General features: G+C 59.5%; 49 protein-coding genes. 27 read left to right on the forward strand and 22 right to left on the reverse strand.

Features of this window, described 5'->3' with window-relative positions:
• Window positions 1–327: 327 nt before the first annotated feature.
• The 4 genes from P0D73_RS38545 to P0D73_RS38560 all read right to left on the reverse strand — a co-directional run bounded on the left by P0D73_RS38545 (window position 328) and on the right by P0D73_RS38560 (window position 7,200).
• Window positions 328–2,670 (reverse strand): S53 family peptidase, encoded by a 2,343-nt coding sequence (locus P0D73_RS38545; protein ID WP_408435311.1) that lies wholly within the window; start codon window positions 2,668–2,670, stop codon window positions 328–330.
• Between the two features lie 1,289 nt (window positions 2,671–3,959).
• A complete protein-coding gene (locus P0D73_RS38550; RefSeq protein WP_408181742.1) occupies window positions 3,960–4,145 on the reverse strand; it encodes a LysR substrate-binding domain-containing protein in 186 nt (61 codons plus the stop codon).
• A gap of 102 nt (window positions 4,146–4,247) precedes the next feature.
• Complete coding sequence (locus tag P0D73_RS38555) at window positions 4,248–5,396, reverse strand: acyltransferase family protein (protein ID WP_408435313.1); 1,149 nt, start codon at window positions 5,394–5,396, stop codon at window positions 4,248–4,250.
• Window positions 5,397–6,003: 607 nt separating this feature from the next.
• Entirely contained in the window at window positions 6,004–7,200 is a 1,197-nt protein-coding gene (locus tag P0D73_RS38560) for a hypothetical protein (RefSeq protein WP_408435315.1), read from the reverse strand.
• Window positions 7,201–7,487: 287 nt separating this feature from the next.
• Here P0D73_RS38560 and P0D73_RS38565 point away from each other — a divergent pair, with 287 nt between their 5' ends.
• From P0D73_RS38565 to P0D73_RS38585, 5 genes are all read left to right on the forward strand, one after another.
• Window positions 7,488–8,912, forward strand: a complete 1,425-nt coding sequence (locus tag P0D73_RS38565) for a UbiA family prenyltransferase (RefSeq protein WP_408435317.1) — start codon at window positions 7,488–7,490, stop codon at window positions 8,910–8,912.
• Window positions 8,913–8,930: 18 nt separating this feature from the next.
• On the forward strand, window positions 8,931–9,302 hold the full coding sequence (locus tag P0D73_RS38570) for a ligand-binding protein SH3 (protein WP_408435319.1): 372 nt from the start codon (window positions 8,931–8,933) through the stop codon (window positions 9,300–9,302).
• 360 nt (window positions 9,303–9,662) lie between these two features.
• A complete protein-coding gene (locus P0D73_RS38575) occupies window positions 9,663–10,217 on the forward strand; it encodes a hypothetical protein (RefSeq protein ID WP_408435321.1) in 555 nt (184 codons plus the stop codon).
• A gap of 388 nt (window positions 10,218–10,605) precedes the next feature.
• Complete coding sequence (locus P0D73_RS38580) at window positions 10,606–10,857, forward strand: GlsB/YeaQ/YmgE family stress response membrane protein (protein WP_132377436.1); 252 nt, start codon at window positions 10,606–10,608, stop codon at window positions 10,855–10,857.
• 434 nt (window positions 10,858–11,291) lie between these two features.
• Window positions 11,292–11,747, forward strand: a complete 456-nt coding sequence (locus P0D73_RS38585; protein ID WP_408435323.1) for a universal stress protein — start codon at window positions 11,292–11,294, stop codon at window positions 11,745–11,747.
• A gap of 142 nt (window positions 11,748–11,889) precedes the next feature.
• Here the strand turns inward: P0D73_RS38585 and P0D73_RS38590 are convergent, their stop codons facing one another.
• Window positions 11,890–12,804, reverse strand: a complete 915-nt coding sequence (locus P0D73_RS38590) for a glutaminase (protein WP_408435325.1) — start codon at window positions 12,802–12,804, stop codon at window positions 11,890–11,892.
• A 177-nt stretch (window positions 12,805–12,981) separates the two neighbouring features.
• Between P0D73_RS38590 and P0D73_RS38595 the strand changes: the two genes are divergently transcribed.
• A complete protein-coding gene (locus P0D73_RS38595) occupies window positions 12,982–13,734 on the forward strand; it encodes an AraC family transcriptional regulator (protein WP_408435327.1) in 753 nt (250 codons plus the stop codon).
• A 22-nt stretch (window positions 13,735–13,756) separates the two neighbouring features.
• Here P0D73_RS38595 and P0D73_RS38600 read toward each other — a convergent pair whose 3' ends face one another.
• Window positions 13,757–15,334, reverse strand: coding sequence for a DHA2 family efflux MFS transporter permease subunit (locus P0D73_RS38600; protein ID WP_408181751.1), 1,578 nt, complete (start codon window positions 15,332–15,334; stop codon window positions 13,757–13,759).
• A gap of 279 nt (window positions 15,335–15,613) precedes the next feature.
• Here P0D73_RS38600 and P0D73_RS38605 point away from each other — a divergent pair, with 279 nt between their 5' ends.
• From P0D73_RS38605 to P0D73_RS38615, 3 genes are all read left to right on the forward strand, one after another.
• Complete coding sequence (locus P0D73_RS38605; protein ID WP_408181753.1) at window positions 15,614–16,273, forward strand: alpha/beta hydrolase; 660 nt, start codon at window positions 15,614–15,616, stop codon at window positions 16,271–16,273.
• Between the two features lie 192 nt (window positions 16,274–16,465).
• On the forward strand, window positions 16,466–17,518 hold the full coding sequence (locus P0D73_RS38610) for a rod shape-determining protein (RefSeq protein WP_408181755.1): 1,053 nt from the start codon (window positions 16,466–16,468) through the stop codon (window positions 17,516–17,518).
• A gap of 260 nt (window positions 17,519–17,778) precedes the next feature.
• A complete protein-coding gene (locus P0D73_RS38615; protein WP_408435354.1) occupies window positions 17,779–18,567 on the forward strand; it encodes an alpha/beta fold hydrolase in 789 nt (262 codons plus the stop codon).
• A gap of 131 nt (window positions 18,568–18,698) precedes the next feature.
• Here P0D73_RS38615 and P0D73_RS38620 read toward each other — a convergent pair whose 3' ends face one another.
• A complete protein-coding gene (locus P0D73_RS38620) occupies window positions 18,699–19,100 on the reverse strand; it encodes a hypothetical protein (RefSeq protein ID WP_132377429.1) in 402 nt (133 codons plus the stop codon).
• 434 nt (window positions 19,101–19,534) lie between these two features.
• Between P0D73_RS38620 and gltA the strand changes: the two genes are divergently transcribed.
• The 4 genes from gltA (at window position 19,535) to P0D73_RS38640 (ending at window position 26,172) form a co-directional block, all read left to right on the forward strand.
• Window positions 19,535–20,833 carry a citrate synthase gene (gltA, locus tag P0D73_RS38625; protein ID WP_132377428.1) on the forward strand — a complete coding sequence of 433 codons (1,299 nt, stop codon included), beginning with the start codon at window positions 19,535–19,537 and terminating at the stop codon, window positions 20,831–20,833.
• 226 nt (window positions 20,834–21,059) lie between these two features.
• Window positions 21,060–23,333: an amylo-alpha-1,6-glucosidase gene (locus tag P0D73_RS38630; protein WP_408181756.1), complete on the forward strand. Its 2,274-nt coding sequence runs from the start codon at window positions 21,060–21,062 to the stop codon at window positions 23,331–23,333.
• Window positions 23,334–24,563: 1,230 nt separating this feature from the next.
• Window positions 24,564–25,577: a hypothetical protein gene (locus P0D73_RS38635; protein WP_408319069.1), complete on the forward strand. Its 1,014-nt coding sequence runs from the start codon at window positions 24,564–24,566 to the stop codon at window positions 25,575–25,577.
• Between the two features lie 52 nt (window positions 25,578–25,629).
• On the forward strand, window positions 25,630–26,172 hold the full coding sequence (locus tag P0D73_RS38640) for a DUF2442 domain-containing protein (RefSeq protein ID WP_408435329.1): 543 nt from the start codon (window positions 25,630–25,632) through the stop codon (window positions 26,170–26,172).
• A 165-nt stretch (window positions 26,173–26,337) separates the two neighbouring features.
• On the opposite strand, the gene P0D73_RS38645 is transcribed toward P0D73_RS38640, so the two are convergent.
• Genes P0D73_RS38645 through gabT form a run of 5 tightly spaced genes read right to left on the reverse strand, consistent with a single transcriptional unit; the run spans window position 26,338 to window position 31,905 of the window.
• Window positions 26,338–27,318: a CobW family GTP-binding protein gene (locus P0D73_RS38645; RefSeq protein ID WP_408435331.1), complete on the reverse strand. Its 981-nt coding sequence runs from the start codon at window positions 27,316–27,318 to the stop codon at window positions 26,338–26,340.
• 8 nt (window positions 27,319–27,326) lie between these two features.
• Window positions 27,327–28,931 (reverse strand): amidohydrolase family protein, encoded by a 1,605-nt coding sequence (locus P0D73_RS38650; protein ID WP_408181763.1) that lies wholly within the window; start codon window positions 28,929–28,931, stop codon window positions 27,327–27,329.
• Between the two features lie 45 nt (window positions 28,932–28,976).
• Window positions 28,977–29,315: a tRNA-binding protein gene (locus P0D73_RS38655; protein ID WP_408181765.1), complete on the reverse strand. Its 339-nt coding sequence runs from the start codon at window positions 29,313–29,315 to the stop codon at window positions 28,977–28,979.
• A 28-nt stretch (window positions 29,316–29,343) separates the two neighbouring features.
• Window positions 29,344–30,603: an aldehyde dehydrogenase family protein gene (locus P0D73_RS38660; protein WP_408435333.1), complete on the reverse strand. Its 1,260-nt coding sequence runs from the start codon at window positions 30,601–30,603 to the stop codon at window positions 29,344–29,346.
• Window positions 30,604–30,606: 3 nt separating this feature from the next.
• Window positions 30,607–31,905, reverse strand: coding sequence for a 4-aminobutyrate--2-oxoglutarate transaminase (gabT, locus tag P0D73_RS38665; protein ID WP_408435335.1), 1,299 nt, complete (start codon window positions 31,903–31,905; stop codon window positions 30,607–30,609).
• 257 nt (window positions 31,906–32,162) lie between these two features.
• On the opposite strand from gabT, the gene P0D73_RS38670 reads away from it, so the two are divergent.
• The 6 genes from P0D73_RS38670 (at window position 32,163) to P0D73_RS38695 (ending at window position 41,816) form a co-directional block, all read left to right on the forward strand.
• Complete coding sequence (locus P0D73_RS38670; RefSeq protein ID WP_408435337.1) at window positions 32,163–33,452, forward strand: MFS transporter; 1,290 nt, start codon at window positions 32,163–32,165, stop codon at window positions 33,450–33,452.
• A gap of 48 nt (window positions 33,453–33,500) precedes the next feature.
• Entirely contained in the window at window positions 33,501–35,063 is a 1,563-nt protein-coding gene (locus tag P0D73_RS38675; RefSeq protein WP_408435339.1) for a PucR family transcriptional regulator, read from the forward strand.
• A gap of 137 nt (window positions 35,064–35,200) precedes the next feature.
• Window positions 35,201–38,167, forward strand: coding sequence for an FAD-binding and (Fe-S)-binding domain-containing protein (locus P0D73_RS38680; protein WP_408435341.1), 2,967 nt, complete (start codon window positions 35,201–35,203; stop codon window positions 38,165–38,167).
• Window positions 38,164–38,769, forward strand: a complete 606-nt coding sequence (locus P0D73_RS38685) for a hypothetical protein (protein ID WP_408435343.1) — start codon at window positions 38,164–38,166, stop codon at window positions 38,767–38,769. Before P0D73_RS38680 ends, P0D73_RS38685 begins: the two co-directional genes overlap by 4 nt.
• A gap of 133 nt (window positions 38,770–38,902) precedes the next feature.
• Window positions 38,903–40,285: an aspartate aminotransferase family protein gene (locus P0D73_RS38690; protein ID WP_408181776.1), complete on the forward strand. Its 1,383-nt coding sequence runs from the start codon at window positions 38,903–38,905 to the stop codon at window positions 40,283–40,285.
• 58 nt (window positions 40,286–40,343) lie between these two features.
• A complete protein-coding gene (locus P0D73_RS38695) occupies window positions 40,344–41,816 on the forward strand; it encodes an NAD-dependent succinate-semialdehyde dehydrogenase (RefSeq protein WP_408181778.1) in 1,473 nt (490 codons plus the stop codon).
• Window positions 41,817–41,915: 99 nt separating this feature from the next.
• Here the strand turns inward: P0D73_RS38695 and P0D73_RS38700 are convergent, their stop codons facing one another.
• The 4 genes from P0D73_RS38700 to P0D73_RS38715 form a co-directional block, all read right to left on the reverse strand.
• The gene (locus tag P0D73_RS38700; protein WP_408181779.1) at window positions 41,916–42,164 is read right to left on the reverse strand and encodes a hypothetical protein; all 249 of its coding nucleotides are present in this window, start codon (window positions 42,162–42,164) and stop codon (window positions 41,916–41,918) included.
• An 81-nt stretch (window positions 42,165–42,245) separates the two neighbouring features.
• Window positions 42,246–42,734 (reverse strand): Lrp/AsnC family transcriptional regulator, encoded by a 489-nt coding sequence (locus P0D73_RS38705; protein WP_408181781.1) that lies wholly within the window; start codon window positions 42,732–42,734, stop codon window positions 42,246–42,248.
• 47 nt (window positions 42,735–42,781) lie between these two features.
• On the reverse strand, window positions 42,782–43,507 hold the full coding sequence (locus P0D73_RS38710; protein WP_408181783.1) for a haloacid dehalogenase type II: 726 nt from the start codon (window positions 43,505–43,507) through the stop codon (window positions 42,782–42,784).
• Between the two features lie 115 nt (window positions 43,508–43,622).
• On the reverse strand, window positions 43,623–44,348 hold the full coding sequence (locus P0D73_RS38715) for a haloacid dehalogenase type II (protein ID WP_408291900.1): 726 nt from the start codon (window positions 44,346–44,348) through the stop codon (window positions 43,623–43,625).
• 328 nt (window positions 44,349–44,676) lie between these two features.
• On the opposite strand from P0D73_RS38715, the gene P0D73_RS38720 reads away from it, so the two are divergent.
• The 3 genes from P0D73_RS38720 to P0D73_RS38730 all read left to right on the forward strand — a co-directional run bounded on the left by P0D73_RS38720 (window position 44,677) and on the right by P0D73_RS38730 (window position 48,275).
• Entirely contained in the window at window positions 44,677–45,609 is a 933-nt protein-coding gene (locus tag P0D73_RS38720; RefSeq protein ID WP_408435345.1) for a DMT family transporter, read from the forward strand.
• 307 nt (window positions 45,610–45,916) lie between these two features.
• A complete protein-coding gene (locus P0D73_RS38725) occupies window positions 45,917–47,749 on the forward strand; it encodes an ATP-binding protein (RefSeq protein WP_408181789.1) in 1,833 nt (610 codons plus the stop codon).
• A 154-nt stretch (window positions 47,750–47,903) separates the two neighbouring features.
• On the forward strand, window positions 47,904–48,275 hold the full coding sequence (locus P0D73_RS38730; protein ID WP_408181790.1) for a response regulator transcription factor: 372 nt from the start codon (window positions 47,904–47,906) through the stop codon (window positions 48,273–48,275).
• Between the two features lie 43 nt (window positions 48,276–48,318).
• On the opposite strand, the gene P0D73_RS38735 is transcribed toward P0D73_RS38730, so the two are convergent.
• Window positions 48,319–48,975, reverse strand: coding sequence for a response regulator transcription factor (locus P0D73_RS38735; protein ID WP_408435348.1), 657 nt, complete (start codon window positions 48,973–48,975; stop codon window positions 48,319–48,321).
• 404 nt (window positions 48,976–49,379) lie between these two features.
• Here P0D73_RS38735 and P0D73_RS38740 point away from each other — a divergent pair, with 404 nt between their 5' ends.
• The 3 genes from P0D73_RS38740 (at window position 49,380) to P0D73_RS38750 (ending at window position 51,231) form a co-directional block, all read left to right on the forward strand.
• Entirely contained in the window at window positions 49,380–49,904 is a 525-nt protein-coding gene (locus P0D73_RS38740) for a hypothetical protein (protein WP_408319090.1), read from the forward strand.
• Between the two features lie 462 nt (window positions 49,905–50,366).
• Entirely contained in the window at window positions 50,367–50,747 is a 381-nt protein-coding gene (locus P0D73_RS38745; protein ID WP_408181793.1) for a response regulator, read from the forward strand.
• A 265-nt stretch (window positions 50,748–51,012) separates the two neighbouring features.
• Window positions 51,013–51,231, forward strand: a complete 219-nt coding sequence (locus P0D73_RS38750) for a cold-shock protein (protein ID WP_408291909.1) — start codon at window positions 51,013–51,015, stop codon at window positions 51,229–51,231.
• Between the two features lie 49 nt (window positions 51,232–51,280).
• Here P0D73_RS38750 and hfq read toward each other — a convergent pair whose 3' ends face one another.
• A complete protein-coding gene (gene hfq / locus P0D73_RS38755) occupies window positions 51,281–51,562 on the reverse strand; it encodes an RNA chaperone Hfq (protein ID WP_408435349.1) in 282 nt (93 codons plus the stop codon).
• Window positions 51,563–51,966: 404 nt separating this feature from the next.
• Complete coding sequence (locus tag P0D73_RS38760; protein ID WP_408291913.1) at window positions 51,967–52,182, reverse strand: hypothetical protein; 216 nt, start codon at window positions 52,180–52,182, stop codon at window positions 51,967–51,969.
• A gap of 280 nt (window positions 52,183–52,462) precedes the next feature.
• On the opposite strand from P0D73_RS38760, the gene P0D73_RS38765 reads away from it, so the two are divergent.
• Entirely contained in the window at window positions 52,463–52,927 is a 465-nt protein-coding gene (locus P0D73_RS38765) for a PRC-barrel domain-containing protein (protein WP_408181799.1), read from the forward strand.
• A 709-nt stretch (window positions 52,928–53,636) separates the two neighbouring features.
• Window positions 53,637–53,879: a hypothetical protein gene (locus P0D73_RS47095; RefSeq protein WP_494471458.1), complete on the forward strand. Its 243-nt coding sequence runs from the start codon at window positions 53,637–53,639 to the stop codon at window positions 53,877–53,879.
• Window positions 53,880–54,059: 180 nt separating this feature from the next.
• Here the strand turns inward: P0D73_RS47095 and P0D73_RS38770 are convergent, their stop codons facing one another.
• From P0D73_RS38770 to P0D73_RS38780, 3 genes are all read right to left on the reverse strand, one after another.
• Entirely contained in the window at window positions 54,060–54,779 is a 720-nt protein-coding gene (locus P0D73_RS38770) for a hypothetical protein (protein ID WP_408435350.1), read from the reverse strand.
• A gap of 517 nt (window positions 54,780–55,296) precedes the next feature.
• On the reverse strand, window positions 55,297–55,749 hold the full coding sequence (locus P0D73_RS38775) for a hypothetical protein (RefSeq protein WP_408181802.1): 453 nt from the start codon (window positions 55,747–55,749) through the stop codon (window positions 55,297–55,299).
• Between the two features lie 139 nt (window positions 55,750–55,888).
• A partial coding sequence (locus P0D73_RS38780; RefSeq protein ID WP_408435352.1) for a hypothetical protein occupies window positions 55,889–56,185 on the reverse strand: 297 nt, incomplete at its 5' end.

The following is a 56,185-nucleotide window of genomic DNA, read 5'->3' on the forward strand; positions in this document are numbered from 1 at the left end:
AAAATTAATAAGGAAACCATATCTTCTCGCGATAGCCAAACTATCTACCTCAACTTGACAAAGCCCTCTGCAGGGATATCGTCGCCGACAGGTGGTCGGCCATTGCGGAGGTTCGGCTGTCGGCGGTGGTGAGGTGGCTCCAGGCTACTTCTCTGCCGTTCTGAGAATGATCAGGCGACTGTACGTCATCGGCCTGGTGTGGACCGATCGGCGCGGCCGCGATGCTGACCCACAGACTCGCTGCCTTCTCACTCCCAAGCCGTGCTTTCACCAACTGCGCGCCGCAACGTCGCCGGCAGCGACGTTGCGGCAGCGCGACGAGTCGGCTCAGCGCGTGCCGATCGTCACCACCAGATTTGCCTGCGAGCTAAGCCCCGCCGAATCGACCGCGGTCAGCGTTAGCGTGTAGGTTCCGGCGACCGGGTGCCGCCATTTGGCAACGAAGCCCGGCCCGCTCTCGATGAACACCATGCCGGACGGCGCGCCCTTGATGTCGACCTTCACGTTGTCCGCGCCTGGGTCCTCGATACCGATCACGCCGCTGACCGCGCGGCCCTCAACACCGCTGATCGGCGCAGCCGAGATCGCGGGGCCCGTTGCCACGGACGAGATCCGCACGCTCATCGTCGCCGAACCGGACTGGCCGTTGCTGGTGTCGGTCGCCTTGACGCTGACGCTGTCCGTGCCCTTCGCAGGCGTTCTCCAGCTGATCACGCCGGCGCTGCTGATCGACATGCCCGAAGGCGCGCCGCTGAGCGAGAACCTGACCGGATCGGCCGCACTGACGTCGACCTGATAGCTGAGCGGCTGTTTCGCCTGGCCCACGATCGTCGCTGCCTGCACGACCGGCTTCGATGCCGCGACGACGGTCACGTTCGCACTCGCGCTGCCCGTCGAGCCGGTGACCGTATCCTTCGCGGTCACGGTCACCTTGTAAGTGCCGGCGACCGGCTGCGCCCATGTCACCTGACCCGAGCTATCTATGCTCATGCCCTGCGGTGCATTCGCGAGCGACCAGCTGAGCGGGTCCGACGAGCTGGCCGCCACCGTGAACGACAGTGCGCTGCCTGCCGTACCCTTGACCGTCGCGGCCGACACGACCGGCGGCGGCGCCTTGGACACGCCGAGCGTCGCCAGCAGGCTGCCGACCACCGGTGTACCGAGACCCGACGGCTGATCGTAGCCGGTATGGGCCGAGCAGCTCGAGCAGTAACCGTCGTTGCCCGAAGTGACGTCGTAAAACGCAGTCGCGTACAGACCCGCGTCGGTCGAGACGGTACCGTACAGCTGCGTCTGCGCGAGGCCGAGTGCGCCGAGACTGTTGCGCGCCCGCTGTGCATTGGCGACGGCGACGATGCCGGCCCATTGCGGGGTCGACAGACTGGTGCCGCCGACGCTGTACCAGCTCGGCGCGGCCGCGACGGGCGTGATGACCGCGACGTACTGACCGCTGAACGGATCCGCGTTGAACGACACGTCTCCAACCGATCGCTTCGTCAGCGTGCCGAGGCTAGGCACCGACGTGTTCTGATATGCCGGTACCGAGGTGTACTGACTGATGCCGCCGCCGGTACCTGACCACACCGTTTCGTTCTTGGTGGTGCCGTCGTAACTCAGACGGGTGCCGCCGACGGCCAGCACGTTCTGCGACACGGACGGCCATTCGACGCCGGTGCCGTTATCGCCGGTAGCGGCCACGTAGGTCATGTTCGCGTGCTTGAACGCCGAGTCGACGGAGCCGGTCCACGAGCCTTCGGGGGCGCCGAAGCTCATCGACACGACGCCGGGCCCCATCGCGTTCGCGAGGTTGACCGCCGCGGTCATGCTGCCGGTCGACGCATCCGGCGCCTGGATCAGCACGATGCGCGCGAGCGGCGCGGTAGCGTGGACCCACTGCACGTCGAGCGCGATTTCGGTGGCCCAGCCCGAGTCGTACGATGGCGCGTTCGACGTCATCGCGCCGCTGGTCGTCGCGTGCACGACCGAGAACTGGCACGCGTTGCTGCCAGGGGCCGCGAGCGGCAGCGACGCGTTCGGCGCGATGGTGGTCGTCGTGCAGCCCGGCAAGCCGAATTTCTGGTCGAACGCCGCGAGTTCCTTGACGATGTTCGGATCGCTCATCGCGTCGATCACGTAAATCGTCTGGCCGGCGCCCATTTGCGCGGCCTCGCTCGCGCTAAGATTGCTCCACGACGACGGCAGCGGCGGTAGCTGATAGGCCGCGCGAATCTGCGCCGGCGTATACGTCGTCACCTGCGTTGAATTCGACGCCGCCCGCGCAGTTTTCGTGGCGTCCCGAGCAATCGTTTGCGGCGTCAGCTGCGCAAGCGACACGACCCCCATTGTCGACGTCGACGCTTGCGCGGCAGGAGGCTGATTGGCCGACGCGAAAGGCGCCGCGCTGTCGATGTCGGAAGGCGCGTTCAACACCACCGGGGCCGTGTAGAACGCAGGCCTCACCAGCGTGCTCGCCACCGTGCTCGACAGCGGCGACAACGACACCGAACTCGTGGCTGACGAGGTGTCGGCGAGCTTCACGGAGCTCGTGCCGCTCGACGCTGTCGAGTCGTCACTGCCGCCGCCGCATCCCGCCAGCAGTAGCGGCGCGAGCGCTGTGGTCACAAGGGTGGCACGCGCGAGCGTGCACCGAACCGGTCGGATAGTTTTCATTTCGATCGTCCTTCTGCGGGAGGCTGGACCGGAATTACCAGCACGGGTGGAGAAACCGCGGAGGCGGGCAGATCGGGCGCGCGTCGCTGCCAGCCGCTCGAACAGGTCTGTACGGACGGGTAATAGCCGGGCGGTTCGGCGCACCAGAGTCTGACGCTTGCAGGTGGCTGGGCAGAAGGTGGAACGCGCGATGTCTGCGCTTGCGAGCTGCATGCGCCTAATCCGGACACCAGCGCGCAGGCGGCGCAGATTGCCGTGACGATGCTACGTAAGCGATTCAAGCCTGCCCACGCGTTACGTTTACCTAATGAAATAGAACGGGCTGCCGGCCTCGCGAAATAATCAGAGAATTGAGCGCGCTCGTCGGTTTCAACAAGGCCGATAGCAATCCGATTGAGCTGGATCATCGTTGCTCGCGTCACATTGGATACAGGGTTGGGGCGCACAAAGCGATGATTGGCCTGTCGGCACCGCGCGAGCAAGCTTGATGGCCATTCGCGGGTTAGTTGCCGGACAGACGGTGAGAGGACCTTACCATTTTTTATGCGACGGGAATATCGCATGCAGCGCGCGAAAACGGGGCCACATTTTCGGCCCCTACGGCGCCCCGCTTCCACGTCTGGATAGTAGGGATTGTCCTTAAAAAAGAAGGGCCGTGCGGCGCATCACTAAACACGATCGTTCGATCCCGCGCGGCGGATTGATGCCGCTGACTTCTCACGCGGCCTACCGCGCAGTGCTCATCCGGCGGCTTGCGTGTGCGCGGCAACCGCATCGAGCGTGCGCGCCGAGTACACGGGCGTCTCGCGCGGTGCATGTCCTTTCGCGGAGGTCCGGGACCGATCGGAAAACGCCGATTGGTCCACACCAGGCCGATGGCGTACAGTCGCCTGATCATTTTCTCCGAACGGCAGAGAAGTAGCCTAATGCCACCTCACCACCGCCGACGGCCGAACGTCCGCAATGGCCGATGACGAGCGTTGGTCATTTACGATTCGACGGCCGGTTACGAGGTGTAGCCGACGCTTGAACGTCCGACCGCCGGTGCATGTGAACGGCAGGTTGTGGCCGGTTGCTCCCCCTTGAGCTATGACGCCACAAAGCGGCCACTTGCCCGGGCGAATCGTTCCGACCCGCGGCTTAAGGTGCTGAGAGCTGAATGCGTACAGTCGGCCAGTTTCCGCCATAGCACATCGACTCGCGACCGTCCGTAAGTGAACTCACAGGCGCCGCTCATTCATGGGAAAATTCAAAAAGTCGCTTCCGCGCGAAGAAGCATCGTCTTTCAGCTAACGAGCCATCGCCTTTCCGATATGTTCGGCGAACGCCTTCACCGTGGCCGAATGCGGGCGCTCCAGCGGGCTGACCACATGGATCGGTATCGGGATGGTTTCCCAGTCCGGCAATATCTGCTGTACCTGGCCACTTGCCAGTTCGTCGTCGAACAGCCAGGACGGGAAATATCCGATACCCATATCCCGCGAGGACCGACGCCCGCATGACCTCACTGCTGTTGGTTTGCAGATTCCCTTCGATCCGCACGATCCATATGGTTCCACCGGACGCTGATCACCTCGTCACGCAGCGGGCGCAGGCGGGGCATCCGATGTGTATTTGCGTAGTCGCTGCGAAACCAGATGAGAAGGCCTCTCGATCATCCGATAAAACGCATAGCTGATGACAAACGCCAGTGCCATCTGCACGAACCATGCGAATCGGGAAGTACTGTCAAATTGAGTCATTTCCAGAAGTGCAAGCGCCATCTTGTGACAAAGATAGAGGCTATAGGACCATGCGCCTAAAGCAGCGAGTTTGGTCCATACGCTTGCCTCGGAGGGCGTGGCTGTCTCCGTCGCGATCCAGATTGCTGCGAGGAACTGAAAAAGCGGAAGCGTGATGTCCGGCGTGATAATCGGCACGAATGCCGGTTTGAGATTCGACCCGGATAGCAGAATCATGATGGCCGCGCCTGCCATAACAACGGTCACCCTTAGCGCGACGAGGTGGCGCGCCAGGAACCGGGTGCTCAGATCAAGGCCGCGACTGATGATCATGGTGAACGGCGAATAGGCGCCGCGAACGTTGAACTGCGTCGTGTCGCGCTGCGTTTCCGCGATCAGGCAACCGGAAATCCATCCGGCGGCATACAGCAAAGCTGTACCGGGAACTCCGTAAGTCTCGTACACGCATCCGTGACATGCCGGGTGCCCAACGAGGCGAACCACCGCCACCATCGCGCCAGCCACAATCGCGCTGCCAACAATCATTTCGCCGATGTATCGGAAGCGCGCGCGCAAGAGTGGGTACACGGCGTAATACACCATCTCGCAGTAGAGCGACCAAAGCACGGACTCGAGATAGTTTTGTCCGGTGGGTAGAGGCTGGACGAGGCATAGCAGGATGACCAGTGGCAACCCGATGCGGACGAATCTGGACCCGTAATAGTTGATCGGTTTGAGAGAGACGTCCCTCTGATATGCGTTGTGGATGCAATAGCCGGAAATGACAAAGAAAACGATGACGGCGGCGGGGCCGGCAAACAGCGCTGTTGACCCCGACCACAATGCGTTGCCCAGAAAGGCTAGCCGATGTGGTATCAGCTCTTTAAATTCGGGCGGTCGAAAGTGGTACATCAGGACCCAGACGGCCGCGAGGAATCGGATGGCATCTAACTTGGGCGACTTCTTCAGATTTGCAGACGCTAACGGATTCGATGTGGTTGCCATTCTGTCTCCCCCATATTCTGTCTGTGACGATTCTGCCTCCGCTAGACACGAAAAAAATCGAAAACAATGGCGAAATTAATGCACTTCCCTGGTTGCGTCGAAATGCGTGTGTGCTGAAGGGCGATTCAGGTGGCGATGCGGAAGGGCGCTACGGATGCGGTTGAAAAAGTCGCTGACTGTCTCTCTCGCGTTCGACCGGTTTTACGAGGTGGCAATCCGCTGGCAAATAGGTGCGACAAAACAAACCGCTACCGTCGTCGCTCAACGCCGCGGTTCTATCCTTGCGTTTGACATTGGGTGGTGTATAGCGAGTGTCTCGTTTGCGCCGTCTCGGAGACATTGGCCGGAGAGGCATGATTGACTTTTGTGGGTCGACGACGCTAATCACGAAGTTCGCCGATGGGAGGGTCACGACCGACAAGCCCCAATTTGATTAGTGGGTGACTGAGGCAAGCAAAGTGCATTGAGGCTGCAGACTCCTCCATGCCGGTCGGCACACCACTCGCGGCACAAATGAAAAGGCTCCCGATGCACCGGGAGCTATTTTATCTCGGTCCATACGGGACTAGAACCCGCGACCAACGGATTAAACGGTAGAGTTAAATCATCACGGTATCGCTGTGTGCGCGCTTACGGACTCCGCGACTGCAGGCACCGTGCTTTCGGGGGCTGCGCCCACGGGCACCGCGGCTGCAGGTAGCGCTCGATAACTCCGGTCCAGATACGCAGCAATGCTGACGCAGATAGTGATTACGAACCCGACGTTCAACATACTGAAGTTGCGTAATTCTCCGGGATAGCAAAACGCCAGGAATAACGGCACATTGACCAGCAGGGCAATCTTCAAATGCTGTCGCACGGCCGGCAAAAGTTTGCCCCACGCGGTGCGCACGAGCGCCGCGACCAAAACGATATTGATCACATTGAAGCCCTTGGTCATTGGAATGCCGTAGTTGTATTCGAAGCCTATGTAACTCGACGGATGGATAAGGAAAACGAGATTCTCCATCAGGTGGTATGTCACGACGCCGCCGCCGTTGTGCGCGTACTTCAGCTTGATCACCACGTTGACCGCCGCTGCGATGACCAGCAACACGCACTGGACCGCCAACGTCGCTTTAACCGAAAATCGCGAGCGCAAGAACGGGAACAAGGTGAGGATGAAAAAGAAAAAAGACTCCTTGTTCAACGTCGCCAGTGCGGTAATCGCGATGAGCCATAACACCCGACCTCGCATTGAGAACCAGACCGCTATCGCCATGAAAAGTAGCTCCGGCGGATCATAAAAATAGCCGCCAACGGTGAGGATAAGCGGCAGGATCGCTGCAAAGGCGACCGGCGCCAGCGTGGCGGCAACCCGGTTGGGCTGCATGTCGATGCATACCGCGCGCAGGGCGAACATCGCCAGCAGCAACGACGCGAACGACAGGGCATAGATCAGGTAATAGCGTAGAGCGTATTGGGGGTTGCGGGCGTCGACGGCATTTGGGTAGAACTCTGCAATGGGATGATAGTTGCGCTTTTTGTCGAACAATATGGCGGTGGCGTGATCACGGACGCTGATCGGCAACGCGCGCTCAATGCTGTTGGCAATGAGCGGCAACAGTTGTCGGTATACATACGGGCGCTCGGCGGTTCCGTCGAGCATCGCAGGCAGCGACGCATCGGTCGCAAACAGAACTGGCATGTCCTCGCGAAACTGCCACTTTGTGAAGAAGCCGCTGAACGACGCGGAAGCCATCACGAAATAGATGAAAGCGAGAAAAAGCCAGCGAATGCCCGGACGGGAAAGTGGTTCGTTCATCAGGACTTCCTCCAAGAAGATGGGATTGCTGGCAAGGCGCCAGATATCTTTCTTTACCGCAGTCGCCGCATGTAGCCGCGTGTCCGCACAGGAATACGTCGAGCAAAAGAAATGCGCTGGCTGAATGTTCCCCGGTTTTCGGGGCGATGAAGGTGGCCTATCGCACGGATCGATACGATACGCCGCGTACCATCGCATGCAAATCACCCCAAGCAGGCTGTTCATAGGCCGACAGTTCGTTGCGTCGGCATACAAGTAAAACTAACGACGACAGTCCGAGGTAAAACATGTCTGATGCAAGCATTCCCCTGTGTGTCGACCTCGACGGGACGCTAACGTGCACCGATCTTCTTGTTGAGTCTTTTCTTGTCCTTTTTAAGAGGAATCCTCTCTATGCGTTCTACTGCATCGTGTGGTTACTGCGAGGGAAGGCGAATCTGAAAGCACAGATTGCTTCGCGCGTGGCAATCGATGTGTCGGTGCTTCCGTACGACCCGAGGTTTGTCGAGTTCTTGCGCGAGGAACAGTCGAACGGGCGCGACCTGTACCTTTGCACTGCATCGAACCAACGATTCGCGGAACAAGTCGCCACCCACTTCGGCTTTTTCAAAGGTGTCATGGCGAGTAACGAGGCGCGTAATCTGTCCGGCAAAAACAAGGCGGGCGCGCTATCGGCGGAATTCGGTGTGGGTGGCTTCGATTACTGCGGCAATGCGCTCGCCGATGTCGCCGTTTGGAAGCAGGCACGCAGGGCGATTGTCGTGGGAAGCCGTCATATCGCTGCCGCGGCGCAGAAGGTCAACAATACGACCCTGTTCTTCGAGCGGAAACGTTCCTTCGTGCGCCTCGTCATCAAGGAAATGCGGGTTCATCAGTGGGTCAAGAATCTGCTGATCTTCGTGCCGCTACTGGCGTCGCATCGCTTCACCGATGTCAATTCCATCTTCGCCGAAGGCATCGCCTTTTTGTCTTTCAGCTTTTGCGCGTCATCCGTGTATTTGCTGAACGACATGCTCGATCTCGATGCCGACCGGCGTCACATACGCAAGCGCAACCGGCCGTTCGCGTCGGGCCAGCTATCACTGACCTTCGGTATTTTTCTGACGCTTGCGCTGCTCGCGGCAAGCGCCGCGCTGACGGTTTTGCTGCCTTCTGAATTCGGCCTGGTGCTGGCGTGTTATCTCGTCGCGACCGTGGCTTATTCGTTCGCGCTCAAGCGCATGATGCTCGTCGACGTCTTTACGCTCGCTGCGTTGTACACCGTACGTATTGCCGCTGGCGGCGCGGCCGACGACATTCCGCTTTCGCATTGGTTGATCATGTTTTCAGTACTTATCTTCCTGAGCCTTGCGATGGTCAAGCGTTACACGGAACTCGATGCACTCTTGTTGCGAGACGGCGAATGCGCGGTAGCAGGGCGCGGTTATATCACTCAAGACCTGGGGATCCTGCGTTCATTCGGTACCGCGTCCGGATACCTTGCCGTGCTGGTTCTTGCACTCTACATGAACTCTTCCGAAATCAGCATCCTGTATCATCATCAACACGCCCTCTGGTTCTTGTTCGGCCTTTTGTTGTACTGGATCAGCCGAGTCTGGATGCTTGCATTCCGCGGCCAGATGCACGACGATCCAATCGTGTTTGCAATCAAGGACCGGCTGAGCATGCTGGTCATCGTCCTTTGCATCGCGACAGTTATTGTCGCTATCTGACTGGTTCCCTTCGTTCCTATGTCCTTTTTATTTCTTTTGCTGAGCGGTACTTTTAGCGCGATGGCCAGTATTTTGTTGCGTGTGGCCGGGAAAATAGTCGTTGCTCAAGGAGACGTATTGATAGCAGGGTTTGCTAGCCGACCCCTGCTTTTGCGGATGGCGGCGATTGGTGCGTATGGAGCTGGGTTCCTGTTTTATGCGCTGGCACTAAGGCGCGTAGAACTCAGCGTTGCCTATCCATTGATGGTCGCGGTGACGATTCTGGAAATCCTTTTGTTCGGCTTTTTTTCCGGCGAGGCGGTATCGCTGCGTACCTTGGCGGGCGCGGCGCTCCTGCTCGCCAGCGTCCTGCTGCTGTATCTACCGGCGGCAGCACCGGTTCGGCCGTGAGAGTGCCTTGCGGCTGGCCCATTAGATGCGCCGCATAGCTTGGCGAACTGACGATGGGGCGGATCACAGGTTGCAACGAACCCGCCTGCTGCCGCGGGGAGAAAGCAACCGCTTTGCACCGGTTGAATCCGCCACCCGAAAGCCGCCGTTGAGAATGGCTGTTCTGACGGGCCGAAGTGGGCGCCGCGCATTGAGATCGGGTGTAATCGAACGACGAACAACTGGCCGCTGGTTCGCAGAAAGTCGTCTTTGCGCGCCAATTCCCTACATCGCATCCCACACGCGGCGATTCGCGAGACGATTGCCCGGCCGCCCCCATACGTCGATAATTCCGTCAGACCAAACACATGCGGGGCCAGCATGAGCACAAACAATAACGACAGCGGCGGGCTAGTCGTCGTCATCGTTTTGGCGATAGCCGTATGGGGATTGAATGCCGGATGGTTCTACCAGACCGGCCAGCAATGGTTCGATACCTGTTGGCAGTCGATCAATTCGAAGAACCCGCCCGCCACGTCAGCAGAGTCAACGGCTTGGGAGCAATGCGGGCCACGGATCCAGAAAGCCCTCTATGATGCGGGCTATGTGTTTGGCGGCAATCCAGATTACGCCGTGACCCCCGAACTAAAGGCGGTAGACGCCGCATGCCCGAACAGCTTCACAGAGATTCCAATGTCTGGGGTGCAGGTCATGGCGATTGACTTGCTACAGAAGGACGGCGGGCCGCAATGGCTCGACAAATTCATGCCGCCCGACCAAATGATCGTGCGTACGTTTAACAAGCGCTGGCCCAACTGTAGCGCCGTGCGGGCCGCCAACGGATTCCCCAAGATCGTACAGAAGCCAGACGACACGTTCGGATGGTCGGGGCCTTGCAAGCCCTGTGAGGCTGGAAAGGCGGCGATGGGCAAATAGCGCGAGGCCGCACGACGTGTGGGCCGTGCTGTTTATCTCCCGCGCGAACGGGATGCTCTGACACTGCAGACGATTGCAGAGACGGGCATAAAATGCTCTTGTATATTGGGCGTCAAAAGGACCGCTATCGAACCGGTAGCCTTCGGTGGCGTCCTGTCAGTCGAATGACCGAGCGGGCGATGGTCGAAATTTGTCGCGACGACGCTTTCGTGGATCAACTGGACGGCGACGAACGTCCGGGAGCAACTGGTGCTCGATGTGCGAACCGACGAGCATATGGCGGCCGACTGCCGCATCTAGCGCGTATGCTCCCGAAAAGCATCGCAGTGAAACAGTAAGTAGCCAGCAATAAAGAAAACCGTAGCACTCACACTCTTGCGAGGTCGACATGCTTTCCTTCATTGGTACGGTGATCGTAGGGCTGGTCGTCGGATTGATTGCGCGGGCGCTTAAGCCCGGAGACGACAGCATGGGCCTCATTTTGACCATCATCCTCGGCATTGCGGGCTCACTGATTGCGGGCTATGTCGGGCGTGGGCTGGGCTGGTATCAACCAGGCCAGGCGGCGGGCTGGGTCGCGTCGGTCATTGGCGCGATCGTCCTGCTGGTCATTTACGGACTGGTGCGCCGGCGGCGTTAATCTGCGCGCTCGCGAGAATCGGGCGAAGCATGCCGTTTGGGTAGGCCAGTATCCTGGCCACATTCAGCCATTCGGCATCAACCGGCGGCGCGCACAGGTTTTCCGGTTCACTCGATCGTGTACTTGACAGGGCTTTCGCACATTCTGCAATGTACAAGTTGCGTCTTCGCCAGATAGCGAGAGCCTTTTATGTAGTTCGTGGGCCGGGAGAACGGGCTTTCCGTGCTGCTCCAGGCGCGGCATGACGCGCTTGGTGCGCAGCCGCAGGTGGTCGCGCTTGTCGCGCAGCCTCGCCTTGGGAAGACCCGCGTCTTGCAAGAGTTCTACCGTTGGCTGAACCAGTTTGAGGATCCCGGCAACTACTGGCCCGACGCGCTTCCTGGCGGCGATGCCAGCCTGCGCGTCAATCCGATCTTCGAAGGGTATCTCCCACCATGTTCAATATTCTCCTCGTTCCGCTGGACGGCTCAGCCCAGAGTGTCTACGTCGTCGACCTGGCCAGCCGCGTGGCGGTGCCAGGTACGGCAACCGTACACCTTCTATGCGTTGTCGACCCATCCTACGCGTTGCCTCCCGGTTCCGAAAACGGTGTCGCGCCCGATGGCCTGACCTATCCGCCAGCACAGGCGCAGACATCTTTCGCACGATCCGTCCTGGCTGCGGCAGCCGCACAGCTTGCCGACCGGAATCTCACGGCGGAACAGCACTTCTGCGCGGGAAATCCGGCCGACGTCGTCATCGAACAAGCCCGGCTGCTGACAGCGGAGGTCATTGTGATGGGACATCACCATTTGTCACGGCTACGCCGCTGGGCCAACCCGTCGACCAGCGGAGAAGTCATCGACCGCTCGAGCTGTCCGGTACTGATAGAAACCCGCGACAAGGGCTAACCTCAGACCCTGGGCAGGTGGTAGCCGCTTTAGAGAGCTGCGAGTGGCGCTTGTGGGGCGACTCCTGCCAGAGGAACAACCGGCGTCGGTCACGCTTGCGCTCAGCGTAAATTAACTTTTTGGGGCGTCTGCGCGAGCGTTATCAAAAAATCGACTGCCCGGTAAGCGTGGTCAGCCGTTCCAATGCCCGGGCGCCGACAAGCGAATTGCCATTGCTATCCAGCCCCGGCGACCACACGCACACCGCCATCTCGCCGGGCAGCACGGCGACGATCCCGCCGCCCACGCCGCTTTTCGCCGGCAAGCCGACACGGTAGACGAAATCGCCCGCCGCGTCATAGGTGCCGCAGGTCAGCATCAGCGCGGAAAGACGCTTGGCTGAACTCGTGTCGAGAATCCGCTCGCCGGTGGCCGGCACCACCCCGTGATTGGTCAGAAACAGCGCCGCCGTCGCCAGCTCGACGCAACTCATCGAGATCGCGCATTGCCGGCAGTAAGCATCGACCACCACCTCCGGTGGCATCTCCATGTTGCCGAAGCTCGCCATGAAATGCGCCATCGCGCGATTGCGGTGGGCGTTCTGCAACTCCGATTGCGCGACGCGCGAATCGTAGTCGATGCTCGTTTCGCCCGTCAGCCGGCGCATGAATTCGACCAGCGCCGTCTCGGCTTGCACGAAACGGCGGCACAGCACGTCGGTGACGACCAGCGCGCCCGCGTTGATGAACGGATTGCGCGGCTTGCCCTGTTCGGCCTCGAGCTGAACCAGCGAATTGAAGGCGGTGCCCGACGGTTCGCGTCCTACGCGCTGCCACAACGCGTCGCCGAGCAGGCGGAAGGCCATCGTGCAGGCGAACAGCTTCGAAATGCTCTGAATGGAAAAGCGCGTGTCGGCGTCGCCGGTACGGAAGACCTCGCCCGATGCCGTGACGATCGCCATGCCGAAACTATCGGCGGGCACTCTGGCGAGTTCGGGAATGTAATCGGCAACTTTGCCGGTGCCCAGATAAGGCTGCAGATCGCCGTGGATCTGTTCGAGGATGGATGCGTAGTTCATGGGGCTCGGACCGTTGGAGCCGCGATTCTACTGGCAAGCGGGAGCGAATTGTTCCCGCCGGACATCGCGCACGTCGCCGTGCGTCGCGTCCAGGTTCGGGCGGCGTTCGGCGAGCGTCCCCGAGCGGCTATGCTAATCTTGCTGTCTTTCTGGCAACAATCGGGCAAAACGGACTCCATGATGGAGACTTTTGATCCAGACGGCGTCGAGCAACCGGTCTTCGTTATCGGGGAGCGGTACGAGACGCTGGACGAACCGTTGGGCGCCTATCGTCGCGCGCGGCTGATCCACGTGAGCGCCGGGGTGCTGATCGTGCGCACCGAGACCGAGCGCTGGGTCGTGCCGCCAGGCCACGCGGTCTGGATGCCCGCGGGTCTGCTGCACCGCTTGTCCGCCGCCGGTCCTGTCGAGTTTCATGCGCTCTATGTCGGCATGGACGCCGCGCCGCTCCCACCGCACAGCCGCGCCGTCGTGCCCGACCCATTGGTGGCAGCGTTGCTGATCGCCGCGGCTGATCTGCCGCGCGACCAACCGTTCGACGAACCCGCTGCGCGTCTCGTGCAAGTGCTGCTGGACCGTCTGCCGACTCTGCGCACTGCGCCGTTGGGGTTGAACTGGCCGCGCGATCCGCGTGCCGAACGGATCGCCGACGCGTTGAGCGCTAACCCGGCCGACGCCGCGGTACTCGAAGAGCTGGCCGCGGCCGCCGGCGTGACGGCCCGCACGGCGGCGCGCCTGTTCGTCAAGGAAACGGGGCAAACCTTCGGACAGTGGCGCCAGCAGCTTCGCCTGCTGGTCGCGCTGGAACACCTTGGCGCGGGCGCGAGCGTCACGCAGGTGGCGCTTGAGGTGGGCTACAGCGACGTGTCGTCGTTTATCGCCGTGTTCCGGGACGCGTTCGGCGACACGCCCGCACGCTATTTCCGCTGACGCATGGCCATCGGCATCGCCCTCAATGCGCGCCCGCCGCATCCGGCCCGCCACCGCCCTTGCTCGGCCGCGTAATCCAGATCAACGGAATGATCAGAATAAAGATGACCGCGGAGACGAAGAAGATATCGTTCAGGCCCATCATCGCCGCCTGCGTGTTCACGGTGAAATCGAACAACGCATGGGCGGATTGCGGATTCAGATGCAGCAGCGACTGGGTCGAATCGATCTGCTGATTGAACACCGGGTTGTTGATGGAGGCCTGCTCGGTAAGCCGTTCGTGATGCAGCACCGTGCGGTTGTTCCACTCGTTGCCGGCGATCGACGTGCCCACCGCGCCGCAAAATACGCGAGCGAAATTCGACAGACCCGCCGCCGCTGGAATCTTGCTCGACGGCTGGCCGGACAGGATGATCGAAGTCAGCGGCACGAAGAACAACGCCATTGGAATGCCTTGCAGCAGCGTGGGTATCACCAGATGCCAGGTGTCGATCTCGATCACGTACTTCGAGCGCATATAAAACACGATCGCAAAGCCGATGAACGCCAGTGTGGCGATCACACGCGCATCCGAGCGCGGCAGCACGCGGCCCATCACCGGCGCGAGCAGCACCGCGAACACACCGAGCGGCGCGGTCACGAGACCGGCATCGACGGAACGGTAGTTCAGATACTCCTGCATCCATTGCGGCAGCAGCACGAGGTTGCCGAAGAACACGCCGTACGCGACCGAAATCGCAATGGTGCCGCCGAGAAAGTTGCGCTGCTGAAAAAGCCGCAAATCTACGATCGGATTTTCCTCGGTCAATTCCCACACGAGGAAGAACGCGAAACTGACGAGCGCGGTAATGCCGAGAATCACGATCACCGGCGACGAAAACCAGTCGAGGTCCTTGCCCTTGTCGAGCATGATCTGCAGCGAGGCGACCCACGTGATCAGGAGGCCCAGCCCGACCATGTCGATGGGCGGCTTGCGGGTCGGCGACTCGCGGGTGCGGTAGATCATCCAGGTGACGCCTGCCGCGAAAATGCCGACCGGAATGTTGATGTAGAAGATCCACGACCAGCTGTAACTATCGGTGATCCAGCCGCCGAGCGCCGGGCCCGCAATCGGGCCGACGGTCGCGGTCATCGCCCATAGAGCGAGCGCGGTCGAGGATTTCTCCTTCGGATACGAGCCGAGCAGAATGGCTTGCGACAGCGGGATCAGCGGGCCGGCCACGGCGCCCTGGAAGATCCGCGCGAGCAGCAGGATCGGCAGCGTCGGCGCAATGCCGCACAACCACGACGCCAGCACGAACATCAGGATCGCGCCGACGAACAGCTTCACCTGGCCGATGCGTTGCGTGAGCCAGCCGGTGAGCGGAATCGACACGGCATTGGCCGCGGCAAACACGGTGATGACCCACGTGCCTTCATCGACCGAGACGCCGAGATTGCCCGAAATGGTTGGGATCGCAACGTTCGCGATCGACGTGTCGAGCACGTTCATGAAGGTGGCGAGCGCGACGGCGATCGTGGCCAGCACCAGTTGGCCGCCCTTCAGCGGCGGCGGTGGTGCAGGCGGCGCCGAGGCAGGCGCGGAAGTGGACTGGCTCAAACGGTTCTCCGGATCGGTGTGCCGCGGACATGCTGCGGGGGAGTTGTATTTCGTGCCCGCGCGATGCGTCGGGCCGCAGGTCCGCTGAATGCTCGCAAAAGCATACCTGTATTCACGTTTGGACGTCATCGGCGCGCGCAAAGGCGGCGGCGAAAACAAATCCGGCAGCGTATGCTCGCGGCTGAGGCTGCACACGGCCGCACGGCGCGATCCATCGTCACGCCTGGCACAGCGCGTGCGGAACGACCATCCACGAATCAACAAATAGAAGGAACGAATATGGCCTGGGAGCAATTCGAACACGGCTGGCGACGCGCGCCGGCGACCGCGCCTGCCAAAGGCTTGGTGGTGCTGATGCACGGCGTCGGCAGCAATGCGCGCGACCTGATGCCGCTTGCGGACATCTGGAGCGAGAGCCTGCCCGATGTGGCCTTCACTTCGCTCGACGGCACCGACGCCTTCGACGGCGGCTTCGGCGGACGTCAGTGGTTCAGCCTGCGCGACGTCAACGAAGGCAATCGCGAGGCCCGTGTCGCCGCGGCCTATCCGGCGTTGCGGCGCATGCTCGAAGCCGAGCTTGCGCACTGGCAGGTATCGTTCGGGCGCCTTGCGCTGATTGGTTTCTCGCAAGGCTCGATCATGGCGATGCACCATGTGGCGACCAGCGCGGAAGGCGCGGCCGGCGTGGTCGCGTATTCGGGGCGGCTCGCCTCCGTGATCGTCGCGCAGAACGGCACGGCGCTCACGCTGATCCACGGCGAAGACGACGAAGTGATCCCGGTGCAGGAACTCGAATACGCCGCCGACGCGTTCAGCAACGCCGGCTATACCGTCGACGCCTATGCGCTTCCAGGCATTGGTCACACGATTAACGCCGACGGCGTCGCGCTCGGCCAGGAGGCGCTGGAACACGCGCTGGGCGCTTTGTCGCGCGACTGACACGGTCGTGCCTGAAAAAGCGGCCCTAAAGTTTTCTGATCTGCTTGCCGTTAACTGCTCATAGCATGAGAATCACCCCCGCCGCGCGGACCGCGGAACGCCCAACAGGGCGGCCCATGCGGCTCGGGTGACCGGGGGCGCATTTTCCAGACTGCCCGGCACGGGCGGATAACGACACATCAGAGCCTTCCTATGGCCAGACCGACGCCGCATTACCCGCTGTTCGATCGCTTGTTCCGTCATTCCGTGACGGTGGACCTCGGCACGGCCAACACCCTGATCTATACCGACGACGGCGGTATCGTGCTGAACCAGCCGTCCGTCGTGTGTTTCCAGAAAGAGGCCGCCGACCGGCCGAAACGCGTCGCCGCCGTAGGCACCCAGGCGCGCCAGCTTCTGGGCCGCGCGCCGTGCAACCTCGAAACCGTGCGGCCGATGCGCCACGGCGTGATCGCCAACTTCTCCGCCGCCGAGCACATGATCCGGCAATTCGTCGACATGGCGCGCCTGCGGCCGCTGTTCAGCCGCCGCGCCGCGTTCACCTTGTGTGTGCCGGCCGGCGCGACCCAGGTCGAGCGTCGCGCGATCAAGGAAGCGGCCGTGGCGGCCGGCGCATGGAAGGTGAGCCTGATCGGCGAATCGCTCGCGTCGGCAGTCGGCGCGGGCTTGCCGGTGTCCGAGGCGACCGGTTCGATGGTGGTCGATATCGGCGGCGGCACGACGGAAGTCGGCGTGATCGCGCTCGGCGGCATGGCGTATAGCGGCTCGATCCGCGTGGGCGGCGACAGCTTCGACATGGCGATCGTGAGCTACGTGCGCAATCTGTACGGCGTGCTGCTCGGCGAACAGACCGCTGAGCACGTCAAGAAGAGCATCGGCTCGGCCGTGCGCGACGTGCCGCGCGAGCATATGAACGCGACCGGCCGCAGCGTCGACGACGGCTTGCCGCGCACGGTTCAACTGAGCAACCACGATATCGCCGATGCGATCGAGGGGCCGCTGCGTCAGATGATCGGCGCGGTGAAACGCGGGCTCGAAGAGGCACCGGCCGAACTGGCGACCGACATCGCCAACAACGGCATCGTGCTGACGGGCGGCGGTGCGCTGCTCGGCAACCTGAGCCGCCGCTTGACGAACGAGATCGGCCTCGACGTGCGCGTCGCCGATGAACCGCTGACCTGCGCGGTGCGCGGCGCGGGCACGGCAGCCACCGCCGGCCTGCTGGACGAATTCGCTTACGAATAATTGCGCGCAGGGCTTGCCGCGCTGCTGCCTTCGGGAGGCTCGCGTTCGCCATTGGGCCGGGCTGCCACGCTGTTCGACCGGCTGTGTGACAATACGTTTCACGTCCCAATCTCAGGGATGCACTTTCGCTCCCCATTCCATTTCGAGCCGACAGCGCCGCACTCCGGCGTTGCCGCGCTGTCCGTGAACCACTCGTGACTCAATCAGTTACCGCTTCGTCTGCTTCGTCATCTTTCATCGAACTGCGAAGCGGTTTGCGCATGCCGTACGTGGAAGCCGGTGAGGGCGAACCGCTGTTGTTCGTGCATGGTTCGCTGTGCGACTACCGCTACTGGCAACCGCAACTCGCGGGCCTGTCGAAGCACTACCGCTGTATCGCGGTGAGTCTCACGCACTACTGGCCGGCGGTCGATACCGAGCCCGGCCTGCCGTTCAGTTGGAGCGGGCATGGAAACGAAGTGGCGGAGTTCATCGAGCGTTTAGGCACAGGACCGGCGCACGTGGTCGGACATTCGCGCGGCGGTTGTGTGGCGTTTCATTTCGCGCGACGCCATCCTGAGCATGTACGGACGTTGACGCTAGCCGACCCGGGCGGTCCGTTGCAGATTGCCGGACGCCCGCCCGCGCGAATGCCTGAGACGGTCAATGCGTTGCGCGCGAAAGCGGCGCAACTGATCGAAAGCGGTGAAGTGGAGGCCGGCTTGCAACTGTTCGTCGACTCCGTCAGCCGGCCCGGTTTCTGGGCGATGAGCACGCCGGGTTTTCGCCGGATGGCGACCGATAATGCGCACACGCTCGCGCGTCAATTCCGCGATCCGCTGCCCGCCTATGTTCCCGAGGAGGCCGCCGAGGTGCGCTGCCCGGTGCTGCTGATCGACGGCGAAAAGAGTCCCGACATGTTTCGCCGTACCGCGGCAGCGCTGCAAAACTGGCTGCCGGATGCGCGCCGCGAAACGGTGCGCGGCGCGTCGCACGGAATGAATCTCGCGCATCCGTCGGCGTTCAATCGCTACGTCGACGAATTCATTCGTTCAGTGAGCGACAAGTGAACGACCAACGAGCGCAATGAACGCGTAATAAACGTGCAATCAATGCACGACGACGCCGTGCCGGGTGGCTCGCGCTCGCGGCGATGATCCGCGGGCTGGCTCGACCCCGGCGACGCATCAAACGCTCGACCTCATGCCTTGCGATGCGCGTCTTTATCGAGCGCGCGTTCCGCCGCTTCGCCCACTAGCCCGTGGTAGTACAGATGCACGCCGATCGCGAGCGAGTCGTTGCGAATTTCGTGGAAGGCTTTCCACGCTTTCACGGGATCTTTGAACAGCAGATAGTGCGCTTCCTGCGCGATCAGATCCGCGACTTCATGCAGGCCGTGACCGTGCAACACGTTCACGAGCGTATCGAGGCTGCGATGCGTGCGCGCGTCGGTGCGCGGGTAGAGCATATGCAACACCGCCACGTCCTGCGTCTTCAGCGCCGCCGACAACGCGACGACGATGTCCTGGTGATTCAGCGCGGTGACGATGTTCTCGTCGGTGTGGACGTGATCCGGAAACAGCGTTTCGAGAGAGGCGTTCATGTGGTCGTTCCTGTTCTTTTGGCTGATTAAAAAGGCCCGCCGTAGAACGGCGGGCCAAACACAGCGATGTGTTCGCAGGGGAAGCAAAACACGAGTGCAGTATCGCAGATGCACCCGCGCCTCCGCAGCCTGACTGCCGCAAAACATTGTTGCAATAAGCGCTCAACTTTCATTTAGCTGGCAGCGTGTGCAGGCGCCGCGCAGCCGGTTTGCTCGCGCCGCGCCGTTGCGGGTTTCCCGGCGACGTCAAGCCTTGTAAGAGGAAACGCCGGCAACGAATGTTGCGCCAGCCGAGATGCATTGTTGCGGTCAATCGTCGCAATTCGAGGGCCGCTGGACCTTAAAATGCCAAGCGGAGCCTGAGCATGCCAAAGCGCCTTTGACGATCGAGCATGCCGGCACGTGTGCGATGTGAAAGTAAAAGGAACGTGTAGATGAACTCGAAGACACACGCAACGCTGAGCTTTTCCGACAGCGACCAAACCATTGATCTGCCGATTTATCAGGGCACGCTCGGACCGGATGTGATCGATATCCGCAAGCTGTATGGCCAGACCGGCAAGTTCACGTATGACCCGGGTTTCATGTCCACGGCGGCATGCAACTCCGAAATTACCTATATCGACGGCGACAAAGGCGAGCTGCTGTACCGCGGTTACCCGATCGACAATCTGGCGCAGAACGCCGACTTCCTCGAAACCTGCTACCTGCTGCTGAAGGGCGAATTGCCGGATGCGAAGCAGAAGGAAGAGTTCGTCAAGACCGTCACGCAGCATACGATGGTGCACGACCAGATGCACTTCTTCTTCCGCGGCTTCCGTCGCGACGCGCATCCGATGGCGATTCTGGTTGCCGCGGTCGGCGCGCTGTCGGCGTTCTATCACGACTCGCTCGACATCAATAATCCGCTGCACCGTGAAATCTCCGCGATCCGCATGATCGCGAAGCTGCCGACGCTGGTGGCCATGGCGTACAAGTACACCGTGGGTCAGCCGTTCGTTTTTCCGAAGAACGACCTGTCGTACAGCGCGAATTTCATGCGCATGATGTTCGCGAACCCGGCCGAAGAGTACAAGGTCAACGACGTGCTGGTGCGCGCACTGGACCGTATCCTGATCCTGCATGCGGACCACGAGCAGAATGCATCGACTTCGACCGTGCGTCTCGCCGGCTCGTCGGGTGCGAATCCGTTCGCGTGTATTGCAGCAGGTATCGCGTGTCTGTGGGGCCCGGCGCATGGCGGCGCGAATGAAGCGGCGCTGAACATGCTGGAAGAAATCGGCTCGGTCGACAACATCCCCGAGTTCATCGCGAAGGTGAAGGACAAGGATTCCGGCGTAAAGCTGATGGGCTTCGGCCACCGCGTCTACAAGAACTACGACCCGCGTGCGAAGCTGATGCGCGAAACCTGCCACGAAGTGCTGGAAGAGCTGGGCCTGCACGACGACCCGCTGTTCAAGCTCGCCATGGCGCTCGAAAAAATTGCGCTGGAAGATGACTACTTCGTGTCGCGCAAGCTGTACCCGAACGTCGACTTCTACTCGGGTATCGTGCAGCGCGCGCTGGGCATTCCGACGGCCATGTTCACGTGTATCTTCGCGATGGCACGCACGGTCGGCTGGATTGCGCAGTGGAACGAAATGATCGCCGATCCGGAACAGAAGATCGGTCGTCCGCGTCAGCTTTTCGTCGGCGAATCGCAACGCGAAGCCGCGCCGCTGGCCAAGCGCTAAAGCGTCGCGGCGGCCACCCGCCCGACGCCCGCGCGGCGCTCTCACGAGGATCGCCGCGCCATGGCTCTGCACGTCCTGTGCCACTGAAAAAAAACCGAAACTCCTCTGTGATAAGTTCGTCTGACGCGGACAGACCCTCTACAATCGGAAGCGACTCAGGTAGCAACCGGATGTAGACCGAACGCAAAAGCGTGAACGCAGCAGCGAACCCATAGGAGTGACCCTGATGCAGCAGCCAGAAGCCCTCGGCGGCCTTTCGGGCGGAATCGATCACCGCGAACCCGAGCCGGACGGCGTATTCATCCCGACAGAAAACCTCAATGTCGCCAGCGCCACTCAGCACGTGCTGAAGTCGGGCGACACCTTCATCGTCAACGATCCGCTCGGCGATATCACCGGCCACGACGACGGCCTGTTCGTCAACGACACACGTGTTCTCTCGCAACTGCGCCTTACCTTCGGCGGCCGCGCGCCGTCGCTGCTATCGGGCAGCGTCAGCAGCGACAACACGTCGTTCACCGCGCATCTGACCAACCGTCCGTTGCCGCCGCTCGGCGGCGACAGCACGCCCGAAGGCGTGATCCACGTCGAGCGCGTGCGGGTGCTGTCGGGCACCGTGCTCAACGAAGCCATCGAACTCACCAACTACGGCACGAGCGACGCCGTGGTGCCGCTGTCCATCTCGTTCGCCAGCGACTTCCGCGACATGTTTGAAGTGCGCGGCCTGAAGCGCGACAAGCAGGGCCGTGTCGAACCGGCGCGCGTCGAGAATCGGGAAGTGCTGCTCGGCTATGTGGGCCTCGATGACGTGGCGCGCAATGTGCAGATTGCTTTCTCGCCGGAACCGGACAAACTTTTCGCCGACCGCGCCGACTACACCGTCAAGCTGCCGGCCCAGGCGTGTGTGTCGATCTATCTGTCGGTGTCGGTGCAGGTCGTCGCGCAGTCGGACAAACCCAGCGCCGGTGTCTCGCAGCCCACGCATGCGTTGAGCGAAGCGCACCTGTCGCAGATCGACGCTGAGCGCCCGCGTGTCGGCCGCGCTGCTGTGCGTGCCGCGCTCGTCGACGCTCACCTCGTGATGCGCGAGCGCCGCCGCGCCACCGCGCGCGTGCGGTCCAGCAATCCGCTTTTCAATGCATGGATCGACCGCTCGCTCGCCGATCTTGGCCTGCTGACCACGGACCTCGTGACCGGCCCGTATCCGTACGCCGGCATTCCGTGGTTCTCCACGCCGTTCGGCCGCGACGCCGTCATCACGTCGCTGCAGACGCTGTGGCTGCAGCCGCAGTTGGCCGCGGGCGTGCTGCGTTTTCTCGCCGAACATCAGGCGCGTGAGAACTCGCCGTTTCGCGACGCCGCGCCCGGCAAGATCATGCATGAGATGCGCAAAGGCGAAATGGCCGCCACCGGCGAAGTGCCGTTCGCGCTCTATTACGGCGGCGTCGACACCACGCCGTTGTTCATCGTGCTGGCGGGCGCCTATGCTGCGCGCACGGCCGACCTCGCGTTGATCGACGAATTGTGGCCGGCGCTAGAGCGCGCGGCGCAGTGGGTCGCGGGCGTGTGCGACAAGAATCGCTTTGGCCTGCTGGACTATCAGCGCGAATCGGACGGCGGCCTGGCGAATCAAGGCTGGAAGGACAGCCACGATTCGGTCTTTCACGCCGACGGCCGCTTTCCAGACGGCCCGATTGCGCTCGTCGAAGTGCAGGCCTATGCGAGCGCCGCCTTCGACACCATGGCCCACTTCGCGAAGCTGCGCGGTTTGCACGACTCGGCGGCTCAATACAGCGAGCGGGCGAAGAAAATCCGTCAGTGCGTCGAAGAAAAGTACTGGATGAAAGAGGCCGGCTTCTACGGCATCGCGCTCGACGGCCACGGCGAATTGTGCCGTGTGATGGCGTCGAACGCCGGTCACTTGCTGGCCTTCGGTTTGCCCTCACGCGAGCGCGGCGAATCGGTGGTGCGCGCGCTCGAATCCACGCTGTTCCACACCGGCTGGGGCGTGCGCACGCTGGCGGCGAGCCAGTCGCGTTTCAACCCCATGGCGTATCACAACGGCTCGGTTTGGCCGCACGACAACGCGCTCTGCGCGCGCGGCCTGTCTCGTTACGGCGGCAAGGCGGCGGCCGTGCGGCTCTTGCAGGCGCTGTTTCAGGCAGCGGTCAATTTCGACATGCGCCTGCCCGAACTCTTCTGCGGCTTCCCACGGCGGCGCGGCGAGCCGCCCACCGCCTATCCGGTCGCCTGTCTGCCGCAGGCGTGGGCAGCGGGTTCGCCGTTCATGATGCTCGAAGCGTGCCTTGGCATCACGATCGACGCCGAGCGGCGCGAAGTGCTGATCGAACAGCCGATGCTGCCCGAAGGCATCGACTGGCTCGAAGTGGGCGATTTGCGGGTAGGCGACGCCTCGGTGTCGATCACGTTCCGCCGCATCGGCGACAAGGTCGTCGCCTCGGCGGAGCAGGGCGACGTGCGAGTGGTCGCGCTTCTTTAAACAAGCGTCGAGAGCACTGGTGGCTCGAAAACGAAAGTTGGCCCAAATCGGTGGTGTAAGTTATCGATTGGGTTGGAATTGTAAAAAATTCACGGAAGTCGATTTGCAAATCAATGTGGCCTAGCCCGAATCGAGCCACATCTGCGGGTGGTAAACGATTGTTGTCCCGGGATTTGCAATCAAACTTGGCCCTGCACGGTGTGTGAATTGACTCGCGGAGAGCAGACTTGAGCAGTCTGCGTACCCGTGTCACCATCGTTGTGTTTTTATATAGCGACACAAAAAAGGACCGTCCAAATGGACGGTCCTTTTTTGGGAGCAGCGAAAGCGCGACGTGCGACGTTGATGCATTAAGTCACCCGGGCGAACGCACTTTCTGTCGGAAGGGTTTTGGGCTTTCGCGTCTTCACAATTGTTGCTTCGACGATTGGCCATTTTCTAGACCGACGGCATGATTGGTAAAACGAACTTACCGCGGAGGTTGTTCCACATTCTGCGTTCACAGCCGACCAGCCCATCCCGGTTCCAAGTTTCATAATAATGGCTCCAATGTAGTGGCGCGCACGGTCGCCCGTAACCAGTCGCGGGCCGGGCGGAAATAAGGGTTCAAGCAAGGACCATTCGATATCGGACAGTTTCCACCCGTCGAGCCCCTCGACAATGTTCGGGTTTGTCAGAACGGGGTTGAGGTGCGTTGACGGACCGCGTCCGGACAGAGCAAATTCATGTGGCTGAAGTCCAGCCCACTCAAAAGGCGCTTCCAAGGGGCGGAACGAGTTAACCGTCGCGATGAGACCATCAGCGTTTCTCCAGGCAACAGTCCCTTGACGGAGACGCTTGCCTCGATGTTCGGCAGGGTAAGTCCAATGGTTCCACAGGCAGCGTGCGCATATACCGAGTCGTACGCCATTCGGGCGGATGGAAAGCAATACAGCCATTGCAGGCGAGCCAATCCGCGATGAGCGATTGGCACGTGTTGCCGAAGACGACTAGGAATCAGCGCAACTGATACTGAGCCGTGTGTCGACACTGGAGCAAGGAGCATATCGAGTCCGGACGGTCTAAAAAGGTATTGAAAAACGGTGGCGTTCGGCTTGAAGAGCGCCTTGAGAAAAAGAATTGCCGGGGCTAACAGTCGAAGCCCGTTTTGATTTGCTGCGTAAACTTTGTGGCGGTTATTGAGTCCCTTGCGCGCGATTCCCATCTTGTCATCAGTTCAGCGAGCTTAATATGTCTGTTGGCGGCTGGGACATTGCTATGCGGCGAATCGATGCTGAATATGACATCCCGCAGAATGTCGCGTCATCCCTGGTCCGCAAAATCGCGCCAAACGGGTTTCGTCTGCCTGCGGCTGACCGTCAGAAGTTTCAGCGGCTACCCGACCACGTGATTGCTCGCATAGAACAGATTGTTCGCGACGCGTACATCGAGGCCGGCGAGGACGTTGGCGGCGATATCCTGCGCGAGCATATTTGGCAGCAGGCACTTGCTGCGCGCCGCGAGATGATTGCAAATGGAGAACTGCTGGCACTAAGTGACTTTAGAAAGCGCATCGGCGCGACTGAAAAACGACTCGCGCTCCTTCTCGAAGATGGCAGCGTGTTCACCGTCGCGGTCGACGGAGCCTCATACATTCCCGCTCTGCTTGCAGACCCGGCAGTCAACCGAAAGCGCGTGCAGGCAATTTGCCGAATCATTGTTCCTGCTGAACCGTTGAGCCGACTTGATTTCCTCTCGTCGCAGCGGGGTGGCTTGGGTAACCGCCGTCCGCTCGACATGCTCGACAGCGACGTTGATTTCAAATTGCTGCAGCGGATTGCAGCGGCGTGGGCGGCCGAGTGGTCGCGCACCATCGTTAAGATGTATAAGGGTGAACACCAGTGCGAGCCAAGCGATGTTGAACCGCTGTACACAGCGACGGTGGAAATCGACCCAAGAAAAGCATTGTGGAACCGCGCCTCTGAGGCGCTGCATGCACACGGATACGAATGGCCGCTGAGCCCATATCGGGAGGCTCGGATATTTACCCTCTTTGTCGGCCGACAAGCGGTTGGGGATTCCGCGCCAATACCGGAAGCTTGCCTGCAAATCCTTGTCGTCGGCGAGCTCGTTCGAATCCGAATCGTAGCTGCGCCAGGCACTGCGCTCAACTCGCAAACAATTGCGGCTGGCAAGCACGAGACGTTTGTTGACGTCGCGAAGCAAGTCATCGCTCACTTCCTTGCGCTGAGCGCAGGCCGCTAGGGAGCGGTGTTAAATGATATGTCGCATTCGACCGATAGCAATCGAAGTAATCGTGAATAAGAAAAATCTGACTGTTTTCCTAAAACACGGGGGCACGTTGCGACTTCCGCTGCGATTGTTCCCAAAACTGTGGGTGGCAAGCCCTGAGCAACGTCGGGATGTCCGCATTTCTGCGTCCGGCGAGGGGTTACGTTGGGACCAGTTGGATGAAGAAGTAAGCGTCAGCGGGCTGATGCGCGATGCCGAGAGGCGCCATCGTGATGAGCGATTGACCTCGTGCGTACCGGTCGATTTTCCATGGGACCCAACGCCTGCCTTGTTGTCGGGAACGCAGCCAAAGCTAACTGGCAGGTGGATTGACGGCGGGTTTGTTGTCGGGCTGACTGCCGAAGAACGCTTCATAAGATGGGACCTTTGTGAGGATTTGGCGCAGCAGCTGGTTCCAAAGACCCTCAAGGATGCAGCTAATTATCCGGACAATTCGCGCGACGTAACGCTGCGGCGGATGAGGAGGGCGATTGCAAACAAAGAGTGGACGGAACGCGTGGAGACCGATTGGCTTATGCAACGGCTGCGGGCCCTGCTTGGCTGGTGACAGGCAACAGCATGAAGGCTCACATGTGCATCGATTTGATGCCAGTGCGGTGCGAGAACTGGCTGCTGCGGGCGGTGGCTATCTTCGCAAGCGCTAAGCGCAGGGCATGCGCTTGCGAACGCGGGAAGCCTCCCTCGAAGACAAGACGCACATCACAAAATTTCTTTATTGAAGGTTGAACCAGCTCACCCGGTGCTCCATCGGAACCAACTCTAAATCCTGGATTCCGCAGTCCCGGGCGATGACAATTGCTCCGAGCGGCACCGCCGCGTCCGAATTAAGACGGCGAGGCGCAGAGAACGTCGTGCCCACGCTTTGCAAGAGAACCCGGTCATTACTTCCTTCTCCCGGCACAATTGCTTTTATTCTCAACAGTCGCTCCCCAAGCGCGCCAGCTATGTTTTCCAGCCAGTCCAACGCGGATTCCCAAGGCAAATCCTCCTCGAACTTTGCACGGAACACCCGGATTCTCGGATGGAGCAGACGCCGTCGCACCTGCTCTCTAACCTCTCCGTTTCCAATGGGAGAGCCGGTGTCGCTGAAGGATAGAAACGCCTCCCGTGCGCGAACTGACGACGAGAACTCGTCAACGATTCTTGCTACTGGATTTGCGGACGCAACCACTCCTAGCGCCTCGTCGCGTCTCTCGTTTGATACGAGGTCCATCTTGGTAAGAACAATCGTGTTGGCTGCAGCCAACTGAGCTGCGGCGTCTTCAAATTCGGAAGTCTGCAACGCAGGCCGACTGCAATCGTAGGTCGTAATTAAATGGAGCTTCAGCCGGAGGTCCGCTAGTTCCTGCAATGACGAGACTATGGGACCGGGGCGCGAAAGGCCACTGCACTCGAGAATAATGCGGGAGAGGGGACCTTGCCCGGTGAGCCGACGAGACTCGACAAGGTCTTGGACGGTAGTGACGAGGTCGTTCGTCAATGAGCAGCATACACACCCGTTGCTAAGCGTCGCCATCGACATGCCACGGGCCGATTCAGAAAGAATTGCTCCGTCAATGTTGATTTCGCCTGCTTCATTGACGATGACGGCAGTCTCGGACGCGTTCTCGCTTGCAAGAAAGCTTTCGAGCAGTGAGGTCTTGCCGCTGCCCAGCGTCCCCGAAACGATGACGAACTGAGGTCCGGATTGCATGTTGTCCCTCATTGCGCGCGTCGGTTCTCTGACGAACCCGGCCAGCTGCCAGCGACCATCTCGCGGACATCGGAAAGCAGTTCATCCACGTCAAAGACCATACCTGCTCTGATTGTCTTTTGCAGACATCGCTTGTGTTCTGGACCATTCGTCTGTTCATTCAAGCGGACGGTGCCAGTGCCGTAAAGCAGCTTGAAGTCAGTCAATGGGTTCTGGTCATGGACGAGGATGTCTGCACGCTTGCCAACTTCCAGCGTCCCCGCGTCGTCTTCAATCCCGAGAAGCTCAGCTGCATGAGACGTCGCTGCACGCAGCACCTCGAGCGGTGAAAAACCTGCTTCCTGGAAGAGCTCAAGTTCCCGAACAAAGCCGAAGCCGTAGACTTGATACATGAAACCTGAGTCGCTACCGGCGCAGACTCGTCCGCCGCGATTCTTGTATTCGTTGAGGAATGTCATGAGAATGCGGAAGCTCTCCTTCCACTCAACCTCGTTTTTCACGGACCAGCGGTAAAAATACGCGCCGTGTCCGCCGCGTTGCGGCTGGAAGTATTTCCACGTCGTACTGTCCGTGTACTCATCGTGCCATTCGGCGCGACGTACACGCATAAGGTCGCGGTTGCTGTCATAGACGTTCATTGTCGGAACGAACGTATGTCCAGCCTCCAGGAAGGCTTCGATGACTTCGTTCCACTTCGCGCTGCCCGGCTTCGCCGCTTGCAGAAAAGTCTGCCCAGCAGTTGCAAAGCGCATGTATTCGTCGTTGTAGTTGTAGTCGTCGTCGACCGTCTGGAGCGTTCGACCGTCAAACAACGCTTCCGGAATGCCGTACGAGTGCTCAGTGCTCGTCAGGCCCCAGCGCGCAGTCCGCAAAGCATTCATCCGTCCGACTGAAAGCTGTGCGTGGTGGCAGCAGGAGCGTAGACCGAGCTTCTTGCATTCGTCCAGGGCGGCTTCCATGATTGCCGGTGGTGCGCCAAAAAACTTCACGCCGCGCGCGCCTTTCGCGTGCGCCTTGCGCAGCCACTCCCGTCCTTGCTGCGGCGTATAGATAGTCTTCAGATAGTCGTTGACTGCCGGGAAATAGACGTAGGGGTATAGCGTCGGAGCGGCGATTTGCCCTTCATCTGCGGCTACAGCCTGCTGCTGCGTCCAGGCAAGGCCGTTCATGGTTCCCGCCTCGCGTACGCTCGTTACGCCATGCGCAAGCCAGAGCTTGTAGATGTAATCGGCAGGCATCATCTCGCCATTCGCCGCATGGAATGGTGTCCCAACATGCGCGTGGCAATCTACAAAACCCGGGGTGACGAATTTGCCCGTACAGTCAATCTCATGGTCGCCGGCTTCCGGACGGCGTACTGGGTTGATGGGCAGACCGGGAACTCCAACGGCAGCAATCTGAGTAATGCGTCCACCTTCGACAACGATGTCCGCCGGACCCCAGGGAGGCGCACCCGTGCCATCAATGACCATTGCACCGCGCAGCACGAGCCTCTGAAAAGGACCCGTGCCACGGTCGCGCGTCGTTGCCGCCTGCACCTGACCTAACCCTTTCTTGGCAAAACCCGCGACCATCTCTTCGCCAACTTCGATTTCCGCTATGGGCGTATTCATGCCGTCTCCATCCTTTAATCGCCCTACGCGGGCATCCGATAGTCGTTAAAACACTTTCGTCCCAGGTGCGATGTCGCGCTCGGGCTTTAGATAGACAACAGAGCCGTCTGCCTGCTCAACACCGAGCATCAGTACATCAGACTTGAATCCACCGATACGGCGGCTTCCAAGGTTCACAGCGCAGACGACCATTTGACCCATTAGCTCTTCCGCTTTGTAGAGTGCCGTATATTGACCGCTGCTCGCCAGTTCTCCGAGTTCGCCGAAGTCAATCCAGATTTTGTACGCGGGCTTACGCGCTTCGGTGTTGAGTTCGACTCGGGCAATACGACCAGCACGCATGTCGACCATTGAGAAAGCTTCGAAAGGGGTAGTCTCGCTCATGTTGGGACGATTCAAAAAGGTTTGCAATCTAGTTGCTGTTGTAGCTGCTCGGTCTCGACCAGTCGCCGCGCTCGCCTGTAACTGACGGTGTCAGCGTATTGGTTGTGAGGCACATCGTGCGAGGAAGTTCTGATTGGTGACCGAACCTGATGACAGGAAGAATCGGGCCTTCGGCCTCTTCGACACAGACGCGCATGAACGGCTTCGCATGGTCCAGAACAATGGGTTGAATCAGCCGGCCATCCAAGACAACCAGACCGGCCGCGAGCGTTGCACCGTCGAGCAGCGCGTCGTCGACTTGCTCGGATACAAAAGCGGCGGCCACGTCGTCTATGACGGGTCCAATCTGGGTCTGTTCATCGACCGGGTCGCCGATATGAAGTCGGGCCGCCCTGTCGATTAGGATTGGGACAAGAGCATCGGCGACCGAGTTGTGCACATACAGGCACGATACGCGCTCGGGGCCAGCGAGAAGAGGGGGGAGGAATACCCGCTCGATAACCGCATCACATCCGGCGTCAATGTCAGCATCCGCATCTATCACCATCGGAGCCCGCTCGCTCTGAGAAATCTTCACGGGCACGACGGCTTCATGGCATGCACGCGAAACATAAGACCCCACATCGCGGCTTCCATGGAATCGCACTTCGGTAACGTGCGAACTCCTGAGTGCGGTTCGCAGCATACCGATTGCGTTGATTGAAGGCGCAACGCACAGGAGTTTGTCCAGATTGCCGCCCTCGGCCCAAAGCGATGCAAGCGTTCGCGAAGCCAATGGAGCCCGCGAGGACGGCTTGATGACAAGGGCTCGCCCTGAACTCAATACTGCGATTGCCTCTTTAACTGTCGCAAGGACTGGGTCACGCCAGTTCAAAATGGAGAAAGCTGACCGCGCTGCGGTCCAGTCGCACACGAGCGGAATCGACGGACAAGAACAGTAAGCATTCAGCGCCGCCAGAGCAGTTGCCACCTCAACCCGTGCAAACCGGATGGGCTTCCCCGTCTCGAGACTGACGACGCGCGCCAATTCTTCATGTTGGGAGCCAATCTTGCCTGCCCAACTACGGAGCCGTTCCTGAATTGGATGAGTGTTTTGCTGGTTCCCTGCGACGCGTGAACCCTCGTCGAAGCTCGATGCTAGCGTTTGAACGTCGATGTCCGGCGCGCGACCTATGACGGTGCCGTCATAGGGGCTCAGAACGTCGAAACGACGCGTCGCACTTGTCCTCGCATCGGAATGGCAAACATGCATGGCGAGTTCCGAGGCGTCGTTTTGGCTGTCACGCATCGCTCAGGTTGCGGCTTTCGCAGCAGCGACTGCTCGCCCGAACATCCCAAGCGCGTCAGACACATCCTGGTCAGACACGGTGAGAGGCGACAGAAAGCGAACCACGTTGCGTTCAACGCCGCACTTAATCAGCAGCAGACCTTCTTCGCGGGCGGCGTCGAGGATACGCTGCACAATTGCGCTATCAGGGGTTCTGGCTGGTTGGTCGGACACGAACTCCACCGCGACCATCGCGCCAGTCTGGCGGATTTCCCCCATCTCTGGATGCGTCACCTGGAGTTTCTCCAGACCGGCACGAAGTTGTTCGCCGATTTTCACGCTGCGCTCAAGGAGGTTTTCCTGTTCGAAAATGTCGAGTACGGCGTTGGCCGCAGCGCAAGCGAGCGGATTGCCGCCATACGTACCACCCAGCCCGCCTGGTTGCGGCGCATCAACAATCTCGGGCCGACCGACCACGCCAGAGATGGGCAAACCGCCTGCGAGGCTCTTCGCGACCGTCACCAGGTCGGGCTGGATACCGGAGTGCTGGAAGCCGAACATCTTGCCAGTACGACCGAAACCCGTCTGAATCTCGTCGCAAATCAACACGATTCCGTGCTTTCTTGTCAGTTCGCGTAAGGCCTGCATGAACTCCGCCGGCGCAGCGAGGAAGCCGCCGTCGCCCTGGACCGGTTCGAGAATAATTGCTGCCACCCGGTCGGCTTGAATTTGCGTGCTGAAGATTGTTTGCAGCGCCTTCAGCGCGTCGTCCGATGTGATGCCGTGATACGCATTCGGGTACGGGGCGTGATACACGTCCGGCGCGAACGGCCCGAAGTTCTGCTTGTAGGGAGCGCTCATACCCGTGAGCGACATGCCAAGGAGCGTACGGCCATGGAACCCGCCGCGGAATGCAATCACGCCCGGGCGGTTCGTGTAGCCGCGAGCAATCTTGATTGCGTTTTCGACCGCCTCGGCACCCGTGGTCAGAAACACCGACTTGTAACCTTGGCCCGGAGCAACCAGCTCGGATAGACGCGCGGCCAGGCGGATATACGGCTCGTAGCCGACGACCTGAAAGCACACGTGCGAGAACGACTCGAGCTGCAGTTGCACTGCCGCGACGATGGCCGGGTGGTTATGCCCGACGTTCAGCACGCCGATACCGCCGACGAAATCGAGGTATTTGCGCCCCTTTTCGTCCCAGAGGTAGGCGCCGGCTGCACGGCTGGCAATGATTGGATGTGCTGTTGCAACTCCGCGCGCGACAAACGTGTCGCGAAGCGCAGCGGTGCTCTGGCTCTTGTCGAGTTCCTTGTTCATGAAATCACCTCCCTGAGATGGAATCCATGGTAGGTAGCCACAAACCCTGGGAACATCTACGAAAAGTAGGAATTCGTAGTCAGACTTTCATCTTTTTTGGCGAGATTAGTACTTGATGTACTAAGCTTGAAGCTTCCGTTCCTACCAAAGGTGGGTAGTTATGCGATTTCTGGCTGAGTTCAATGGGATACGGCAGGGCTCCCGACCGGGAACGCGCCGACCATTGAAAAGAGCTTGAGCACGCATTGGGAGCGGAGATGAACACAGTGAATCTGGCAGGAACCTACCTGGATGAGAAGTCTGCGCGACGGCGCGCGATTGTCGCAACCGTCCTCGGCAACGGCTTCGAATGGTTTGACTTCATGGTCTATGGCTTCTTTGCCATCACCATCGCGAAGCTTTTTTTTCCGACCGGTAACGACCTGACATCGCTGATGCTCTCGGTTGCGACATTCGGCGTCGGCTTTCTCGTTCGTCCCTTCGGCGGCATCCTCATCGGCATTTACTCCGACCGCGCTGGCCGCAAAGCCGCCCTGTCCTTGACCATCCTATTGATGTGCGCAGGTACGGCCATCATCGGACTTACTCCGACTTATTCGCAGATTGGGATGGCCGCCCCTTGCCTGATTGTTCTCGCACGTCTGTTGCAAGGCTTCTCGGCTGGCGGTGAGATGGGTACGGCTACAGCGTTCCTCACGGAACACGCGCCCAAGGGCAAGAAAGCGTACTACTCGAGTTGGATTCAAACGAGCATCGGTTTCGCCGTGCTGCTGGGTGCCTGCTTCGGTACAGGCATTACGCTTGGGCTCTCCACGGCTGACATGGAAAACTGGGGTTGGCGCATCCCGTTTCTGTCCGGCTTGCTTATCGGACCCATCGGCTTCTACATCCGTCGTAACCTCGAAGAGACGCCGGTCTTCTTGAATGAAACTGACAAGTCGAAGACCCCGTTGGCCGACGTGCTTCGCGACTATCCGAAGCAAGCCTTCGCAAGTTTCTCCATGGTCGTGCTTTGGACGGTCTGCATTTATGTGATTCTCTTCTACATGCCGACCTTCTCAGTGAAGGTTCTCAAGCTTCCGCAGTCGGCATCGTTTATCGCTGCAATGGTCGGCGGTGGCGTCATCACTTTCTTATCGCCTTTCACCGGCTGGTATTCCGACAAAGTCGGGCGCAAGTGGCTTCTCGGCGGGGCTTCAGCAGCGATGCTTGTGCTCGCTTGGCCGATGTTCGCGATGATTGTAAAAGCGCCGTCGGTCGCTACCTTGTGCGTATTCCAAGCGGTGTTCGGCGTACTCATCGCGATTTACACGGGACCCATCCTTGCCGCGCTGTCCGAGACGTTTCCGAGCAAAGTGCTCTCGACCGGCCTCTCGGTTGCCTACAATATGGCTGTGATGACGTTCGGTGGATTCGCTTCGCTTATTCTGACGTGGCTCATCAGCGCGACTGGCACACCTATGGCGCCCGCGATTTACGTAATTTTCGCAGCGGCCTTCAGCCTGCTCGGGGTACTTCTTGGTTACCGACAGCCCAAAGAAATCTAACAGCTGCCGCGGTGTCATGCTGATACCGCGGTGACACTATTCGCCGCCATGAAGCTTGACACCGCGATTCGTGAAACCGTCTTACGTGACGCAGAAGTCGTTGCCGGTCAGGAGAATCTCCAGCGCGAGATTACCTGGGTTCACATGGTCGACCATCCGGACATCGTCAACTGGGTCAAGCCGGGCGAATTGCTGCTGACGACCGGCTACAACTGGCCGAACGATGCTGATACGTCGCGACGGCTGGTACGTGACCTGGGTAAAGTCGGACTCGCAGGCGTCGTACTGGCGGTCCCGCATTTTCGCGACCACTTCCCCCCAGAAGCCATCGACGAGGCTCGCAGCGTCGGCTTGCCTCTCCTGGAGCTGCCGTGGGACGTCCAGTTCAGCCAAATCACCCACGAGATACTCGCGAAGATAATTTACTTCCAAGCCGAGATTATCGAGCGCTCGGAGCAGTTGCACCGCGCGTTAACTAATGCGGCGATGACGGCACTCAGCCTGAGTGACATCGCGAACACGCTGCGAAAGCTCGTGGGCCGCGAGGTCACATTCACGAATCTGTCCGGCGAGCTCCTCGGCACTTCCGCGACCGAAGCGGACGCACCATCGCTGGAAGAGCAATTCGTTGCCTCTCTTTCGGATTCACCCATTGACGCGAAAGACTCTCAAAGACCCACTCGCGTCAAGTTTCAAATCGCCGACCGTATTGTCTATCGACTGCGACTCCCTGTTCGCCTCCACGATTCTCTCGTTGCGGTTCTTTGGCTTGATTTGGACGGCTCGGACGCTGATGAGCTCGACGCGCGTGCAATGGAGCACGCGAGCGTCGTAGCTGCGCTGCATCTAATGCACCAGCAACAACTCACGCAACAGGAAGACCGCTTGGGGTTCGCGCTCGTGGCGGGATTACTTGACGGCGAATTCACCGCGACGCCCAGTGCGCTTGAACGCGCAAAGGTATGCGGATGGAGTCAGACAAGCCCGTACCGAATCTGTCTCGTGCTTCTCGACGAACCCATACCCCTTACGACGGAGGGTCTCAACCGCCGCGAGCGCTGGGTTGGAGCGCTCAAACATCAGCTTCGTGCGAACGGGCAGCCCGAATTGCTTGCGATATGGTTGAACCAGATTAAATTTATTCTTCCCGCGGATGCATCACCCGAAGCACTATGGGACGCAATCCGCGACCAACGCGCGGCCCTGGCGGTCAGCCGCGTTCACACGGGCATTGACGGGATGGCGACAGGTTCAAAAGACGTGGATGCCTTGCTACCCACGTTGCGGCCCGGGAGATTGCATCGGTTCGACGAGATTCTGTTCCCACGTGCGCTTCTTGGCGACGCGAACGCACGCGAGATGCTCATTGAGCGGCTCGTCACACCCCTCGTCACGCGACCACGCGGCGAATCCCTGCTTGAAACGCTGGGCACGCTCGCCGATGAAGGCTTTCAGTTGGTCAATGCGGCTCGCTCGCTCGGCATCCACATCAGTACGATGCGCTACCGCCTCGAGAGAATCGAAGAAATTCTCAACGTCACACTCGAGGACCCCAAGGTCCGTTTCCAGGTTCAAGTCGCCATGACCCTCTACCGTCTTCGGGAAGACTGACCCGCGCGTTCCTACTTCTAATAGGAAGACTTCCACTTTGTGTCGCGCTTTAATTTGGAATGACGCGGGATGTCTCGACAGACGTAAGGTCTGCGCCAAGGGCTCCTCTCGCCGCTCCTTCCGTTTTTCGCGACCAAATGAATTCGAACTTGTCCTCCTCACGCCGCGACCTCAACAAGCTTGTCTCTTTGCAGCGCCAACTCGCTCAGACGACGGACGCCGAGATTAGGTTCGATGCCGGGTCTCGAGCGGCATACGCTTCCGAAGCATCGAACTACCGACAGGTTCCGATAGGCATCGTCTTGCCGCGTACAGTCGAAGACGTCATCTCTGTGATGCGTGCATGCCATGGGGCGGATGTACCCGTACTCACACGCGGCGCGGGCACGTCGATGTGCGGTCAAGCCGTGAACGTTGCGGTGATTATCGACACGTCTCGTCACTTGACCCGGATTGAACAACTTGACGCCGAAAGCCGGACCGCCGTGGTTCAACCGGGCGTCATCTGCGACCAGCTGAAGAGCGCTGCTGCGCTCAAGGGTTTGACGTTCGGCCCGGACCCTGCCACGCACAGCCGTTGCACCATCGGCGGTATGGTTGGCAATAATTCCTGCGGGGCTCATTCGGTTATGGCCGGCAAGACGGCTGAGAACATCGAGTCGATGGAAATCCTGACCTACGATGGAGAAAGGTTCTGGGTCGGCCCAACGGACGAGGCTGCATTTCAGGCACATTTGGCCGCTGGCGGACGTCGCCGAGAGATTGTTCAGGCTCTACGCGACCTGGTCGACCGTCACGCGGTCGAGATTCGTGCGGGATTCCCCAAGCTCAAGCGCCGAGTCTCGGGCTATAGCCTTGACCAGTTGCTGCCAGAGAATGGCTTCAACATTGCCCGCGCACTCGTGGGCTCGGAAGGCACATGTGTCTCGGTCTTGCGCGCGACGACGACCTTGGTGCGCAACCCAACGGCTCGGGTGCTTACCGTTTTCGGATTTCCCACTATTTTCGACGCTGCCGACTGCGTTCCGCAACTGCTGCCGCTCGAACCCATTGCGATGGAAGGGCTCGATACAGGCATAGTCGGTGGCTTGCGTGAACGAGGGGTCGCGCTTGCTGACATCGCTGAGTTGCCGGATGGCAATGCATGGCTAATGGTCGAATTCGGTGCCGACAATCTCGAATCGGCGCTGCAGCGCGCGCAAGCGGCGGCGGACATGACCTTCTCGCTGCCCGGTTGCCCGAATGCGCGCGTGGTGTCCGATGCGACACTGATGAGGCGGCTCTGGTCGGTCCGAGAGACCGGCGCGTCCGCGACGTCCATTGGCGATGACCCTTTGAAGCCGGACCCGGTGGTCGGCTGGGAAGACGCAGCGGTCGAACCGCGGCTGCTGGGCGCGTATCTTCGAGAGTTCGCAGCGTTGGTTGAGCGTTACGGTTACACCACCAACATGTACGGCCACTTTGGCGACGGCTGCATTCATTCGCGTATCAACTTCGACCTGCGCAACAGCCAGGGCATTCACGCCTGGCGCCAGTTCCTGGAAGAAGCAGCGAAGCTCGTCGTCAAGTACGAGGGTTCGCTGTCTGGCGAGCATGGCGACGGACAGGCCAAAGGCGAGTTGCTCTCGCTGATGTACCCGCCGGCAGTCATGGATGCGTTCCGCGAGTTCAAGTCCATCTGGGACCCGAAGAACCGGATGAACCCCGGAAAGCTCATCGATGCGATGCCTGTCGACGAGAACCTGCGGCTTGGCCCCACCTATCGTCGGGTCGACGTACCCAGCCACTTTTCGTTCGGGAACCTTCAGACGCCCGATACTTTTGCGCGCGCCACCGAAAGGTGCATTGGCATGGGGAAGTGCCGCTCCCTCGACGGTGGGACGATGTGCCCCAGCTATCGTGCAACGCGCGAAGAGAAGTATTCGACGCGGGGCCGCAGCCGCCTGCTGTTCGAGTTGCTCAAGGGCGAGGTCATCACTGACGGTTGGGACAACAAGGACGTCAAGGACTCGCTGGACAACTGTCTCGCGTGCAAGGGATGTCGCAGCGATTGCCCGACGCATGTCGACTTGGCTAAATACAAGAGTCACTTCCTGTACGAGCACTATCAGAAAGCCAAGCGTCCGCTGATGGACACGATGATTGGACACATCGGCACATGGCTGCCTATAGCAACTCGCATCAGTGGCGTCGTCAACACCGCGATGAAGATGCGGCCGTTCCGAGCAGTAGCAGAGAAATTCGGGCTTGCATCGCACGTCAAGTTCCCTGCCGTCGCATCATTGGCCTTCCGCAACAGCGAAACCTGCAGACAGCTCGTGCAGGACACTCACACGCTGAATGGCGAATTTAGAACGGTCTTGCTGTGGACCGACACGTTCAACAATGGGTTCTCTCCCGAAGTCCTGGAAGCGTCTGTCCGAGTGCTGCAGTCGTACGGTGTGACGGTTCGGCTCATGAGCAAGCAGATTTGTTGCGGGCGTCCCTACTACGACGCCGGAATGCTGGACCACGCCAGGCGCAATCTCGTCGACATCATGGCGGAACTAAAGGAGGTAATCGCCCTGAAGTTGCCCGTGGTTGTTCTCGAACCTAGCTGCCTCTCGGTCTTCCGGGACGAACTGCGCGCGCTTTTTCCTAAAGACGAAAAAGCTGCCGCGCTGGCTACCTCCGTCAAGACGCTGGCCGAATACCTCGAGGCAGAGGGCTTCGATGTTCCGAAGCTCGACGAGAGCGTCTATGTACACGGGCACTGCCACCAAAAAGCCTGTGGCGGAGTGCAAGCAGAGTCGCGCCTTGTCGGCAAAGCCGCCCAATCAGGAGCAGTTCTGCAGACAGGATGTTGCGGGATGGCTGGCGCATTCGGTTACCACACGAAGACTGCAAACGTCGCTCGGTCTGTCGCCGAATCTGAACTTGTACCAAAAATCCAACCCCTCGATGAGAACGCAGTGCTGGTTAGCGACGGTTTCAGTTGTCGTTCACAGATTCGGAACACCACGGGACGCTCCGCGATACACCTCGCGCAGTGGCTCGATGGCAGGGCTAGAAAAAGTCCGGCACTACGCCCCGTCAAACCTTCCACGCAGGAAGAAACTGTATGAATCGTAGAAACTTCACCAGTCTCGCCGCATTAGGCGCTTCGGCCGTTTTCCTCTCTCGGCCGAGCAACGCTGCAACGAACGTCAATACCAATGGCCGGTCGGCGACGCTTGCCCAAGGTCAGACCGCGATTCGACAGGCGACGTCGAGAGGCTCTGCAATTCAAGCGTGGCTCGAAGTCGTCAAGCTGCGACTGCCGTTTCTTCAGGCCACTGCACTCGTGTCGCGCCCACGCCCAGATGCCCCTAAAGAACTTGGCGCGGTAAGACGGATTTACTCAACGGTCCCCAGCGCTTATCCCGTGGGCGGATGGAAGCAGCTCTCGGGGTCTGACTGGGCTCGGAAGGTGCTCGAACGAGGCGACGTTCTCGTGGCCAACAACGACGTAGACCTGGAGCATTACTTCCCTGACCATCAACTGCTCAAGTCGCTTGGCACCGCCACTCTCATCAACATTCCTGTCGTCGTCTGCAAAAGGACGGTCGGCGCATTCGCCTTCATGTGTGCGGAAGTCGTTCCCGAAACCGCGATAACCGAAGAAATTTGGCTGCTGACCGCACTGACCGCGCCGCTGTTCTCCGACGACCTAGTGCCGACAGCCTGACCAGACAGCAGAAAATGCCGCGCGGAGCGCTGAGTTGAATTGGGGAACCCATACATGGCACGGACGGGCGAAACCAAATGCCGTAGCCTCCAGATATTCTGAGGTTAGGCAGAAACCTATCAAGGATTGTGAAATGTCACTAGCAACGCTTATTGAGTCAGACCGCAAGCATCTCATCCATCCGGTCGCCAACTACCGCGCACATGAGAAGCGTGGCGTCACCGTTCTGGAACGCGGCAAAGGCGCCTGGTTGTACGACGCCGAGGGCAATGAGCTGCTCGACGCGTTCGCGGGACTCTGGTGCGTGAACACCGGCTACGGTCACGAAAGCATCGTCAAAATTGCGGCGGAGCAAATGGCAAAGCTGCCATACGCGACCGGCTACTTCCATTTCGGCTCTCAGCCGGCAATCGAGCTTGCACAGCGTCTCGTAGAGCTTTCGCCGCAGAGTCTTCAACACGTCTACTTCTCGCTGGGCGGCTCGGACGCAGTGGACTCCGCATTGCGTTTCATCACCCATTACTACAACGCCATCGGCCGGCCTAGCAAGAAGCACTTCATCGCTCTGGAGCGTGGCTATCATGGCTCGTCCTCCATTGGTTCGGGCCTGACTGCAATCGCCAGCTTCCATCGGAACTTCGATGTGCCGCTGCCGACTCAGCACCACATTCCGTCGCCATATCCGTATCGCAGCGGGACGCCGGACGATGCGCAAGCCATCATCGCAGGCTCGGTGAAGGCGCTTGAAGACAAGGTCGCTCAACTCGGCGCTGACAATGTGGCGGCATTTTTTTGTGAGCCTGTTCAGGGCTCGGGCGGCGTCATCGTGCCGCCGAAGGGATGGCTCAAGGCGATGCGCGACACGTGCAAGCGACTTGACATCCTGTTTGTGGCAGACGAGGTCATTACTGCCTTCGGCCGTACAGGTCCGATGTTCGCGTGCGAGACCGAAGGAGTGGAGCCCGACCTCATGACCATCGCGAAGGGCCTGACGGCTGGTTACGCTCCGATGGGCGCTGTCCTGATGTCTGACGCCGTGTACCAAGGCATCGCCGACGGCAGCAAGCCCGGCGAAGCAATCGGTCACGGCCAAACCTACTCCGCGCACCCCGTGAGTGCGGCCATTGGACTCGAAGTGCTGCGCCTTTACACCGAAGGCGGCCTTCTGGCGAATGGGCAAGCGCAGGCGCCGCGTTTCGCGAATGGCCTGGACAGTCTTCTCGACCACCCACTTGTTGGTGACTCACGACACGCTGGCCTTCTGGGCGCAGTGGAACTGGTTGCGGACAAGGCGACCCGAGCACGCTTCGACCCCGCGCTGCACCTCGCCGACCGGATTTTCGACGCCGCTGCTCGCAACAAGATTATCTTCAGGGCGTTCGGGGACAATATTCTCGGCTTCGCGCCGGCCCTCTGCTACACGGCGGGCGAAGTCGACATGATGGTGGAGCGGGTTCGCAAAACGCTCGATGACGTTCTGGAAAGCGCCGACGTGCGCCGTGCGATTAAGAGCTAACGCCCGTTTCAGTAAGTTGCACGGGTGATAAGCAACGTATTCTTTGAGGGTATCGAGTATGGAACTGAGACTGAAACGTGAAGAACTTCTGCGTCGGCAGAACCTGATTGGTGGCGAATGGACGGATGCGGCCAATAACGCCCGCTACCCGGTTACGAATCCCGCTACCGGTGAACTCATCACCGAAGTTGCAAACAGCGGAAAGGCCGACGCACGCGCGGCGACGGACGCGGCAGCAAAAGCGGCCAAGGACTGGCGTGAACGTCTGCCCCGCGAACGTGCCGAGATTATCCGCTGCTGGCACGCTCTCATTGTCGCTAACACCGAGGACCTTGCGACAATCATGTCCATGGAACAGGGAAAGCCGATGGCTGAGAGCCGCGGTGAAGTGGCCTATGGCGCATCCTACGTCGCCTGGTTCGCAGATGAGGCAACTCGCGTCTACGGCGACCTCATCCCGCAACAACAGCGCGGCAAGCAGATGCGCACCATCAAAGAGCCTGTCGGGGTTGTCGCGGCCATCACGCCGTGGAACTTCCCGCTCGCGATGATTGCACGCAAGATTGCTCCTGCTCTGGCAGCAGGCTGCACGGTCGTCGGCAAGCCCGCAGAAGACACGCCGCTGACGGCCCTCGCGCTTGCAGCGCTTGCTCAAGAAGCGGGTGTTCCCGCCGGCGTTCTCAACATGCTCAGCGCGTCACGCGACCAGGGCATCGAAGCGGTAGGAGACTGGCTTGCCGATGAACGCGTCCGCAAGATTACGTTCACGGGCTCCACGGCGGTTGGGAAGTATCTCGCTCGCGAGTCGGCCGGCACGCTGAAGAAGCTTTCGCTGGAACTGGGCGGAAACGCTCCCTTCATCGTCTTCGACGACGCGGACCTCGATGCCGCTGTGGTCGGCCTGATGGCTGCAAAGTTCCGTAATGGCGGACAAACGTGCGTTTGTCCGAACCGGATTTACGTGCAGGCGGGCGTATTCGACAAGTTCGCTGAGCTCCTCGCCGCACGAGTGGGCGCACTCAAGGTCGGGCCAGCGACCGACCCGCAGTCGCAAATCGGGCCGATGATTAACGTGAGGGCAATCGACAAGATTGACCGCCACGTGAGCGACGCTGTTTCGAAGGGTGCAAAAGTGTTGACGGGTGGCAAGCGTCTGATGGAGATGGGGCCGAACTACTATGCTCCGACGGTATTGGCGCATGCGAACAACGAGATGCTCGTCACCTGCGAAGAGACTTTCGGGCCTGTAGCCCCGTTGTATTGCTTCGAATCCGAGGAAGAGGCAATTCGCCTGGCTAATGACACGCCTTTTGGTCTCGCTGCGTACTTCTACACGCAAGACATGCGGTGTGCTGACCGCGTCTCCCGCGCTCTCGAAGCGGGAGTCGTTGGGATGAACGAAGGGGCGGTGGCAAGCGAAGCGGCGCCGTTCGGCGGTGTCAAAGAGTCCGGTTACGGCCGCGAGGGCTCGAAGTATGGCCTCGACGACTACCTGTCAATCAAGTATATCTGCCAAGGCGGTCTCGACTAAGGTAGCCGGCCTGCCGCGAGGCCATCATCCAGCACGGACGGTGGCCTTTTTCTTCGCCGCTCAGAACGCCTGGCGAACGCCGACGCGTACAAGTGCGATTCAGTGAAGCAGAGCCGTCAGCTCGGACGCGCACCATTTCTGGAACGCGGCGGCCCGGCCGTAGTTAATGTGGTATCCAACGGCGACGACCGCCCTGTGGCTCAACAGGTACTTGCTCCGGTCGTACTGTTTGACATCGATGTCTGCGTTGATTTCGCCGGTCGCGCCGACTTGCCAGAGCAACTGGGCCGCCTTCTCGGGCTTGATGCCAAACAGATGGGCAACTTGATGGAAGTCGAACCAAGCCACGTTCTCGTTCAGTTTTCCGTGGATTGTCCTGCTGCTAGAGTTGCAGACGTACTGAACCCTCGTCATCCCGCACATGCTCCGTTAGTCGTCTTCAGACATCAACTTGTCGAGCGGCACTGTTTGCTTGACGAACGTTGACCGAATCACGATATAGCTGAAATACTTCTCGATTCCGATATTGCGGTCTACCAGCTTTTCGATGACTTCCTGGTAGTGCCCGATGTTCTTGACGATGGACTTCAGCAAGTAGTCGTATCCACCACTGACCAGGTGACACTCCGTAATCTCATCAAAGTCCCGCAGGTTTGCTTCGAAGCGCGTGAAGTCTTCGCGCCGGTGGTCATGCAGCATGATTTCGGTGAACACGGTCACCGTGCTGGTCAGCTTGGCCAGGTTCAAATGCGCCCCGTAGCCAGAGATGATTCCCGCTGATTCGAGACGCTTCACACGTTGCAGACAAGGGCTCGCGGACAACCCGACGGCGCTTGCAAGGTTGGCGTTCGTCATATTGCCGTTCCTCTGCAGTTCGGCAAGGATTTTGATATCGGTCCGGTCAAGCTTCTGTCGCATATCGTGCGTGCTCGAATTGGCTACTGTGTCAGTCGAAGGCGACTATGCTATCCGTTAGCCAGGTCCTCATGATGCGCCTTGACCAACTGCGCCATGCTCGTGAATTTATAGTCGACGGCTGGTTCGACAGATGTCTTCAGCGTTGCGCCGAATCCACGCTGCTCGTAGCGCCGGTGAATCCAGCATGAGCGAAGCTGCAGCTCACTCGCAGGCTCATGGTCGTGGTAGATGCTATCTGCGATATGGAGTGTATCGTCCTTCTTGATTCCCATCGCTGACAACGTCGAGAAAAGATACTCGAAGTTATTTCGCGATGGCTTGTATGACCCGACATCCTCGGCCGTCACGATTGCATCGAAATCAACCCCCAGCTTCGCGTTGCTCGCTTTGAAGCTTCGGTTATCCACGTTAGACAGGACCACCAGCTTGAAATATTTTTTCAGATATTGAAGCGTGCTAGCTGAGTCTGGGAAAGCGGGCCAATCGCCGACCGAGGCACCATATGCAACCGCTTCATCCCAACTGTAACGTACGCTCCAGTCCTCCGCTAGACGCTTGAACACAACCCGGAGAAGTTGGTCGTAGGGCATCGCAGGCGTGATTTTCTGCTGATACGACTCATGGCGCGCGTGCGCTTCAAGGATTTCGTCACGCGTTAGAGGTTCTGCCACCCTCGATGCGAGTTCCGACAAACCTGATGCGATGCCTGACTCCCAGTCAATCAGAGTCCCGTAGCAGTCGAATGTGAGTGCCTTGAAATCTGTCAAAGCCACAGCGCCTCCTGTGTTTCAGTATCTTCAAAAACCCCATCACGCGGCAATGGTCTTGTCAGCATCCTGAATACGAGAACAGCACGCGTGTCTTCGATGCCGACAAGACATTATTGTCTTACTTCTTCGAAAATGCTTCCTCGTGTGCCTTGGCGAAATCCGCCATGCTGTTGAACCGGAAGTCAATTTTCGGCTGCGAGCCAGGGTTCATCGTCGCACCGAAGCCCGTTTGCGAATGACGGCGGTAAATCCAGCAGGATGCGAGCCCGAACTCATTCGCGGGTTTGTGGTCATGGAAAAGGCTTTCGGCCGTATGAAGGATTTTCTCCTTTTTTATCCCACGGTCGCCGAGCTTTTCCAGCATGTATTCGAAGTTTCGCGGTGATGGCTTATAAGAGCCAACGTCTTCCGCCGTGATGATTGCGTCAAACTCGACCTTCAGCTTGGCGTTGCTGTAAGTGAAGCTCTCGTTGTCGATATTCGATAGGATGACAAGCTTGTAGTGCTTTTTCAGGTACTGCAGCGCAGCCGCAGTATCCTCAAATACGGGCCAATTCCTGACGGACTGACCGTACGTCACGCATTCCTCGTGTGTGAACGACAGGCCCCATTCCTCGGCCAGTCGTTTGTAGACGATGGGCAGCAATTCCTGGTAGCGTTTCGCCGGCGTGTACTTCTGCTGCGAAGACTCGTGACGGGCATGCGCTTCCAATACCTGGTCTCGCGTGAGCGGCACCTTGGCGCGCTCGAGCAAGGGCCGCAGTCCCGCGAAGATGCCAGTCTCCCAGTCAATCAAGGTTCCGTAGCAGTCAAAGGTCAGTGTGTCGAAGTCGGTGAGTTCCACGGTAGCTCCTATCAGATGTCCAGATGAAGACCACAGTGTATTGAGCACGGACGGCAATCAGAACTTTAATCCAGCAGTCGAACAGCAGCTTTTACTGTCTTCATCAGGTTCCGCAGCAGGTTCTGCTGGACGTCCCGGTCGCTTTGTTGCTCGCGGAGGCGACGACATGCCACCGCGCGGGAAGCTCATTTGAAAACAAAGACACTCGCTTACGGCCTGTTTATCTCGTCTCTCTAAAAGCTACGAAACGCCATCGTTGAATTACTGTTTCAGGCAGGAAGACAGCGGCAGGTAGGTGCTGCAGATTGGTCATTTTGGGAGAGACAAGATGGCCCTTTTTGGTATTGCGATGACGATTCTGATGTGGAGCACGCTTGCGACTAGCGTTGACCTCCTGCACGGCATACCCATCTTGTTCGTCAATGGTATTGCTTTGACGATAGGCGGCGTTATCGGTCTGCCATGGGTGCGGCATTGGAAGCTACCCCTGGGCCTTCTGCTGCTCGGAAGCGGGTTGATGTTCGCCTACCACGTCATTTACTTCTTCGCGCTAAAACTCGGCGACCCCATCGGCGTGAGCCTCGTTCATTATTTGTGGCCGATTATTATCGTGTGTATGGCTGGCCGTCCATCATCCGGAGAAGGAGAGCGCCGAACTCTGTTCCTCAGTGCTCTTCTCGGCTTCGGGGGGGCAGCTGCCGCGTGTTGGTCGGTCCAGCAGCCGCTCTTGGCAAGCGACCCAACAAGCCTTGTCGGCCAACACGTCCTCAGACAAGCCGCCGCATACTTCCTCGCTTTGGTATCAGCGTTCGCTTGGGCCGGATACTCAATACTCGGCAAGCGTTACAGCTCCGTCTCCAGCCTCTCGGTTGGTGCATTTTCACTACCCGCGGGATTGGCGTGTCTCGCATTACATTTTGCGACGAGGGAAACGCCGAGCTTGATGGCACAGGACTGGCTAGTTCTGGTCTACATGGGCGTAGGCCCCATGGGCCTTGCGTTTTACCTTTGGGACTTCGGAATGAAGAAGGGAAATACGGGCACAACGACTGCGTTGAGCTATGCGACGCCCGTTCTCTCGACCATATTTCTCGGGTTCCATGCGGAACAAAAGTTATCACCTATGTTGTGGCTAGGCGTCGCCATGGTCACTGCTTCCATAGCCTTGGCTCGGAGCGGCAAGAAGGCCCGAGCGAAGAAAAACAAGCTCTACGAAGTCAAAGGCACTGTTGGGTCGAGCGGCGACGCTCCTACGCTCTGACTGAGTCGTGCAGACCTTACTTCGGCTCCTGACTTGTAGGCGGCGAGCTAGGCTTGGCGATTCGTGGGTGTGTCGGAGCGCAGCTGAGCATTCAGCCGACCCAGCCATTAAATTGATGCATCTCTCTGCGCAAGAGAAAATGAGTAAGCGCATCGTCATGCGGGATGTTCGTAGCGATGCGTTCGACGAAAAGGATTTGCTAACCGGATAGGATGCGAGCCGGATAGACGGCGAAGTCAGAAGCGTCGACTATTGTCGCGAGACCGATGCACGCGGTGGGTGCAGCGGCGCTAAAGGGAGACTTTCCGTGCGCACGACAGTTTCTTCACATGAAAGCAGAAGCTTGCGATACCTGGCGACGCTGTGGATGGGAGGCTGTGTCGCGCTCGGAGCCGTTACTGTGACCTGCGGCCTTCTGGAGCAGGAACTGGGCACCGCCGGCTTCTTTCTGCTGGTTATCGTTGTTCTCCTGTCCCTGCTGGACAGCTTCATCTCATCGCTTATTTTCTCGGTTGCCGGCGCCGCGTTGCTCGGCTATTTTTTCATGGAACCCATCAATAGCTTCCACATCAGCAAACCCGGGGATTTATTCTCCCTTGTTGCCTTTCTCGTCACGTCAATCGCAATCACCACCCTCGTCAGGCGGATTGGCCGCGTGGAAAAGACGCAGCGCGCGCAGGCACAACTGCTGGAACTGACACACGACATCATCATCGTGCGCGATAAAAATAACGTGATTACGTACTGGAACCAGGCAGCCGAGACACTCTATGGATGGAAGAAAGAAGAGGCGATTGGCAAGTTCATTGACGAATTTCTGTGTTCGGCGTTCCCGCTGCCTCGAGACGAGCTCCAGCAGATTTTTCTTCGCGACGGCCAGTGGGAGGGCGAGTTAGTCCACACTAGGCGGGACGGCACCAAGATAATCGTGACGAGCCGCTGGGCGCTGCAGCGCGACGGCGCGGGAAATCCGTTGGCCACGCTTGAGACCAACAACGACATCACGCAGCGCAAGCATGCCGAAGAACTGCTCCGGAAGAGTCAGGCGCAGTACTTCGCCGAAGCGCAGAAACTAAGCAGGACCGGCAGTTTTGGCTGGAATGTCTCGAGCGGCGAACTCCTCTGGTCCGACGAGACTTTTTCTATCTTCGAATACGACCTGGCGGTCGCGCCCAGCGTTGAACTTATCAGGCAGCGGGTGCATCCCGACGATATGCCCCTGTTCGAGGAGAAGATTACAAAGGCACGCGGTTTCACCGTCGACTTTACCGTCGAGCATCGTCTGCTTTTTCCTGATGGACGCATCAAGCACCTCCACGTCGTTGGGAGGTCAGCGAGCGGTCAGCCGGACAATAGAGCGTTCATCGGGGCTGTGATGGACGTGACGGCGGCGAAGCAGACAGAGGAGCGGTTGCGGCATGCGCAAAGCGAACTGGAACGCGTAAGCCGGGTAACGGCGCTGGGTGAGCTGAGTGCATCAATTGCCCACGAAGTGGGACAGCCCCTGGCCGCCATCGTAACAAGCGGTGAAGCATGTCTGCGCTGGTTGCATCGCCAGCCTCCGAACATGGAAGAAATAGAGGGTTGCGTGAGCCACATGACAGACCAGGGGAATCGAGCTGCAGAAATCGTGCAACGTGTGAGGGCGCTCATGAAGGGGGCGCCGCCGGACCGTGCAGCGATTGCAATCAATGACGTGGTCGAAGAGGCGATTATCCTTATCAGGCGGGATATTGAGCGGCAGAGTGACTCGCTGACACGTCGTCTTGCCAGGGAGCTACCGCTGATACGGGGCGACCGTGTGCAGCTCCAGCAGGTGCTCGTCAATTTAATCATCAACGGTCTGCAGGCGATGGCGAGCGTCGACGGCAGGCGCGAACTCATCGTCCAGTCTCGCCTTGACCCTGAAGGCAATGTTGTCGTGGCGGTAAGGGATTCGGGGGCTGGCATCCCGGAGGCCAATCTTCCGCAACTCTTTGAACCGTTCTTTACGACACGCAGTTCCGGCATGGGAATGGGGCTGGCTGTTTCCAGTTCTATTGTTGAAGCCCACCGTGGGCAAATCTGGGCCTCCAATAACCCTGACGGTGGTGCGACGTTCTCGTTCAGCCTTCCGCCATCCATAGAGGAGGAGGTGTGAAAGTGACACACGGCGACCGGCGTGCACATGGTTCGGTTCACATAAAAATTCGTACGATTTCACTGAACGCCGTTGCGAAGTAATCTGCTAATCAGGAGAGACGGGCGGCACCGACCACACGTTATGCCGAGAGAGAATAGTCGAGGGCCTCGTTTTGCAAATTACGCCAGTCGTTTCGATTGTCGACGACGATTCAGCTGTCCGTGTCGCGTTAGGCGGCCTTATCCGGTCGCTTGGCTGGCAGGTGCAGATGTATGAGTCGGCAGAAGAATTTCTTGCATCCGGGCAGGCCGCCCATACCTCCTGCCTGATTTCCGACATCCGCATGCCCGGGATGTCGGGTATCGAGATGCATGAGCGCCTTTGTGCCCAGGGACATGCCCCGGCCACCATCTTTATCAGTGCATATCCGACGCCGGCATTGCAGGCAAAAGCGGCGAGTAACGGCGCACTTGTGTTGTTGCAGAAGCCTTACCAGGCCACTGCAATGATTCACTGGCTCTCGGTCGCTGTCGGAAATCCCTAGCGAGTCATCGACGCTTTGCAGAAGTGCTAACGCACGACGGCGCTCAATGATGACCGCGGTGGAACAGACGGGGCTGGATACCACGCGATTCGGCCTTGCGGACAAGGTCTGGCATCGAGCGCGCATTCATCTTGCACATTACCTGTCCACGGTGAACCTTGACCGTGATTTCGCTGAGGTTCATCTCGGTGGCAATCTGCTTGTTCAGCAGGCCGGAAAGCACAGAGGCCATCACCTCTTTCTCGCGCGTTGACAGGGATTGGTACGAGGCGCGCAGGCCGGCTAACGCGGCCTCTGCCGCGAGCCGCTCACTGTCTTGTGCCAGCGCCTGAGCCACTGCGTCGAGCATGTCCTGGTCGTTGAACGGGTTGGCGAGGAAGTCCAGCGCGCCGGCCTTCATCGCCTTCACTTCCATCTCGATGTCTCCATGACCGGTCACGAAGACGACGGGAATGCGCATGCCGCTATTGACGATTTCCTGGTGAAACGCCATGCCGCTTTTCCCGCGGAGCCGCACGTCGAGGATGAGGCAGCCTGGCCCGGTGGAGCGAGGAAACCGGAGAAATTCGTCCGGGGACTCGAACGTTTCGACGCGCAAGCCTACTGAGCGCATAAGCGTGTCGAGGGCATGCCTGATTCCCTTGTCGTCATCGACGACAAAGACGACCGGACCGTCGGCTCCAGCGGTTTCAGTCGTCATTCGGTGGGTCGGACCAGCAGTCACCTGGGTACCGCGCGAAGCCGCAACGCGGTCGCATCACATCGCATGATAGTGGAGGGGGTACTCACCATCGCCGGACAGCGCGGCAAACATCACGGTACCTTCCAGCAGAATCAGCGGCAACCCATCGAAATTACCTACGAGCCAGGGCCAGGGTCAGAGCCATCCGTTGACGAACCGAGGAACAAGCACCGATTCCCTCAGTGTGTGCCGCCCCCAACGACGACCGATGAATGGTTGACCTTTTCGCCACCGTTCCACCCGGCCGAAATCTGACGCGTACTGTCCTTCAATTCCGGGACGTCCGGGCATCGTGCTTGCTGTAAGGTAATTGTATTAAAGACGCGCCGCCTGTAGCGTCGCATCGGACCTTGGAGCACGTTATGAAAACGCCGGATGCAACGTCGCGCGCGGGCGGCCTCGTTGCGGTGGTGGTCCTGTCCGCAGCTTTGTCCGGTTGCTACTACTACGCGCCCTACGGCTACGTTCCATACGGCGAAGTGGCGGCGGCCGCGCCGCAGCAATATCCTTTCTCGATGCCCGATGCCGCAGCCGGTACAGCCGCGTCAGATGCGACTGCGTCGGCGACCACTTATATCGCACCAGCCGTGCCCGTCTTCGTCGCCCCTGCGTATTACCCCGTCGCGTATCCGTACTACGGACGGCCCGCGTGGTGGGGGCCGTCGGTGTCGCTGAGCTTCGGCTATTGGGGCGGCTGCTGTTACGGCGGTGGCCGGCACGGCTACTGGGGCCGACACGGCTACTGGGGCCACCACGGCTATTGGGGTCACGGATATCGAGGCGGTCGGGGCGGTCATGGCGGCTGGGGTGGCCACGGATACCCCGGGCGTGGTATGGGTGGCGGCCATTACCGGGGCGGTGGCGGAGGCCACGGGCATTCGCATTGAACGCTAACAGAGATGCGCTCGTGTTCAACAGTTCCCCCGACAGCTGAGCCCGTGGATGAACTGGACGCAGCTCGCCAACGCGCGGCAGCGTCGCACCGTGCGGTGACTAGTTTCAGCCTTCATTGCACGTCGACGAGTCTTTCAACACTTCCACTAACAATTAACTGGTGTATGAAGTTAAGCAGAACTATCTGCCAGCGGAAGAGCGCGGACTTCGAAATTTGACTACAAGGCCTTTCTGGCGGGGCTGTCAATTGCCCGCGATAGAGAGTGAGGCTAGGCAGGTCCCGCGCGTTGAAGCGAAGCCCCGGAGCCCTTGGGGCTGCGCTGCTGCCGTTATGTCCTGTTATACTTAGATATTAATTTGTAAAACTAACGTATAGGCAACGCCATTTAATAATATCTTATTACATAAGAAGCATTCTTGGCAGCGCCGCGAACTTCGCGTAATAAGGATATTGAATGAATGTGCTCGTCGTCGACGATAACGAGTTCGTCGCGGACAGTCTGGTCTTCCTGCTCGACTGCATTGGTCACCGCGCCGTTATGGCGCCCGACGGGGAGACTGCGCTGGAGCTGCTCCGAGCCGGCGCTTTCGACCTCGTTCTCCTGGACGAAAACCTCCCCGGCATCAACGGCAGTGCCGTTGCGCTGTCGCTGCTTGACAGGCCAGTCTTCCCCAGGCCCTTTGTTGCCTCGATGACGGGTGACAGCGATAGCAATGCAGAGTTTGCTCGGCTCTTCGATGTGTGTCTGCAAAAACCATTCTCTCTGGAAACGCTCTTGCGGGTCCTCGAAGACGCGCGGCGCGACAGCAATGCGAGCTGTCTTCTGGCAGCCTAGCCCCCCGTCATATCCGCAGTCCACAAACAGGATGACGAATTCCTCGCCGCCGTATGGTAGCCAGCTATTTTTCGGGATATCGATATGCCCAGGACTCCATACGACGTCTCTATGATTTGGGGCAGTACTGTCCGGATAACCGCGGTGGATGCCTGGCCGGGTACGGCGGGAACTGTCGAAAGCCTCTTTGCCTAACGTGGGCGAACGACCTTTCGCAACTGAAGCAGAGGCCCTGATGGCCGGATTTAGCTTGCTCAACGGCTGATTGAAAACGCGCTCGAACAACCGTGAGAGCTTACCCCTCCGCAGCGATGCGAAGGGTTCTGGGCTCATCACGTCGTATGATGGTGGCGAGGATCTGTTTGCGCACTTCTCCGAGTTTCAGGCACAAGGCTTCAAATCGCTGCGGGAAAACCAGAAGGTCAGCTTTGACGTGAAGCAAGGCCCGCGGGTAAGCAGGCGGCCAAACATACAGCTCATCTGACACCGCAGCGCTCTCGCTGTCGCGTGGCCACAGCATGTCATGTTGGTTCTCATCGGACGCGACTTCGCAAGTGGTTCGACTTGTCACCACTCACTGCCACCTCGGTCGGCTCACGTGCCTGGCCCCTGCCATTGACCGGCGCCACGGTCGAAATGGCATGTTTGAAAACAACTTGCACACCTGGACCAGACTCCAGCAGAACTGCAAACTGGTCAAAGGCGGCCAGTTGACCGTTCAGTCTGATGCCGTTTACGAGGAACACGTTTACCGCGGTCTTGTCGTTTACGAGCATCCGCAAAAAAACGTCCTGTACGTCCGGGGGTGCGGTCATGTTCGAGGTCCAAGCGATAGGTCCTTCGATTGTACCGGCGACACCTGGAACCGCCAGTCAATCCAGATGAAGTGCGTTACTGCGGCCCTGCGGCGGAGAGTCGCACCACGCGAAAACGAACGGTCTGCGATTCTCTTCTCATTATGGATGTCTAATTGTCTCTCTTCGCTTAATCAGAAGCTGCTCGAACTTGCTCGCATCGGCGGGCTGGGCACATGGATATCGAAGCGCGTCTCAACGGCTGCCTTCCTGCCCGCGTCATCGGCATGACCGGTAATCGCCACAAAGGTCGTCGCGGCAAGGCACTCCAGTTGACGGAATGTCCGGACCAGTTGATACCCGTCCCATGTCCGGCAGTCCGATGTCACTCATGACTCCGTCACGATACGGCTTGCCGGTGCCTATTACCTGCCCGGATTCAACTCAGGGTGCCGGTGTGAGTAAGGCGCTCCGTACTTCAGCTCGTAGTGAACACCGACGCCAGTGCGCGTTGGCGGGAAGCGGTCACCCTCAACGCATGTGGCATCGAATGTCCGGCCCTCGTTGTCGCCACCTTCAAGAACGACCGAATAGACACCCGACACCGTGACGATTTCGCCGGGTTTGAAAGCGTCTGCCATGATGCCTCCTTTGCTTGCGCCTCTCATTACTCGGGCGAATCTCATCAGTTGCAACGGGCATGCCCAGGAACCCTGCACCGCGCTGCTCGCCTTACGTTTTGAACCCGAGCAAGATTTCCCATCGAAAAAGTGTAGCAGTAGCTCTTTGCAGGGGCGGTTTCCACGAGGTGCGGTTGGTCGTTGGCTTGCCTCTGCCCTACCAAACGACGTCCTTCCGCGGTCTCACGTGGGTATAGCGCTTGCTCACCTCTGTTAATCCCTATTTTGACAGGAGGAAATCATGAGCGCACTCGACCCGCAAGGAAGCCCGTCTGGCGCCGGGGCCCGCATTGTCGGCACGGGAGTAGGCGATGGCCCGGGCCCGGACGTCATGGCTGCGGACACCCTCGATGGAACCAAGGTGGTGACTTCCGATGGCGAAGACGTCGGAAAAATCTCGGACATCATGCTCGACGTTCGCGCTGGCAGGATTGCATACGCGGTGCTGTCCGAAGGCGGATTTCTTGGAATGGGCACGACGCTGCACGCTATGCCGTGGAGCGCATTGACACTCGATACCGATGCGAAATGCTTCCGCGTGGACATCAGCGCGCAACAGCTCAAGGATGACCCTGGTTTTGACAAGGACCATTGGCCTGCAATGGCAGATACAACGTGGGGGACTCAGGTACATCAGTATTACAACCGTTCTCCCTACTGGTCGGCGACGCGGGACCTCGACTCGGGAATAGACACCGATATTTGAACGCGCGAACCAACTGCATGGTGATAGCCGCGCCACGATTGACGGAAACGGCATGGCGCGGCAACCAAAATTTTCAGGAGGGACGCAGTCACGTTTGAACCAGATGAACGTTAACGGACAGACGAATCCTTCCTTCGAACGTTCCACCCAAGTTGGAAATCATGGTGCCGTGGTCTTCACTGCCGTCCAGGACGAACTCTGCTGTGAACGAACGCATGTTTTCCGCTCCGGCGTATCGTGACTTCCCAGAAGACCCTATCGAAAAAAACTCTTTTTACGCGGGCCCTAGGACCGTCATCCACGATGGAAAAAGACTGCCATCCAGTCAATGGCTTGGATGTCAAAGGCAATTCTTTCTCGAAGAAAGAACTTAAAGACATTTCTAGCTAAACGAACTTATATTTTTCGCGACACACCTCGGTCGTAGCTAGGACCTCGGCGACCTCTGACGGAAAGCAATCGGCATCTTGCCAGCGTATTTAAGGGCAATCCGCGCTAGCCGAGGGTGCTACAAAGGCTCGATGTGGCGCTGACCGCCGCGGAGGTGCGTCACGTGTTCTCAAAAAGCACAATCGGCCCAGGACCACGCCGACAAGTTCTCGTCGCGTCAAGGAACTGCACGAGTTCGTGGAGGCCAGCATCTGGCTTCGTGTTCTCAGGCGCTCGGAGTAGTATGGTCATGTACACCTAACCACTAGGAAGGGAGACCATGACTACCTGTCAGCAATGTGGTGGCCAAGGAAAAATCAAGTGCGAAAAATGTGGCGGGACGGGAAAAGTGCAGATAACTGAAATCGAGACTGTTTCAGACATGTCTCACACGTCCAACACCATCACGTGCCCAAAATGCGACGGAGGGCGGTGGCAGCTCTGTACACGATGTTACGGTTCCGGAGAAGTCCACAATAACGAGACCTCCGATACTTTCGACCCCGAAGGCAGAGATACTTGACGCGTGTTGTCGCTCCGCCTCCTGGACCACTCGCGAAGTTTTGGAGACGACCGGCCGCTCGCTGGTCTCGCGAACTTCGACACAATCTCCTTCAGGTCGACGGGGGCGCCGGACGGTCGACCGGGCGACGCCCATCAGAAGCATGTTCCTCGCGCAAAACCGAACGCCAGCCGTCAGGCGTCAACGGGCAGGACTGTTGGTACGTGTGCCCCCACTTCCGCGTGCGGCGCGTACTGCGGCGTCGCTGGACGAGCCGCCTCCTTCCTCGTAAAGGGGTTGATGGCGAAAGCCGAGACTGCCGGACCCCAGAGCGATGATTGCGCCCACGACAAGCGCGGCGAACGAAAACCACGTCGCGCGAGCGACGGCACGGGCAGCGGTATCCGCAGCCTGGCGTGCGTTCTGCTCGGCTTGCGGGCTCGAAGCTACCGAGGCTGCCGACGCGACCACGCTCTGAACCTGTTGTCTGACCGAGTCGACCACCGGGTTGCCGCCGGGCGCCTGGCCCTGCGCGGCCCCCACAGTCGCGCCCGCCGTGGCGACGTTGCCGGCAACGCCGACAGCACCCCCGACGAGGGACGCCATGCCGTACACGACGAAAAGAATCATGACTGCCCACGCGAGCACGCCGTGCAGCCATCCGAGGACAGGTGCACATCGACCAGCGAGATACGAACCGGTGAAGACCGCAACGACCGTCGTGACAATCATCCAGACGCCTGAGCCAAAACCGAATGCGCGCATCGGGTCAGGCTGCGATAGCGGAGACAGGAGTGTTGCGCCGATGGCTGTCCCGAGCACGCTGAGGACGAGATAGACAATGAGTGACAGGATTACGCCGGCGAAAATGGCACCCCATGACACGCGAGGCAGGCCGGTTTGAGTGGCAAGAATCTGCATGATGGCGTCTCCCAGGTTGAAGGCTGTTCAAACGCGGTCTCAACAACTAAGACGTCCGAAGCTTCGACCGCGCAATAGCGACGCAACAGGCGTTCCCGGGAGGCTGGGATAGCGCAAACGGCGTCACGGTCCGGCTCCGCGTAGACGCACATCGTAAGTGGATTGCGCGACGGTTTTGGCGCCATTGGGGGTTGGGTGCGGGGCGCTCGGCTTGCACCTCTGAGGCGGGATAATCGACTCGTATCATGGCGCTGTCTGGTGCGGCTATTTTGCTCGCCCGTGTTGAGCGTTCTCTCTTTTTCGCACCTCGCAGTTTCGCTAAAGGCGACCAGTATTTCAACATTGAGCAGGTCCCGCCGCAACTTCGAAGCTAGGCACAATGTCGCATGGTGTGCCCGCATCACCGATGAACGGTGCGACTCTGCAACGGCTGCGTGCGTTAACACGGTTCGCCGCAGTCGCTCGGTTAGCCAGGCACCTCCCATCACGGCGTCGCAAAACTGGCCGTCGAATCAAATCACGATTCCTGGCTGCGGCAGACCTTCCGGTGGGGTGAGAAGCGCCAGTGGCCGGCCGCGTCCTTTACTGCGAGCGCGCCATAGTCGTAAAGCACCTCGCAAGCGGTGGCGGGTCTCAGGCCAGTTATGTCCTCAATAATAAGAAGCGTACGCGAGGCTGTGTCCACGCCCACGGGAGCCACAGTGTCGGCGCTGAGGCCAAAATCTTCCGTCTCCGGGTTGTATCGGTTCGCGCCTGCGCACGGACGCTCGCCATGCGCGGCATACTCCGCGAACTCGTGGAGGTGCCAATCCAGCTCTGGAGTATTGACAGGAACAGGCATCGCCGGGGCTCGTTTTCCTGCCTGGTATAAATGTCCACGGTCCAGGCTTAACCCCAATGCCTGCAGCGCGCGAAGCGCCTCGTCGCCGTCATGATATGAGCCGAACAGCGCAACGATAACTTGCGGCATGCGGTTCCTCCATACGTCATCAGCTGATGCGCACTCAAGCGCGCAAGGGCTATACCTGGCCGGGCAAGCGCGCAAGCAGCATGACTTCCAGTTCGTCGTACCGTCTGTGTTTTGGCGCAGCGCCTATCTCTCTCGCCTCTTACTCGGGTGCGTCTTCATCGCGCATTTCGTCGTGCTGTTCGTTGTCCTCGGACTGTAGGATAGGGGCAGCATTGTCCGGCGTCGCTGAGTCACGGTCGCTGTCTGCGATATCATCCGCGAGCTTGTCCTGGTCATCTTTGCGGCTGACACCGCGTGCCTGTTCCTTTGGATGGTTCGTCATCGCATGCTCCGAAGAGGAAAGCAGTAACTCGGTGCGCCACCCGCACGTGATGCTGCAATCAGGGTTGAACGATTTGCGGCCGACGGTCGAACCGTTACGCTGCCAGAAGTGGGT

Origin of the sequence: Paraburkholderia sp. RL18-101-BIB-B, assembly GCF_046026985.1 — a bacterium.
In the GTDB taxonomy this organism is placed as follows: Bacteria; Pseudomonadota; Gammaproteobacteria; order Burkholderiales; family Burkholderiaceae; genus Paraburkholderia.

Coding starts and splice junctions, on each gene's coding strand:
- P0D73_RS38680 (WP_408435341.1), top strand. CDS start 35,201: ATGAATTCGAACTTGTCCTCCTCACGCCGCGACCTCAACAAGCTTGTC.
- P0D73_RS38550 (WP_408181742.1), bottom strand. CDS start 4,145: ATGGGTATCGGATATTTCCCGTCCTGGCTGTTCGACGACGAACTGGCA.
- gabT (WP_408435335.1), bottom strand. CDS start 31,905: ATGAACAAGGAACTCGACAAGAGCCAGAGCACCGCTGCGCTTCGCGAC.
- P0D73_RS38740 (WP_408319090.1), top strand. CDS start 49,380: ATGAAAACGCCGGATGCAACGTCGCGCGCGGGCGGCCTCGTTGCGGTG.
- P0D73_RS38555 (WP_408435313.1), bottom strand. CDS start 5,396: ATGGCAACCACATCGAATCCGTTAGCGTCTGCAAATCTGAAGAAGTCG.
- P0D73_RS38590 (WP_408435325.1), bottom strand. CDS start 12,804: ATGAACTACGCATCCATCCTCGAACAGATCCACGGCGATCTGCAGCCT.
- P0D73_RS38575 (WP_408435321.1), top strand. CDS start 9,663: ATGAGCACAAACAATAACGACAGCGGCGGGCTAGTCGTCGTCATCGTT.
- P0D73_RS38605 (WP_408181753.1), top strand. CDS start 15,614: ATGGCCTGGGAGCAATTCGAACACGGCTGGCGACGCGCGCCGGCGACC.
- P0D73_RS38675 (WP_408435339.1), top strand. CDS start 33,501: ATGAAGCTTGACACCGCGATTCGTGAAACCGTCTTACGTGACGCAGAA.
- P0D73_RS38635 (WP_408319069.1), top strand. CDS start 24,564: ATGTCTGTTGGCGGCTGGGACATTGCTATGCGGCGAATCGATGCTGAA.
- P0D73_RS38695 (WP_408181778.1), top strand. CDS start 40,344: ATGGAACTGAGACTGAAACGTGAAGAACTTCTGCGTCGGCAGAACCTG.
- P0D73_RS38685 (WP_408435343.1), top strand. CDS start 38,164: ATGAATCGTAGAAACTTCACCAGTCTCGCCGCATTAGGCGCTTCGGCC.
- P0D73_RS38760 (WP_408291913.1), bottom strand. CDS start 52,182: ATGGCAGACGCTTTCAAACCCGGCGAAATCGTCACGGTGTCGGGTGTC.
- P0D73_RS38620 (WP_132377429.1), bottom strand. CDS start 19,100: ATGAACGCCTCTCTCGAAACGCTGTTTCCGGATCACGTCCACACCGAC.
- P0D73_RS38765 (WP_408181799.1), top strand. CDS start 52,463: ATGAGCGCACTCGACCCGCAAGGAAGCCCGTCTGGCGCCGGGGCCCGC.
- hfq (WP_408435349.1), bottom strand. CDS start 51,562: ATGACCGCACCCCCGGACGTACAGGACGTTTTTTTGCGGATGCTCGTA.
- P0D73_RS38670 (WP_408435337.1), top strand. CDS start 32,163: ATGAACACAGTGAATCTGGCAGGAACCTACCTGGATGAGAAGTCTGCG.
- P0D73_RS38735 (WP_408435348.1), bottom strand. CDS start 48,975: ATGACGACTGAAACCGCTGGAGCCGACGGTCCGGTCGTCTTTGTCGTC.
- P0D73_RS47095 (WP_494471458.1), top strand. CDS start 53,637: ATGACTACCTGTCAGCAATGTGGTGGCCAAGGAAAAATCAAGTGCGAA.
- P0D73_RS38745 (WP_408181793.1), top strand. CDS start 50,367: ATGAATGTGCTCGTCGTCGACGATAACGAGTTCGTCGCGGACAGTCTG.
- P0D73_RS38585 (WP_408435323.1), top strand. CDS start 11,292: ATGTTCAATATTCTCCTCGTTCCGCTGGACGGCTCAGCCCAGAGTGTC.
- P0D73_RS38645 (WP_408435331.1), bottom strand. CDS start 27,318: ATGCAATCCGGACCTCAGTTCGTCATCGTTTCGGGGACGCTGGGCAGC.
- P0D73_RS38595 (WP_408435327.1), top strand. CDS start 12,982: ATGATGGAGACTTTTGATCCAGACGGCGTCGAGCAACCGGTCTTCGTT.
- P0D73_RS38705 (WP_408181781.1), bottom strand. CDS start 42,734: ATGCGACAGAAGCTTGACCGGACCGATATCAAAATCCTTGCCGAACTG.
- gltA (WP_132377428.1), top strand. CDS start 19,535: ATGAACTCGAAGACACACGCAACGCTGAGCTTTTCCGACAGCGACCAA.
- P0D73_RS38655 (WP_408181765.1), bottom strand. CDS start 29,315: ATGAGCGAGACTACCCCTTTCGAAGCTTTCTCAATGGTCGACATGCGT.
- P0D73_RS38650 (WP_408181763.1), bottom strand. CDS start 28,931: ATGAATACGCCCATAGCGGAAATCGAAGTTGGCGAAGAGATGGTCGCG.
- P0D73_RS38690 (WP_408181776.1), top strand. CDS start 38,903: ATGTCACTAGCAACGCTTATTGAGTCAGACCGCAAGCATCTCATCCAT.
- P0D73_RS38630 (WP_408181756.1), top strand. CDS start 21,060: ATGCAGCAGCCAGAAGCCCTCGGCGGCCTTTCGGGCGGAATCGATCAC.
- P0D73_RS38660 (WP_408435333.1), bottom strand. CDS start 30,603: ATGCGTGACAGCCAAAACGACGCCTCGGAACTCGCCATGCATGTTTGC.
- P0D73_RS38580 (WP_132377436.1), top strand. CDS start 10,606: ATGCTTTCCTTCATTGGTACGGTGATCGTAGGGCTGGTCGTCGGATTG.
- P0D73_RS38545 (WP_408435311.1), bottom strand. CDS start 2,670: ATGAAAACTATCCGACCGGTTCGGTGCACGCTCGCGCGTGCCACCCTT.
- P0D73_RS38560 (WP_408435315.1), bottom strand. CDS start 7,200: ATGAACGAACCACTTTCCCGTCCGGGCATTCGCTGGCTTTTTCTCGCT.
- P0D73_RS38775 (WP_408181802.1), bottom strand. CDS start 55,749: ATGCCGCAAGTTATCGTTGCGCTGTTCGGCTCATATCATGACGGCGAC.
- P0D73_RS38770 (WP_408435350.1), bottom strand. CDS start 54,779: ATGCAGATTCTTGCCACTCAAACCGGCCTGCCTCGCGTGTCATGGGGT.
- P0D73_RS38720 (WP_408435345.1), top strand. CDS start 44,677: ATGGCCCTTTTTGGTATTGCGATGACGATTCTGATGTGGAGCACGCTT.
- P0D73_RS38610 (WP_408181755.1), top strand. CDS start 16,466: ATGGCCAGACCGACGCCGCATTACCCGCTGTTCGATCGCTTGTTCCGT.
- P0D73_RS38565 (WP_408435317.1), top strand. CDS start 7,488: ATGTCTGATGCAAGCATTCCCCTGTGTGTCGACCTCGACGGGACGCTA.
- P0D73_RS38570 (WP_408435319.1), top strand. CDS start 8,931: ATGTCCTTTTTATTTCTTTTGCTGAGCGGTACTTTTAGCGCGATGGCC.
- P0D73_RS38615 (WP_408435354.1), top strand. CDS start 17,779: ATGCCGTACGTGGAAGCCGGTGAGGGCGAACCGCTGTTGTTCGTGCAT.